Below are 57,671 nucleotides of genomic sequence, written 5' to 3'. Positions count from 1 at the left end.
TCGGCGTCGGGATCGTACCCTGGCCCGAATTGGCGTGGATCTTCTCGGCCAGAGCGCGGTATTCCCCTGCCTGCTTTGAGTCCGGCGCGTACTGGATCACCGACATCTTCCTGAGTTCGGCATGTTGGACGATGTTGTCGCGGGGCACGAAGTGGATGAGCTTGGAATTCAATCGGCCAGCCAGTGCTTCGGCCAGATCGAGTTCGCGGTCGGTTTGACGTTCATTGCAGATCAGCCCGCCCAGCCGCACACCGCCCGAATGGGCATATTTGAGGATGCCCTTGGCGATGTTGTTGGCGGCATAGAGCGCCATCATCTCGCCGGACATGACGATATAGATCTCCTGGGCCTTGCCTTCGCGGATCGGCATGGCGAAGCCGCCGCATACCACGTCGCCGAGGACGTCATAGGAGACATAATCGACATCGTCATAAGCGCCATTCTCCTCGAGGAAATTGATCGAGGTGATGACGCCGCGGCCGGCGCAACCGACACCCGGCTCGGGGCCGCCGGACTCCACGCACTTGATGCCTCTGTAGCCCACCTTGAGCACGTCCTGGAGTTCGAGGTCTTCCACCGAACCTTCCTGTGCGGCGAGATCCAGGACGGTATCCTGAGCTTTCGAATTCAGGATCAAGCGTGTGGAATCGGCTTTGGGGTCGCATCCTACGATGAGGATTCTCTGCCCGAGGTCGACAAGGGCAGCGAGCGTATTTTGGGACGTGGTGGACTTGCCGATGCCGCCTTTTCCGTAAAAGGCGATCTGACGCAGACCTGACATAATAGCTTTCCTTCCTTCGTTCTAATCATCGCGACTGCCCGCGACACAAGTGCCGATAGGCAGCTCGTGCCGCCTCACACCAAGCATCGCAAAAAGCGTACCAGCGTGATCGGCCGATCCCAGAAAAAACTTTGTCATTAAATTCCAGCCGCTTAGACGGCGGCAAAACGCGCGAACGGGCCTTTCAGGCGTCTGTCACGGACACGACAAAGCCGACACAGATTGTCGTGCGCCATCCAAACCGCCGTGTGTCGAGCTCGAAGCGGGAGAATGGGGAAGTTAGCCCAAAGCTGATGGCGAGACCATCGGAAGACATCGGCTCTTGTCTTTCCAGCCTGCCATTGATCGGGCGGTCGCTGGATGAGCAGGAGCCTGGGGCTTGACCGCGGCGCGGGTAGTTCAGGCAGGCTTACAGAGCGGGAACGCCGGCGGCCGATAGACATCCGCGCTTAACCTTTCATAGCCCGTCTACAAGTTGGTTCCGCCGACGCGCTATATGGAAGCCAAATAATTCAGTAGCTTAGCCGAGAGCATTGATTTTTTCAGAAAGATACGTGTTATACGCGTACGAACCGCCGAACCCATGGTCGGCGCCCTCATGCGCGTGAGACCCCGTTGTGGGCGAGGCTCGCGACTGGCTGCACGATCCTAGCCGGCCTGCTTGCCATTGAGTTTGGTCCCGCCGCGGTAGGCTGCGGCATCAAGGGCAACATCAGCTACAACACTGGCAAGAAGATTATCACGTTCTTGGACAGGAATCTTACTGGGAGACACGCATCAACAGGCGGGCGGGCGGGCTTCGAGAGGTTAGTGTCGCGGCAGCTTGCAGATCTGCCCACGGGGCCGCCACGATCGCAAAGTGTGTACAAAAGCGCCCTCTCTGCCGAACTGAACAGTGCTCACGGCCATAGCCTCGGATGAGCCCGACTGGCTTGACCTCTGCATGATGAGAGCAGCTTTTACACCAGGTGCGCAGCACATGTCTTTAACGAACGCATCGTCTTCAAGAATATAGAGAGCAATTCGGAAAACCGAGTAGTTGGCGGCGAAGCTAGGAGAAGGTATACACCACCCTCTTGTTACCCCAGAGTAGAACGTGCAGCTGCGGCAAGACGCGGGCTTCGAACCACCTGTCGCTGGTCACCTTTTCTACCAGCGATTCCATGCGCATCATATTCCGTCGGACTCGACAGAGACGTCTTCATTACCACGGCGGGGCGGCGTGTGATTGCCGGGTTGCAGACAAACCTCGCCGCGACGTCTTTGGGACGAGTGGTGTCGGCACCGAATCCCTATCATTTAGACTAGCCAGCTTGGGGAGCGCCGTCAGACCGCCAGACCGGAAGAGGAGGCTTCGCGCCAACTTGTGCCAAGAATGTTGGACCGTGCGGAACCGCTGGGGCGGCGCTCAACTCTGGCGCAGGATGAAGCGTCGATTGGGTGAATGAATAGGGCGCGCGTTCGACGGGTAGAGGGAGGCAAATCGCTGGATGTCTGCCGGATCAACGTCAACCGGTTCCATCGCCACCATCCACTCGACGTTTTCGGTGCACGGCGGCGTCGTCAGTGAGCCCTCATAAGTCCAATAGCCAAGCGAGGCTGGCAGAAGCCAGTTGGGATTCACCTCGTCGATCGTCACCTCCCCATTCGGCAGTTCGGGAAAGGCCGCAGCAAGGGCAGCAAAGCTGGCATTTGTCGCGCCGGGCGTTAAAAAGACGCCCAGCACGCCCAGAGTACCACTTTGCGTGTCCTTGTGAACGAAATGCACCTCCATCGGGAAGCTCTTGCCCGCCACGTGATGTTCGCTTGGCGCATGGAAATGGAACTGTACCAGTTCGTAGACACGATCGCTGCGGGTCAGCGTGCTGCCTTGTGGCATATTGATTTGAATGGTGTGGCCGTTGTTCACCATATTGCCGCCGCCCTTGTGCCAGCCGATGGCGATATGCGGGATATCCGCCTTGACCGCGCTGTTGATATTGATCGGCGATTGCTGCGTGCCGGCAGAGCATACGAAATTTTCCTTATCCAGATCAGCCCAGTGCTCCGGTCCGACCGGACCGGTGTACCCCCAATGGGCACTGGTCGCTTGGGCGGCTTGAACGCAAATCCGGCATGCGCCGAGCGCAACCAACCCTTTGATCAGGTGACGACGATACATATTACTTTTGCTCCTCTTGCGAACTGATGTTGGTGGCTGCCCTAATGGACGCGTGATGGCCAATCGGCGCGGCCAGTATTGTCCTTTGCAACTGATAGATGCCCGCATGCCTTGGCGTGCTTTCATAAGTGCGGCTGCCGTTTCTCGGCTGGCCGGCTTCTGCAGCCCGCAACGGGAGCAGTTTCAACCAGCTAAACGATAAAAAATTTGAGCAGACCAGCGCTTGACCCCCGCCGCAAAGGCACAGGCGAAGGTGATCACTGCGCGGCTGCCGTTCGCGCCGGAGGCCGCATCGCTATACTTTACACTCGCTGCCCAAGGAGACGCAGGCGACCCTAATACGTTTTCATCGCTACTCCCGACGCAGCCGACCCACGCCACGAAAACGTTGCTATATTTCACGTTGGGCCAGTGAGGAAATCGATCTTCTTTATGGAAGGCATTTGCGCAATGGATGCATTCCCATGCTGACAGTCGTGCGTCAGGCCGGACAATGAGATACATCGATAAGAGCTGGACAAGGATGAGGGGATGACGTGCTTGCGACGGAGCAGGTGGGGCGAGAAGGCCAGTTCTTGCGGATTTCAACTTTGCGTGACGACAGCTCATCGGAGTCAAGGTGACACACGCCGGCAGCGGGGTGTCCGGGCGGTTTCCAGCCGCACAATCGCGAGACCGCTGACGCGAACAAAGCTCGGCTGTACTCGGCACGCGAAGAGAGCCTGCCAAGCCGTTGGAGCCCGGCCTTCCGGTGCGACGCAAGCCGCAGACTAGACCGCCCTCTTGTTACCCCAAAGCAGAACGTGCAGCTGCGGCAACACGCGGGCTTCGAACCACCTGTCGCTAGTCACCCTTTCGACAAGCCATTCCATTCGCATCATTATTCCGTCCAAGTCGACAGAGGCGTCTTCACTGCCAGGGCGCGGCGGCGTGTGATTGCCGGGTTGCAGATAGATCGGAAGGTGCGGATATCTCGCCGCGACTTCTTTGGCGTAGGCATAGTCACTCTCGTCGAAAACGACGAGCTTGAGCACGATTTGCGGCTTCTCTTGCGCCGCTTCGAGGCATGCATCAAACGCAGCCCAACGGGTGGTCATCTCGCTGGACGGCGGCTTTGGGCTAAGGGTCAGCACGTCAAGATCCGCAAACCACTCCCTCACCACGGAACCCTGCGTTTCCAGTGCAAAACGATAGCCCTCGCGATGGCCGCGTTCTATGAGGGGACCGAACGGCTGAATGGCCGGGTTGCCGCCTGACAAGGAGACCATAACCGGCCTGCCGCCGGAAAGCGCATGGACGGTTTGCCACACGGCATCGATCGGCATCGGTAGCCATTCATGGCGATACTGATTGTCCACCGCGTGAAGGCTGTCGCACCATGAACAGCGATAATCACATCCGCCGGTTCTGATGAACACCGTCGGCAAGCCGATGAGCACGCCCTCGCCCTGGATAGTCGGCCCGAATATCTCGCTCACACGGATTGCGGGATGCATGTCGGTCACGGACGGTATTCCGCCCAAGTTTTCGGTGTTTCGCTAACGCGCACGGCCGCGGTCTGCGGCAGACGTGCCTTGCACCATTCATAGAAATGTCTGGCCAGGCATTCCGCCGTGACCTTCTCATGTCCCAGCACGTCGTTGAGGTGCCGATGGTCGAAGCTCTCGTCAATGTAGCGTTTGAGCGGCGCCAGATCGTGATAGTCGCGCACGAAGCCGTGGGCGTCCAGTTCCTTGGCCGACAGCTCCACTACGACGACATAGTTATGCCCGTGCAGGCGCGCGCATTGATGGTTGGGAGGCAAGGAGGTGAGCTGATGCGAGGCCGAGAAGTGGAATTCCTTGGTGATGTGGAACATTACGCGCGCCTCCTGCGCAGCGCCTCAAGCCAGAAATCGGCGTCCTCGTAGTCGGTGGGATCAGCGTGCCCGGCGAGATGGAACGCTTCGCGCCGCTCGACGCAGGTCCCGCATCGTCCGCAGTGACGCACGCCGCCCTTGTAACAGGACCAGGTCTCAGCAAACGGGGTGCCGTATCTTGCGCCATCCGCAACAATGTCAGCTTTTCCGAGATTCACATACGGTGCATAGAGGCGTATCTGCGCATAGCCGTCGAGCGCGCGGTCTTGCATTGTCTGGAAAGCTTCAATGAAGGCCGGACGGCAATCGGGATAGATGAAATGGTCCCCACCATGCACGGCCGCCGCCACCGCTTCGGCGCTGTGGGCGGCGGCGAGACCGAAGGCGATTGCCAACATGATGGCATTGCGGTTCGGCACCACCGTAATCTTCATCGTGTCTTCGGCGTAGTGGCCGTCCGGCACGTCGATACTGCTAGTCAGCGCTGAGCCGGAAAGGCCACGGCCAATTTCGCCGATGTCGATGATCTGGTGCGGGACCTTCAGTCGCTGCGCGCAAAGAGCGGCGAAGCCCAATTCCTTCCTGTGCCGTTGGCCATAGTCGAAAGATAGAAGGCCGGTGAGTTCGTGCTCCGCTGCCACCATGTGAGCAAGGGAAACGGAGTCCAATCCGCCAGAGCAGACGGCGAGAGTCTTCATCATTGGTATCCTTGTTTTGACCGGGTAAGGCTGCGACCGGAGATTTCTCTGCGCCCCCACTACTCCAGCGACTCAGTTTTGTGAACCGGGAGAATTTGCGCTCAGCCCGATTGGAACGGGAGTGCGTCGCGTCCAACACGCGTGATCAATAAAAGTTGAGCGCTTCAGCAGTTTGTTTCGCATCGCGCCAACTTTCGCAATCTGCTGTCGGATCGTCGACTTCGAGACAAGGTGATGTTCGGCCGACATCGGCTGACTCTTAATTAAGCCGCAGAACACATGTTGGCTTTCTGGCCTTCGCTTGTGCGGTTGGCACGACAATTGACATTCTAATTGTGGGGCGGCACACCCCGCCAGCCGAAAGTGGCAGTGAGCTCCTTCAGGCGCAGGTTGATGTGCTGATTATTCGGCGATTTTCCGATCTCGAACCAGAAAGCGAGGGCGACATGGATGCCAGCAAATTTGACATTGGCGACATCCGCCTGGAGAACCCTGCGCGGCGCGATTGAGGCCGCAGGCGAGCCTGCTCTACCTGCCGCCCTACAGTCCCGACTTCAATCCGATTGAGAACGCCTTCGCCCAACCTAAGGCGCTGCTGCGAGCAAAGGCCGACCATCAAGGCTCTATGGGACTGACGTTGCCCCAGCAGTTTTGAGTTCGTTTCCGGCGTGGGTTGTGCCCTGCTGGGCGGGTGAAGCGACGGGCGCTGGCGCGGAGCCTTTGGCATAGCGCAGCGCGAGCGACCGTCGCGGATTGAAGGTGCTGGCGAACTTGGCCGGGGTCTGCCAGGCGATTTGGGAGTGCGGCCGCGCGGTGTTGTAGTCGGCGTGCCACAGGGCGATGGCTACGCGCGCCTGAGCCAGCGAGGTGAACAGCGTCTCGTTGAGCAGTTCATCGCGCAGTCGGCCGTTGAAGCTCTCGATGAAGCCATTCTGCATCGGCTTGCCGGGCGCAATGTAATGCCATTCGACGCGGTTCTGATCCGCCCAGGAGAGGATGGCGTTCGAGGTGAACTCGCTGCCATTGTCGCTGACGATCATCCTGGGCCGGCCGCGCTAGTGATGAGCCGGTCCAATTCGCGGGCAACCCGCATGCCCGAGAGAGACGTATCAACGATGAGTGCCAGGCACTGTCTCGTGCAGTCGTCGACGACGGCCAGGATGCGGAAGCGGCGCCCGTCGGTGAGCTGGTCCGATACGAAGTCGAGCGACCAGCACTCGTCGGGCCTCAGCGGCACCAGCATTGGCGCCCTGGTCCCGATCGCCCGCTTGCGGCCGCCACGGCGGCGAACGGCGAGCTTCTCCTCCCGATAGAGCCGGAACAGCTTCTTGTGGTTCACGACCAGGCCCTCCCGCCTCAGCATCACGAGAAGACGCCGGTAGCCGAACCGGCGACGCTCCTGCGCGATCGCCTTCATCCGCTCGCGAACCTCCCGGTCGTCCGGCCTGCTGGTCTGGTAGCGAACCGTCATGCGGCAACAGCCGATGGCTTTACACGCCCGCCGTTTGCTCATCCCGAAGCCTTCCTTCAGGCGAGCGACAGCTTTCCGCTTGGCGGCGGGCGTCACCATTTCTTTCCCACAAGGTCCTTCAACGCGGCATTGTCGAGCATGGCGTCGGCCAGAAGCCGCTTCAGGCGCGTGTTCTCGTCCTCCAGCCCTTCAGGTCGCCGAGCCTCGGTGACATCCATCCCGCCGAAGCGGGCCTTCCAATTGTAGATCGAGGCGTCGCTGACCCCGTGCTTGCGGCACAGATCGCCAACCGATACCCCGGCCTCGTGTTTCTTCAAAATTCCGATGATCTGCTCTTCAGAGAAGCGGCTGCGTTTCATGTCCTGATCCTCTGGATGGGCCAGAACGAACTTCAAACCGGATTAGATCAGAGGGGCAAGGCCTCGGCGCGGTCGTCGACCTCTTCACCCCAGCCGAATGTGCCAACTACTTCAAAGCCGCAGGATATGACCTGGATCAGATAGGACGTGCTCCAATGGTTTACACCTGACAGGAGTCCGGCCCCCACAACCGTTTCGCAATGAGGAGCAGCGCTGCCGCTGCTCCTCCAATCACACGACGGATTCACGATGCGGCAACTCGAGCCATGATTTCGGATCGAATGGCCGATGCGGTGTATAGTGAGGCATCCAGCGGCAAATCCCCAAATGCCAGTTGACACAGAAGATAATTAGCACCTGCCTCTTCCAGCTGATCAAGGAGAGCTTTTCGGACAGAATCTGCCGTTCCCACGACGCACAATTCACTTTCAATTGCTGCATCGAAGTTCAAAGGCAAGTTTGGTGGAGTGGAAATGGCATTTAGTTCGTATAGAAATTTGAAGCTATTGAGCCATCGTTCATAGGCAGGTGCTGCGAGCAAATACGCATCTGTTTCAGAACGCCCTATCACCACCATTCGGAGCAATCCAAGAAATGGCGCTTGCTGGCCAATGTCAGCATCGTGAATTCGGGCGGCGCGGAACGCGTCGGTAACGCTGCGAACAGAAGTGGAAGGTCCGACGCAGGCGATGTTTGCCCCATTCGCAGCGGCCCAGCTAGCCGGCTCGGGTCGATTGGTGGCGATCCATGTCGGCGGATGGGGATATTGGTGAGGTCTCAACGTCAGCGGAACATCTTTCAACTCAAAGTGGCGGCCCTGATAAGAAAGCGTCCCGCCTTTCATCGCATTGATGAGAATCTCACTGGCCTCCGCATACTGTTCTGGTGCTGCTTCTACAGCAACCCCGAAGTATCCCAATTCAGTGGGAGCAGAGCCGCGCCCTATGCCGAGTTCAAGCCTGCCGCCGCTCAACTGATCAAGCATGCAGATCTCCTCGAAGGCACGCAGCGGATGATAGAGCGCAAGTAGCATTACCATGGGACCAACACGAAGACTGCGGGTTCGCTGGGCGACGCTCGCTAAGAACAAATTCGGTGATGGACCTCTGCCATGCGGCGTACAGTGGTGCTCGGCGAGATGATACGCATAAAAGCCATAGCCATCGCACGCTTCTGCTAGGCTCAGCCGATCTGCATATTGTTGTGCGATGTCATCGCCGTTTTCGTCCAGATGATCGAAGATGCCGAAGGTCAGGCCCGAAGCGGAAATTTTCTTCAATTAATTGTTCTCCAAATTACCTATTATTTATTCGCTAATCATCATAGCTGGCGACATATCAGCACCTATTACTTGGCGCTTAATGTGAATTGACTTAATGCTTGTGCACACCGCGATTCTTCTTAAAGCTCATACAGACGCGTTTGGCGGCAGCAAGGAATTTGTCCATCTGCTCTGTGGTGCCAATGCTGACGCGAATACAGTTCTTCAAATCTACGTCAGGAAAGCTGGCGATGAGGATCGCCTGCTCTTTCAACGCGGCTTGCCAGCATGAGCCCTCCTGTCCCGCCGGCACACGGGCCAGCAAAAAGTTTGCGTGGGAGGGTGTTACGGAAAAGCCAAGTTGCAACAGCGCCAGGGTCACTCGCTGTCGTTCATGCTTGATGTGCCTGTGGTTCTCTTCGTAGGCGTGGCGATGCGCAAGAATGCTTTTCCCGACCGCCTGCCCGATCACGTTCATGTTGAAGACATTCTGGATGTTGCGCAGCCTGCCAATGATTTCTGGGTGACCGAAACCGAAGCCGACTCGCACGCCAGCAGCAGCATAGCTCTTTGAAAAAGTCCTCAAGATCAAAAGATTCGGATGTCTATTGACGAGGCGCAGGGCATTGTCGGGTGCGAAGTCAACGTAGGCCTCATCCAAGACGACCAAGCGATCTGCTTGCTCCACAAGGCGTTCGATTTCGGCCACCGGCACGAATGTTCCGGTCGGATTGTTCGGATTAGCCAACAGAATGAACTTCGCGTCTTTTGCGGGGCCGGACAGCAGTTTTTCTATCGGCAGGGGATGAGCTTCGCTCGATGCGATTTCGAGAAACTCGGCACCCTGCAACATGGCAAGTTTACGGTTGAACGAAAATCCGGGCGACAGCATCGCCACTCTATCTCCTGGGGCGAGGAAAGCTCTGTAGATGAGTCCGAGCAGCTCCGACGAACCGTTGCCGGCAATCACCTGATCTTTGGAAAATCCGTAAGCATCGGAGGCAGCTGCCCTTAAGCTGAGATTGTCGTCTTCCGGATAAAGATACTGGTGTTCGATCGCAGCAATTGCACTTTGCATTACGCTCTTCGGCAACGGAAACGGGTTCTCGTTCGTATTTAGCTTAACGCAATTTGCATCCGTCGCTGGTCCGTTGGACGAGAGAGCATCTAATTTGCTGGCCACCGGCGAAAAAAGCGAAAGCACGGTCTTCAGTTTTGCATCGCACATGTTCTTCTCCGTTTTTCAGTCCCGCAGGGCATGTGACATGAGGCAATAGTTGATCGTGACTTGATCGACGTTCGGCTATATCAGCGCTGCCTTCCCACCCTGGTGGGGATCGCCGACCACGGTTTGGATTTGACACCGGCAAGCTGTCGAGAACCTGATGACGACCCAACGTGTGGCCGACGGCCGATTCGGCGCAACAGACGGTGTTTCAACATCGCATCGTCCTCAAAGCCGCATGCAGGGCCTGCACGACAGCCCGTCTCCAGCGCCCGCAGATAGGTGGAAGCCGAAGTCTTGCCGAACCTCAGTTGCTCTGCCACCTGGCCCACCGGACTGCCCTGTTTATGGGTCAGGCGCAGGATATCTCTGACGCTCGTTCGTCTTGCTTGCTTCCGTCTTGGCATGGGCTCTCTCGGTTTGCTGATGAGAGAGCCAAATACCGGCTCATCTGAGCATGAGACGCAGGCCTGACGATATGGAGCGTCGCTGTGGCGCGCGTAGCCAAGAGGGTTCGCCTCGGTGGCGGGGCATGCAAGACGGCGCACCTCCTTAGCCATCCTGTCCCATCGTCTCAGATCGTGAGGCGCACCTTATAGTCGGTGAGGAGATCTTGCAGGGTCAGGTTACGCCCTAGCGCTTAAGGTTGTTGGTCGCACCGAGCAAGCGCGGGACCTGTCGACGGACAACAGCGGTGCCACTGCCGGCACTAGGTCGTCCAGCATCGCAGTGAACCGCGTACGTAGTATTTTGTCGTAGGCGGCATTCTGGATAGCCGGATACGGGCTCTTCACCCGCTGCACCACCGATTGCGGGATGATGTCGCGAGAAACATTCACGGATTTCGTGAAAAAAGTGTACCCGCCGAAGAGCCCCACTCGCGGGGGCGGTGCAGCACCACCTCGGTGTCACTGCTCGTGTTCATGCGATGGACTAGGCCGGCCAGCTGTTGACGCAGCTCGCGGTAGTTGTAAGTCTCACCCGTGTAGACGAGCACCAAGTCAGGTCGGCCATCCTCCTGGAGCATCCTCGGCTGACGGCCGCCCTGGATATCGATGATTGCCAGGCGGTGGTGTCCCAGCGCCGCAGGCCCGCCGATCCAAGTCCCCTCGTCGTCCGGACCGTGGTTCGCTATGGTGGCCGTCATATCGGCAAGCTCCCTTCGCGCATCGGGACCTCCGAGGTCTCGATTGAAGTCGATCCATTCACAGATGCCGCACAGGTTATGTCGCCGCATTTGGGGCGAAGCAGATATAAGGCCAGTGGGAAACCATCGAGGCAAAGTGACGGATCTAGCCCAGCTACGATCCGCATCCGACATTGTCGGACATCGGACAGCACCGCGATTCGCTGCATAGGAAGCCTGGAGTCGCGATTTCCCTTGGGGGAATCAGCGCATGAAAGGAGAGCTGGGTCGTGTCTGCCGAAATGAGAAATTGCTCCCCCTTATTGCCTCACCGAGGAATGTTACCCAGCGCGATAGACGGACATGCCCTACCTCCCCCCGTTGCAGCTGAGGGAGATAGGGGCCAGCTCTTCATTCAACCCTCATGGAGGATGATCAGCCCAGCCATTTCCATGCGCCGGCCTTCACAAGCCGTGCACCATTCAGGTTCTTTTCCTTGAAGCGCGACGATCCTTGTCAGACGTCGCAACACTTGCTGCCGAGAGCACGAGCTCTTCCTCGAGCATGCCTTGATCTGCGCCTCGAACGGCTCGCACATGCTGGGTTTCAACGACTTCGCAGAGGTTGATATTCTGCAGTGACTTCGTCTCGCTGCTGCACGGCATTGACGCTGGGAGCCATGCTCGCGTGGCGCAATTGTGCTGAAGCCGGTGCCCACGGCAACGTTTCTTAACCCGCCCCAGATCCTGGCGTTTGGCTATTTCCGACATTCGTGTCCGGCTTCGGACAAAGGCCGGGTTTGCCGAACGGAGTCGCACCCAATTTCCAGTGCTGCTTGAGCAATAATATCGACCGGCATTACTGCACAACACGAAAGTTGCTGCAAAAACCGAAGTGAACCCAAGGCATCGGGTCAATTGGCATGGCGCTTGCGACTCGGTCGATAGAACGCAGTCAAAATCACGGTTGCAGACCATGCCTACCTCTCAAAGCTCGATAAAGCACGCGAGCGAAATTCCCCGTCTCCGCGGAAGCTCGTCGCCTTTAAACGTGCCTGCTCGGGGGCGGTCTTGCACAAGACCGGTCCGAGGCAACCACGCCAAGGCGCGAGGCTGCCGGAACTGTCGACCGAAGTCGATGCCGCTTCAGTTTAACCGAAAAATGCACCGTACCACTTTGGCCTGGGAGCAAATCAATGACCGACAGAAAGAACGTTCCTCTCGTGACCTTTCGCACGCGTGTTCGCGATGAGTCGATCGGGGGGCCAAATCCTTATCGGTGGGAGAACAAGACCTCCGACGATTATTTCGGGGGCAAGCGCGTCATCCTGTTCTCGCTGCCTGGCGCCTTCACCCCGACCTGCTCGACCTTCCAACTGCCCGATTTCGAAAAACTCTATGATCAATTTCTGGAACTGCGAATTGACGCGATCTACTGCGTCTCGGTCAACGATGCTTTCGTCATGAATGCGTGGGGAAAGTCCTTGGGGCTGCAGAAGATCGAGCTGATCCCAGACGGGTCGGGCGAGTTCACGCGCAAAATGGGCATGCTGGTCGCGAAGGACAATCTGGGCTTTGGCATGCGCTCCTGGCGATACGCCGCTCTGATCGACGATGGCGTGGTGGAGCAGTGGTTCGAGGAGGAAGGCTTCTGTGACAACTGCGAGACGGACCCCTATGGCGTTTCATCCCCGCAAAACGTTCTCGACAAACTGAAGGCGGCGGCATGACCCAGAAGTGGCAAGTCTCACACAACCCAAGCACACACTAGAGCATCCTCGGCAGATTACGGTTCAACATGCATCTCTCAGCAAGCCTGCTTCAACGCCAGAAGCAACGTATGGTCTTATCGCCTCAAGCCATTGAAGCTATTCGCTTGCTGCGATTGACGCATACTGAACTCCATCAGCTCGTGCAGCAGGCACTCGAGAGGAACCCCGTTTTGAAGCCTGACCCGTTTGACGACGATTCGCCGCTGTCAGGGGTGGATCAGCGGAGCAGTCAAAGCAGAAGCGAAATCGGCGAATCGCCCATTGGCGGGCCGTCTGGCGGGCGCGGGCAATGGAAGTCGCAACGCAGTAGCGGCAACGATCGACCTGCCGTCGAGGAGTTTACCGCCCACACCGAAACATTGCACGACCATGTCGCCCGCCAGGTCGCCCTCACCCCGTTCACCCCCCAGGAGCGGCTGATTGCCGGACAGCTCGCCGCCCATCTGGAGGACACTGGCTATCTTCAGGTAAACCTTTTCGATCTGGCCAGGAGGTTAAACGTTCGGCAAGCTGATGTGGAACGGGTCATCGGAATCTTGCAGCAATTTGATCCGCCGGGGATTTTTGCGCGAACTCTCAGCGAATGCCTGGAGATTCAGCTGCGCCAGCAAGACCGGTTCGACCCGGCTATGGCAGCTTTGGTCGCCAATCTCGAGATGCTTGCACGGGGGGATTTTCAGGGATTGAAGCAGCGTTGCGGAGTCGACGAGGAGGATCTCCTCGACATGAGGAACGAAATCCGCGCGCTCGATCCCAAGCCTGGAGACCGGTTCCAGTCCGGGACGCCGGAAACCATCGTACCGGACGTCTGGGTAATGCCCAAGTCCGAAGGTGGATGGCGGGTGGAGCTTGATCCGGCCACGCTGCCCAAAGTGTTGATCAACCACACCTATGTCGCCGAAATCTCGCAGCTGACCAATCAAAATCCGGAAGGCAAAGCGTTTCTCGACCATTGCCAGGAAAAAGGGAACTGGCTGATCAGCTGCCTCGAGCAGCGCGCTAAGACGATCCTTAAGGTTGCGACCGAAATCGTGCGCCAGCAGGATGCCTTTTTTACACACGGCGTCGCCCATCTGCGGCCTCTCTGTCTCAAAAATGTCGCTGACGGGATCAAAATGCACCAGTCGACGGTAAGCCGGGTGGCTTCGAACAGGTACATGTTAACTCCGCGCGGGGTGTTCGAGCTGAAGTATTTTTTCACAGCGACAATCGCATCCTGCGAGGGCGGCGACGCGCACTCCGCCAAATCTGTCCGCCATCGGATCAAGGCAATCATCGCCGAAGAATCGCTCGACAAGGTACTTTCCGACGAAGACATCGTTGCTCAGCTCAAGCAGACCGGCATCAATGTCGCTCGCCGTACCGTCACCAAATATCGCGAGGCGATGAACATCCCTTCCTCCATACTACGGCGCCGCGATAAGCGTTTGTCCGCAGCTGCGATCAAGCGAAGTGACTAACCGGCATTCCTGGTCGGCGAGAGGCGACTCTCAACTTCCTCCGGGCCGAAGCAGCTTTCGAAGTCCTGGCATTCCCGACAACTGGGTGCAGTGCATGACGAAAAGCCTTCGGCCTCACACAGCTTGCGGTAAAAGTACTTTTTCCATTTCATGTTTTCTGTGTTGCCTGCCGCCAGCGCGGGAAAATGTCTGGCAAGCAGGCGGCTGAGCTCAGCGCGATTTGAGAGGCCAAGATCCCGCCAAAGATGGTCCGTGCGCATCGCACGCCGGGCGATGATCTTGGCCAAGCGGCCGCTCGCCGGGTCGGCCGGCGCAGCATGCGCTAGCAGCAGCCGGCGTAGCAGCTCCTCTTCCAGTTCCGGCTCGGGCTCGCTCAACTCCTCCAAAGCGAATACGCTGCTGGAGGTAGACGGGAAAGTTGCGGCCAAGACATCACGCAATTCGACAGACGAAAGGCCTGTCCCCTCCGTCGCCAACACCTCGCCCGCCTGGACCTCCTCAAGCGAACGTGAATGTACGCAGGGCAGCACATGCTGATCGAAGCTCCTCCCTAGCTCGGACCCACGCCATTGCGCGCTGGATAGGCAGCCATCATCGTAACGGCCGGCTTCAGCTTCCGGCATGACAAAGCGCCTTGTTGACCGCAGGGATGATCTTGTCGCCCCAGAGCTCGATCTGGCGCAGCATCGTCTTTTGGTCGAAGTCGCCCAATTGAGTCTGAACTGCGATCTGGTCCGGTTTCAAGATATCGATCTCTTCCAGCAGGCGATCAATCACGCGATTTACGCTGCCAATCGGCAAATTTTTGCGCATGGTCTCGAAGGACAGATCCTGCTGGGTCGGTGTCTCCTGCAGCAGGTAGCCATCGTGGCTCTGTTGGCGGCGCTGATGCAGGGCTTCAGAAAGCCGGCGCTGGAAGCGGGCATTGTCGAGATAGCTGTTGATCTCCAACTCGTCGTGGCTGGCATAGCAGCAGCGCAGCAGCGATATCTTGACGTCGGTGACGTTCTTTTCCTCGGATGCCGCCGCCCTCTCGACTGATTCACGCAGTGTGGTCAAAGTCTCTAAGCCGTCGTGGAAGGCTGTGACAAAAAAATTGTGCCCCTCGCGGTAGGCCCGAGCCATCCGTGCGGCTCCGCCAGCGATCCAGATAGGCGGCGTCGGCTGCTGGACTGTGCGGACCGAAATCGCTGTTGGGGGGATCTTCTCATACTGGCCGTCGTGTTCGAAGACGTTTTGGTTGAGGCCCTTGAGAATGATGTCCAGGTATTCCGAAAAGACGGCCGGCGCCTCATCGATGTCCACGCCGAACCGTTCGAACTCGAACTGCTGGTATCCCAAGCCTACGCCGAGCTCGAGACGGCCGTTCGCAACGATGTCGGCGAAGCCGATCTCGGACAGCAGGCGCTGCGGTTGGTAAAGCGGCAGCACGCAGACGGCAGTGCCCAGGCGAATCGTGCTTGTCAAGCCGGCGCAGTGCGCCACCATCATCAGCGGGGATGGTATGAGGCTGTAATTGTTGAAGTGGTGCTCAGCAAACCACGCGGTGTTGAACCCAGCCTGCTCCGAAGCGACGGCCTGTTCGATGGAGTTGCGGATGACGCTTTCTGAGGATTGGTGATAGCCACGCTGGGCGGCCAGAATGAAAGTGGCAAATTCCATGATTTCTCCTCGTTATAGACACGTCAGCCGACCGGGAATGTGCTCGGCATGCACATGCTTGGATCTCAAGCACCTCAGGTGCGTCGTGGAGCCGAGGCTTCATAATGCTCGGCCGGTCGCCCTGCGAAGGCCTGGCAATTAACCTGCGGCCTCCGCAAAACATTCGTCATAGAGTTCGCTGGCGTTTCCCGCATCACCGAACGAGGTCCAGCCGCCGTCCACGTAGAGGATCGAGCCGTTGATGTATGAGGCGTCAGACGAAGCAAGGAAGAACGATGCATCTGCGACGTCTTCTGGCCGTCCCATCCTGCCCATGGGGATGCGTCGTCCGATTGCTGTCAGGTCGATGCGGCCGGCTTTGGCCAACTGAGCAAGTGCGGGCGTGCGGATGTGGCCAGGAGCGACGGTGGCTGTCCGAATTCCGACCGGCCCGAGTTCGGCCGCCATGCAACGGGTCAGCATATCCATCCCCGCCTTGGAGGCGCCGTAGGCATGGCGCGGCGCGAACGGCAGAAAGCTGTCGATCGACCCGAGATTGAGGATCACGCCGCCCGGGCGCATAGCCTTGATCGCTTCGCGCGCGCAGGTGAAGGCGCCGGTAAGGTTGACATCCAGGACGTGTTCGAGCTGTTTCGACAGTTGCTCGATCGCAGGCACAATCCTGTCGGCGGTATCAGCACTATTGACCAGAACATCGATATACCCGAAGCGTCCCCTCAGTTCTTCGAACATCGACACCACATCGCTCTCGACGGCCACGTCCAGCGATTTCGCCAGATGCTTGCCGGGGAGCGATGTAGCCAGCTCTGCCGCTGCAGTGCCATCTTTATCAGCAATCACGACGGTGTCGCCGTTCGCGGCAAAGCGGCGAGCGACGGCCGCGCCAATGCTTTTTGCGCCACCGGTGACGAGCACGATTCGCGCATCTGTGCATTCGGCCGGACAGGAGAGCTCGGCTTGGAGCGCACCATCCACCGGCGGGTGAGCATCCCCCGGCTGGTTGAATGACATCCAGCCTCCGTCGACTGCCAGCACCGAGCCGGTGATGTAGCGCGCCTGCGTGCTGCTCAGAAAACGCACGACCCTGGCGATCTCGTCGGGGCGAGCCAAGCGCCCCATCGGCACGCGGCGGCGTATCGCCGCGAGGTCCATTTTGCCAGCGCGTGCCAGTTCTGTGACCATTGGGGTGCGGACGGAGCCCGGCGCCACCGCCGTGACGCGGATTCCTCGCATAGCCCACTCGCATGCAAGGGACTTTGTCAACGAGATCACGCCAGCTTTCGAGGCTGCGTAGGCGTTGCGCCTGGGATTGCCGACCACGCCCGCCATCGAAGCCACATTGACGATCGCACCGCCCGGCTTCATGCGCCGCGCCGCTTCCCGGGCCATAACGAATGGCCCAATAAGGTTCACTGTCACGCCGCGTCGGAAGGTATCGACAGCGGTGTCGATGATCCTATCCATCGTGGGTCCAACCGCCGCATTGTTGATGAGGACATCGATTTGCGCGAACCGTGCTTCGACCTGGCCGAAAAGTGAGAGCATGTCCTTCTCTCGCGACACATCGCACTCCAGACCGACGTGCGGCGACCCGAGATCCCGAGCCAGTTCAACCACACCACTGCCCGGAAGGTCCACCGCAACTACAGTGTCTCCGTCCGCGGCAAGGATATCGACCAGGGCACGGCCGATCCCGCCCGCAGCGCCTGTGATGATTACGGTGCGTGCTGCCAGTTTCACGAGAGCTTCTCCACGATGACCGCTTGTGATCTCAGCCCATCAACCTTGGGCGGAATGAAGGGCCGAGCCAAATCGTTGCAGTGACCGCCAGTTGCGGCCCCACACAGATGTCGTTCCCGTAGGGCGCTCATCCTCCATTTCTACCCACTTATGCAGCTCCCAGTTGGGGACCCTCGACGCCATCTTGGTCGGTGGGGATGTGACCCTTGAGCAACTGGTAGATGGGATCGTCTGGATGTTGTGCTCCAATCGGCTGTCGCCGGCCGAACCTATCTGCCTCAAGAATCGCTGGCGGGATTTGCTCCTCAACCCAATCGTAGACGACTGTCCGTTCCGCAATTCGCCACTCGTCCTGCCTCTTCTGAAACAGATCGCAGTAACGGCCGCAAAGCAGCGTCTGACGTATTTCTTGGTCTGTATCCGGTCCGCGTTGCAGCGCGGTGAAATAGCTCTCGACCGCGGCCTCTGCTGAACTGATGAAGTCGATCAGGCTGTTCGTGATTTGATGGATGTTACGGTGCCCCGGCAGACCGAGAGCAAATTGGATGAAGTCCTCTGCCGGTCCGCAATAGGGACCGTGCCTGTCATACGCTTCGGGCCAGTATGCGCTACGCAGCGCCGCCTCATCGGCGCGGTCTATCCCGCGGCAGTACCGATACAGGCAGTTGCGGATCGCCTCTCGGTCACGCAGTTCGGTAATTTTCGCGTGGTCGACAGGGTCTGTCGCGAATTGTATGATTGTTTTATCCTTCCCGATGCCAGTCTGCACTTTGCGTGTGTCTCTCTCTACAACTGAGTTAGCGGGGGGCTCGTCAACTTCCAGAGCTTGTTCGGGGCAGGCTCGTACCCCTTTTGAGGCAAGCAGTTGCTCCCCATCGGCAACATCAATATCACCGGGCAAGATGTAGCCGGCGTCATCAAGCTTGAAGACTCTCGGCGCCCGCGCCCAGCAGCGCGCATGACCCTGGCATCTGGCTTTATGTACGACGACACGCATAGCGAACTCCAATGTCGTTGGCTGAAACTTCAGGACCAGTCCAGGATCAGATTCTCGATCCCGAACACATGGCCGCCGAAGGTGATAGGTTCAGTCCCTGTCTTGATCCGAAAGGCTGGGATGCGCGCCAGCCACTCCTCCAGGCCAATGACAATCTCCCGCCGGGCAAGGTGTGAGCCAAGACAACGATGGGGACCATAGCCAAAGGCAGCGTGCCGGTTGTCCTCGCGCGCCAGATCGATCTCATTCGGGCATTCGAATTCCGCCGGGTCACGATTGGCAATCATCGTGGCACAGGAAACATAGTCTCCCTTGCGGATCGGCGCGCCTTTGAAGTCGACATCCTTCGTTGCCACTCGGATCATCTGAATGGTCGAATAGGCGCGCAGCAATTCTTCCGCAGCGACGGCAATCCGGTCCGGTTCGCTTCGTAGCAATTCCTGATCTTTGGGGTTGCGCGCGAGATGGGCCAAGTCGAAGCATATGGCTGCTGAGACCGTGTCGAGTCCCGCGACGAACACAAGCACGCCGATGCCACGGACTTCTTCGTCACTGAGCAGACGACCCTCGACCTTTGCCTTCACGATGAAGGTCATGAAATCATCGACCGGCTCCTTGCGGCGCTCGGTGGCAAGTTCGTCGATGAAGGCCACGATCGTCCGGGCTGCGGGTGGTCGTTGCTCCTTATCGCCGTGGAGCAGATCTCTAGCCCAGCCGACAAATGTTTCTAGTCCGTTGTCCGAAAGCCCAATAAAGCGAAGGAAGATATTGACCGCGAACGGAACTGCAAAATCCTTCATGATGTCGCAGCTCGTGCCTGATGCGGCGATCCTGTCGATCAGCTTGATCGCTCGTTCCCGGACAGCCGGCTCCAATGCCATTACCCGCTTTGGCGAAAGCAGCGGATTGAGCAGTGAGCGAAAAACACCGTGGAATGGCGGATCGAGCTCAAGCGGGATCATCGGCCAGCTCTCGCCGAGCACAGAGGCGAAGATGCTGCGATGGCTGGAAAACGTTTCGGTGTCCTGCAGCACCCGGCGCTGGTCGCTCGCGCGAGTGATGACCCAGGTACCCCGACCGTCGCGCGTGTTGCTGGTTGAATAAAAGATCGGAGGCCCGGCATGAACGCAAGCAACCGCTGCATGCGGATCCCCGTTAGCGGTCGGCAACATGCCGGGCGACGTAAACAGGCTGAAGTCCCTCACCATTTCGGGCGGGACATGATCTGGAACCGGCCGCGATTTAACCGCGCCAGAATCGAGAGACCGTTCATGAGATGCTGTCGGCATTTGCATGCAATCGTTGGTGCAAGCTCCGTGCCGAATTCGTCTTTCGATAATCCTTGCCGTTTGCTGGGCAACAGGTGGCGCCTGCGCTGACTTGCTGGTCGGGATTGCAACATTCTTGTCCAGCGTCGGACACAGAATGTAGAAAGCTAGACACCGACTTGGAGCAACTCAACTGGTGGGATCGCTAGCTGTGGAGCCTCAACAGGTTGTCCTCGGTTAGAGCGAGGCGACTGATAGGTGTTTTGGACTTTAGGCTCCCGTGGGGACGGTGCCAATTGTATCTGTGCAGCCAGACCGGCAACTCTGCGGCGCGGTGATCTGAAGTCGGATAAGCGATGGCATAAGCCCATTCGCGCAGTGCTGTCTGGATGAAGCGCTCGGCCTTGCCATTGGTCTTGGGTGTATAGGGTCTTGTCCTGACGTGCTTGAGGCCGAGATCGCGGCAGGCCTTGGCGAAGGCCTTTGATCTGTAGCAGGAGCCGTTGTCGGTCATGACGCGGGCTATCGTGACGCCGAGGCTGGCGTAGTAGGCCACCGCCGCCTTGAGGAAGGCGATGGCGCTTTCTTTTTTCTCGTCGGGCAGGATCTGCGAGAAGGCGATGCGGGAGGCGTCGTCGATGCAGACATGGACGAACTCCCAACTGCTGCCGCGCGAGCTGGCATTGCCGGTGCGCTTGCCGGTAATGCGATGACCGATGCGCTCGAAACGACCGAGCTTCTTGATATCGATATGGATCATCTCGCCAGGATGCTCGCGCTCGTAGCGTCGGATCGGCTCGGCCGGTTCGATATCCCGCAACCGCGACAGTCCGGCACGCTTGAGAACCCGGCTAACGGTGGCGGGCGAGACGCCGACCTCATGGGCGATGTGCTTGCCGGTCCAACGTTGCCGCCGCAGCGCCATGATGCGCTCGGCGATCAACGCAGCGGTGGCCTGCGGCATATGGGCGGGCCGCGAGGAACGGTCGATCATGCCGGCCCGCCCTTCGGACTTGTAGCGCTCGACCCAGCGCGCCACGATCTTGGCCGACACGCCGTAGACACGCGCCGCATGGGCTTTGGAGAAAGCGCCTTCTATCACCGACAGCGCCATCTCCTCTCGACGCAGCGGTGTGAGACGGGCATTCTTATGGATGTTCATTCGGATCCTCCGATGGATGCTGAAGCGTGGTAACTCCAGTCTCCTCGGTCCGGTCCGAATGGACAACCTCCCGAAAGCTCACAGCTAGCCGATCATGTGCCCGGGGAGCATCCAGTTCGAAAGCTTGCTCTAAGCGGCTTGGTGACTTGGCCGAGGTCACCCAGGTGGAAATGACCAACACTTGGGGTAAGCCTAGTGGCGCTCCCCTCGATGATGTCTGGCGGGGTGGTTAGCCGCCTCCGTGGGACAAGATCAGTCTACACGAATGGGCTATAGCCTCTCCTCGCCTGCCTCACTGGCCGTCCTTCAGAGCCGGCCACACGAGCTTTTGTCTTTCAGCAGGGCGTTTTTCTCGCCAGCTACAGAGCCACACCGACGCCATTAATGAGCGTCCAGTCGACGGGTTGGATGGCCCTGTCCATCTTGCCCAGCACCTTGGCTTAGCATTTGCCGGTGCGGCGGAAGCCTTCAAGACGCAGTTCTTGACCTTCTCCAGATCAGCCTCGGATGGATATCGGCAAGGGTTCAGCTCGTCCTTTTGAACTTGCGCATCTTCGTGTTGGCCAACCCCAGGCCGCCCGACATATTTGCGGTCTATCCGGCACCTCAACTTCGAACAACCTTGCGGCAAGCTCTTGGGATAGCCCACGCTCGTGCCTCCACCACCCGCTCAGCAGAGCCAGATTTGTCGTTGATGGCACGGAACTTGCGGAGTCATTCGCAGATGCGTCACGGACCGAGAGTGTCGTCCCATGAATTCGATCACCAAAAAGGCCGCCCGACGTTGCTGGGACCGCCTGCAATTACCTTATCCCAGAATTGGGAGCAACGGCTTCAAAAGGGATAACTCATCACCTCAATTTTGTCGATCGCGCGGCCATCGAACCGCAGCCATCGATCAGACTTCCGCCTCGTTGCACTCATTGCGACCGCCTTGGTGCTTGCGACAACCGCTCAATTCTGGCTGCCAGGATAACCACATATGGCGACGGAACTTCCTGCTTCAAAGCAATATAGAGATCGTCGATCATCCCCCCATCAAGGCCTCGATCGAGGACACCGCGTTCGGCTTGCTTGGTTCGCAGTGAACAGACCGCACTTCGACGAATGCGATCGATGCGACCGCGCCGAGAACTCTCCCGCATTGTCGACGGTTGGGTCCGTCGGCCCTCCGATGAGGCCTCGGATGCGTCGGGCGCCGAGGCCTCGACTGATGCCGACTGGCCGCCGCCGGAAGGTCTCGCGGCTTTGATCCCCGGCGATGTAGCCACCCCTGCTGCAACAGCTCCTAGCCGGAGAACTCATTCATGACCGAATCGGCGACAGATTTAGTGGACGCGGCTTTGTTCGACCGAGATCGGCTTGACCCAGAAAGTCCCTATCAACGTTCTGGCCCTGCATGGGGTGCCATCATTTCGCTTTCCTTCGGCACCTTCGGGCTTGTGACGGCAGAGTTTCTGCCCGCCAGCGTTCTGACACCGCTCGCGCATGATCTCCGTATCACCACGGGCACGGCTGGACAGGCGCTAACAGCGACCGCAATCGTCGCGGCGATCTCGGCACCGATAATCGCCATCGTGACAAAGCGTCTGGACCGCAGGGTCGTCATCTGGGCGATGACGCTCCTGCTGATCCTGTCGAACGTTCTGGCAGAGGTTGCGGGGTCGCTGCCGGTTTTGCTGGCGGCACGCGTCGTCCTTGGCATATCGCTTGGTGGTTTTTGGTCTATTTCGGCAGCGTTGGCGATGCGGCTGGTTCCAAGTCACCTCATGCCGCGCGCCATGTCGATCATCCTCACCGGCGTTTCTGTCGCCTCCGTCTGCGCGGCTCCAATCGGCGCTTATGTCGGTGACATTTGGGGATGGCGAGCCTCGTTCAAGGTCGCCGCAATCGTGAGTGCCGTTGCGCTGCTCGTGCAACTCGTAACCATTCCGCCACTGCCTCCGATCGAAGTGCGCAGATTCCGCAGTCCGCTGGATGTCGCGAAGAATCCGGCGATGAAGGTTGCGGTGCTAGTCGTGCTATTGGTCGCTTCCGGCCATTTTGCCAGCTTCGCCTACATCCGCGCCTTTCTCGAGAGCGTTCCTGCGCTCGAAAAGAAGTCAATCCCGCTCGTGTTCCTTGCTTTTGGCACGGCCGGCGTCTTCGGCAATTTAGCCGGCGCATTCCTCACCAAACACAGTCTCAAGGCGGTCGCGGCCCTGCCGCCCCTGCTCATTGCCGTAGCCGCTGTCTCGCTCCTGACTATGGGAGCATCGGCCTTGACCTCGGCAATTGCAGTTGCCGTATGGGGCTTTGCTTTTGGCGCGGTCCCGGTCGGATTGCAGACATGGATGGTGCTACGCGCCGCTCCGAAACAGGCCGAGAGCGCTGGTGTACTGATGGTCATAACCTTCCAAGTGGCCATCGCAGCCGGCACAACTTTCGGTGGCCTATTGGTGGATCACACGGGTATTGCCAGTGTCTTTGTCTACAGCGCGGTTGCCACGTTCCTCGCTGTCTTGACAGTATTTTTGCTCGGCCCGAACCGCAAAACCTGACCGCCTGGTGGGGAGTGACGGTCGGCGGCGTTCACGCTATTGCCACCTCTGAGCTCGGCCCAAAGGCCGCGGCTTCGTCGTAACCATGCGGTCGATGGGGCAGCGCCAAATTGCTTCCTGCTCATCGCGTTGCGATAATACAGCGCGCTTATTGCGTCATCGTGTCCCCGGTCTCGGCTTCAATGCCCGGCTACTGGCTGCGGAGGCAGATGGGCGCCGGCGTCCCACCGACGACGATCGGTCTTTTCTCATGTAGCTGTCGGGGAAACGAGGCAGGTTTTCCGCCAGAACCCGCCAGTCGTCGCGCTCGCGTTCGCCTTCCTTGCGCGCACCGAACAACTGGATGATGATCTTGCCGTCGGACCCATATGCTTCGAGCGAGGTGACGTGACTGTCATTGGTCGGCTTGCGCACGGCCCAAACCTCACGGATTTGGTGGGTCCTGAGATGCAGCCGGAACGTTTCGTCCAGCACATGGATGCACGGCCCGATCTGCTTGACCGACTTGATTAAGCCGGAATGGGTCTGGATAGAACCTCGGTTGCCGACGAAGCACATGATCGGCAATTCGTCTTCGGCCGCACGCTGGAGCACGGCGCCAACTGCGGCATTGTCGAGCAGCCAAGCGTAATCCTGGCCGACCATGCGCAAAGCCTGGCAGCGGCTGAGCTTGAGCGTCTTTAGAAGGTTGACGTCAGTCAGCCGGCTCCAGTGCTCGCGTAGGTCGTCCACCGTGCCGGCCCAGTCCGCAGTCCTCGCGCCCAGGTCGGCTACTCTCGCCTTAAGCGACATGGTCGGCTCCTGGTTGGCGGATACGAGCTCGGCCACCAGCTTTCGATAGGCATGAAGGTTGGAGACCGGCCTGAGATGCACCTTATGCACTGCTGCGCCGGTGGCGTCGAAGAATTGCAAACTGCGCTGGATTCCGCCGCGATGGCGCCTTTCAACAGCGAAACCATACCTCCAAGCTTGCGGGAAGACGCGAAGGTCGAATTCGTCACCAAGGACCATGGCGTGATTGTTGCCGGTTATCACTCTGTTGAAGACGCCAATCTTTTCGTGCACGGCACCTTGATTGCGGGTCAGCGCCGTCACTTCGCCCACGAATTCGAGGCCCGTCAGAACGTGATTGACGCGCGGGTCGATGCGTGCCGCGCCGAAACCGCAATGGGCCGCGACCAGTTCCGCTTCCGAAATGGCCAATTGGGCTGCGAAATCACGCGCGGGAATGTTCGGACAGACTTCCCACGCACGCCGGATTTCGTTGGGCGACCGCTTCTTGCGCTGATCCATGTTTTTACCCCTGCCCCGTTCTTCTTTTGACGATCGATCGAAAAACGGGCCTCAGGGGTGTGCACGGCGGACGCGATCGATCGTCAGGCACATGCCAGTCGAATCCTGTCTCCGGGCGGTCAGCGGCCAATCGCCGGTAGAGAGCGATTGTTGGGTGGTCGGCGCCAATCGGCCGATCGAGCATTCGGGTACCACCGGCGGTGCTGCTTTCCCACTCAAGGCGGGTCTGATGGATCATATTGCTCTCCTTCGTTCTTCGATTGCGAGGGCAACCCAAAGGTGAATCGGCCGGCAATTTTGCCGCCGCAACGAAGGCTTCACAAAAATCGTGCCAGTTGCTCCGCGGCAAGCTCTGAACATCTTTGGCTCTGTTCATTGCTTTACGCGTGAGTGCATCGCGAACTCAGGCGCCCTTCCTGTGACGCGGACGCGACAAATCCGACAGTAAGTGTCGGTTGTCGGACGTCTCCCCAGCAATCGAGCATAAGAGACGTCGGGATGTCCTACGGTTTTTGACACGTCTTCCCTTTGGCACGGTCCATGCGAGATGATCCGCGAAAACGTCGGACCGAGGAGAAATCGAGCCATGATTACGCTCACCGACAACGCTGTTGCCGCCATCAAGGCCGCTCTTTACCGCGCCAGCGAGCCGGCGGAAGGATTTCGCATCATGGTCCATGCCGGCGGCTGCGCCGGCTTCCAATACTCAATGGGCCTGGAGAGCGTCTCACGTGAGGGCGATGCGATCATCGAGCGAGATGGGCTCAAGGTGTTCATGGATAGAGGCTCCCAACCCCATGCAGCCGGCATGACCGTGGACTTCGTCACTGGGCTCGAAACATCCGGCTTTGTTTTCGATAACCCCAATGCGCGTGAGACGTGCGGCTGCGGCAAGTCCTGCAAATGATTGCGAGGGAACAGGCTATGTTCGACTATAGCGACGCCAAGGAATACTGCGTCGAACCGGCACCGCCGGCGCTCTGGAACCGGCCGACACGCACTGTCGGCCCGGAACAATTGCGTTCGGTGATGCGCCAAATCGCGATCATCGATCGTTGCCGTGGGCAAGCAAACAAAATTGCCCGAAACAGCTGAATTCCCGGCAGATGCCGCCACCAAAGGGCAATGTCGACAGCGACCGGTCAGCCAAGCCATCGCTCGCCCGGCCGCCCACCTTACCAGATACGATATGCGCCAGAGGTTCAATGGCCCGCCTACCCTTGAATCATTTCAGCAGTTGAAGGATCACTCCCATGAACCCTGTCTATCTCGACAACAACGCAACGACGCGGGTTGATCCTGCAGTCGTTGGAGCGATGTTGCCTTTCTTTACGGAGCAATTTGGCAATCATTCGTCCATGCACGCCTATGGCGCATCGGTTGCTGAAGCCGTGAGAAAGGCGAGGCAACAGTTGCAAGCCCTCATCGGCGCGGGATTCGAGGACGAGATCATCTTCACCTCGGGCGGGACTGAAAGCGACAGTACAGCCATCCTTTCGGCGCTGGAGGTGATGCCCGACCGAACGGAAATAGTGACTTCCGCGGTTGAACATCCGGCCGTTCTGAAGTTGTGCGCGCACCTTGAAAAGACGCGCGGCGTCAAGGTGCACATTATCCCAGTCGATCACCACGGCCGGCTCGACCTGGACGCCTACAGAACCGCTCTCACTCCACAAGTGGCAATCGTCTCGATAATGTGGGCGAACAATGAGACCGGTACGATCTTTCCCGTGGTTAAGCTTGCCGATCTAGCCAGGGAAGTCGGCGCGCTTTTCCACACTGATGCAGTGCAGGCGGTCGGAAGGCTTCCGATTGAGCTGAAATCGACCGCGATCGACATGCTGTCGCTCTCCGCCCACAAGCTGCATGGTCCAAAGGGGATAGGCGCGCTTTATGTAAGACGTGGCGTGCGCTTCTCCTCCATGATCAAGGGTGGGCACCAAGAGCGCGACCGGCGTGCAGGCACTGAAAACACACCCGGCATAGTCGGACTGGGCATGGCGGCCGAACTCGCCTTGAAATTCATGGACGAGACAAAACGAATAAAATGGTTGCGCGACCGCCTTGAGAACGGGATCATCCAGCGCATCCCAAACACATCCATCAACGGCGATCCGCAAGAGCGATTGCCAAACACTGCAAACATTGGATTCGAAGGTATCGAAGGCGATGCAATTCCAATTGTCCTGAGCCGGCTGGGAATCGCCTGTTCCGCCGGGTCCGCCTGTGCCTCTGGCTCACTGGAACCGAGCCATGTTCTGATCGCTATGAACGCGGCATGTGGGGCAGTCCGCTTCTCCTTGTCGCGTGACAACGGCGAAGATGACGTAGACCGCGTGCTTGAGGTCCTGCCTGCGATCACCGAGAAGCTACGGGCCGTTCCCAGTGCTGGACTGTGCGGGCGAGGTGCAGAACAGCTTCATTCCGGCCCGGGTCCGAGCGGCACAATAGCCGACGAGCCGTGAGGTCTTCCTCAACGTGACGACCCTGCGCAATGGAGAGCAGTCAAACTCGGGGTCGCCTTCACCACTTCAGAAAAGCTTGAGATCGCCAAGTCTCTTGCCCAGCCGCCGTGCCAGAGGTCGGCACGCCGTCAGCAATGTCACCAATGCATCGACACCACAATTACGCGCCGGGAGAATACAATGAACTGCTCCGCTGATAGCCGCCCGATCGATCGCACCGATATCCTAGCGCGACTGAAGGGCCTGTCGGCCGCGGAGGACTTCTTCGCCTGCCTTGGCGTCTCCTACGACCCGAAAGTGATGAATGTCTCGCGGCTCCATATCATGAAGCGCGTGGGCCAATACCTTGCCGAAGAAGATTTCTCCGGTCTGCCTAACCAGGTAATCGCCGCGCGGGTGCGCGCCAAGCTGGAACGCGCCTACGAAGATTTCGCGACTTCCTCGCCGCTCACGCAACGTGTGTTCAAGGTGCTAAGGGACCACGATCCAAACATATGTCCCGCACCTGGCCGCGCCTTCGTCCCGCTCGACTCTGCACTGAAGCGGTTCGGAAAGTAATGAGCCCGACACGGCTGCGACGCGACAATGTCGAGAAGTCGACAAATCCAGTCCTCATGACGCCTCCTCGGAAGCAAACGAAGCCACCTTCTGGAATAGAGGCAGGAAGACGACTTGGCATGAACGATGCAGGCAATGAGGCGAACCGCCAAGCACGAATCCGGACTGGGAGCTTAGAGAAACCGCCAATGCATATCGTAATCTGCATCAAGCAGGTGCCGGATTCGGCACAGATCCGCGTGCACCCGGTGACGAACACGATCATGCGTCAGGGTGTTCCGACCATCATCAATCCTTACGACCTGTTCGCCCTCGAAGAAGCGCTCAAACTGCGCGACGTTCATGGTGGCGAGGTTACTGTGCTCACAATGGGTCCGCCCATGGCGGAGGACTCGCTGCGAAAGGCGCTCGGTTACGGTGCTGACCGAGCAGTTCTCTTGACGGACCGCTATTTTGCCGGATCCGATACGCTGGCGACTTCCTTTGCTCTTTCGCAAGCAATCGCAAAAATTGGGGAGACTTTCGGCAGGCCGGACATCGTCTTCACCGGCAAGCAGACGATTGACGGCGATACCGCCCAGGTCGGACCGGGCATAGCCAAGCGCCTAGATTTATCGCAACTTACCTATGTCGCGAAGATTGCCTCCATCGATCTCGATACGCGAGAGATCGAAGTCGCGCGTCGCGCCGAAGGCGGCACCCAGTTGCTGAAGAGCAGACTCCCTTGCCTCATTACCATGCTGGAAGACACCAACGAAATCCGCCGGGGCTCGCTCCAGCAGGCTCTGTGCGCGGCGCGCAGGCAAGTCGTGAAGTGGACTGCAGCCGACGCCGGCATTGACGATCTCACCCGGTGCGGTCTGCGTGGCTCGCCTACAGTCGTCAAGCGTGTTTTCGCCCCCACCGCACGGGCAGAAAGGGCGGCGCAGATCGACACCGCGGAAAGGGGCTTGCAGGACATAGCCGATGAACTCATCGCCGATATCTTAACCCGCCGGCCGGCGCTGGAACATGAGCTGGCCTTCAACAGCGGCACGTGACGGCCAGGAGCAGAAAATGTCGACCGCAAGCCAAACCACCCCTCGCATTGCCCCCGGCCGTGCCGGTGTAAAGAAAGAACTTCCCGACCATTTCAAAGACTACCGGCACGTGTGGGTCTTCCTCGAGCTCGAACGCGGCAATGTGCATCCTGTATCATTCGAACTGCTGGGCGAAGGCCGCAAATTGGCCGACAAGCTTGAAGTCCAGCTCGCGGGCGTCGTGCTGGGACCGCCGGGCGAGATGGTCGAGGACGCTGTTGCCGAGGCCTTCGCTTACGGGGCGGATCTTGTCTACATCGTCGATGCGCCGCCGCTCGCCGACTACCGGAACGAGCCGTTCGCCAAGGCGCTCACGGATCTGGTCAATACCCATAAACCCGAAATCCTCCTTCTCGGCGCGACCACACTGGGCAGGGATCTTGCAGGCTCGGTAGCGACGACCCTGCAGACGGGGCTCACGGCCGACTGCACCGAACTTGATGTAGATTCCGACGGTTCACTCGCCGCGACCCGTCCGACTTTTGGTGGCTCATTGTTGTGTACGATCTATACACTAAATTACCGGCCGCAAATGGCGACGGTGCGACCAAGGGTCATGCCTATGCCGCAACGGGTGGATAAGCCGGTCGGGCGTGTCATGCGGCACAAGCTGTCGCTCGTTGAGGACGATATCGTCACCAAAGTCCTCGGCTTCCTACCGGATAACCAGTCGGCAATGGCAAATCTTGCCTATGCGGATGTCGTGGTTGCGGGAGGCCTCGGTCTCGGAGCGGCGGAGAACCTTCAGCTTGTGAAGAATCTTGCCCGAGCGATCGGCGCCGAGCATGGCTGTTCGCGCCCCTTGGTCCAGAAGGGCTGGATGCCGGCTGATCGACAGATTGGACAAACTGGCAAGACCATTCGACCGAAGCTTTACATCGCGGCCGGAATTTCCGGCGCCATCCAGCACCGAGTTGGGGTCGAGGGGGCCGATCTCATCGTCGCGATCAACACCGATCCGAACGCGCCGATTTTCGAGTTCGCCCACCTCGGGATCGTCACGGATGCAATCCGCTTCCTGCCCGCACTGACGGAAGCCTTCACCCGGCGGCTGTCGCCGCACAGTCGAGACAAGCTTGCGAGTTGAGGGAGAGGACATGATTGAACAATTCGATGCCATAGTGGTCGGAGCCGGCATGTCTGGAAACGCAGCTGCTTACACTTTGGCAAGCCAGGGGCTGAAGGTACTGCAGTTGGAGCGCGGGGAATATCCGGGCTCTAAGAACGTCCAGGGTGCCATAATGTACGCGAACATGCTGGAGAAGATCATCCCGGACTTCCGGGATGATGCGCCCCTCGAGCGGCACCTGGTCGAACAGCGACTTTGGGTGTTGGACGACACGTCTCACACCGGAATTCATTACCGGTCGGACGACTTCAATGAGGCGAAACCCAACCGCTACACGATCATTCGCGCCCAGTTCGACAAATGGTTTTCCCGCAAGGTGCGCGAGGCTGGCGCGACGGTCCTGTGTGAGACGACCGCGACGGAACTCGTCCGTGATGGCAATGGCAAGGTGATCGGCGTCCGCACAGACCGGGCTGGCGGAGTGGTCTTCGCGAATGTGGTCGTTCTCGCAGAAGGGGTGTCGGGATTGCTTGGCACTCGCGCAGGCCTGCGCGAGATGCCGAAGCCGGAGACCGTGGCGCTTGCCGTCAAGGAAATGCATTTCTTGCCCGAAGAGGTCATTGGCCAGCGGTTCGGGGTCAAGGGCGATGAAGGCTGCGTAATCGAGGCCGTGGGCACGATCTCTCGCAGCATGGCCGGGCTCGGCTTCCTTTACACCAACAAGGAGTCGATATCACTCGGCATCGGCTGCCTGGTCTCGGATTTCGCCGCGACGATGGAGAGCCCGTCCGCCCTCCTGGATGCGATGAAAAACCATCCTTCGATCCGGCCGCTGATCGCTGGCTCGGAGGTGAAAGAATATGCCGCCCATCTTATCCCCGAAGGTGGTTACAAGGCCATTCCGCAGCTCTTCGGCGACGGTTGGGTCATCGTCGGCGACGCAGCGCAACTGAACAATGCCATTCACCGTGAGGGTTCGAACCTTGCCATGACCTCGGGTCGTGTCGCGGCTGAGGCGATCATCAAAGTCAAAAGCCGCAACGGTCCTATGACCAAAGCGAACCTTGCGCTCTACAAGACGATGCTGGATGACTCCTTTGTGATCAAGGATCTTAAGAAATACAAGGACATGCCAGCCTTGCTCCACACCAATTCCAGCAACTTTTTTGACAGCTATCCGCGGCTGATGTCGCATGCCGCTCAGAACTTCATGCGTGTCGACGGCACGCCGAAGATCGAGAAGGAAAAGAACACCACGGCCGCCTTCATCAACGCGCGCTCGCGCTGGGGGTTGGTCAGCGACGCGGTCCGCCTGGCATTGGCATGGCGCTGAAGAGGGTACAAGATGACGATCGCAGTGACGAAGGTTCGTGTCGAGGACAAACTTTACCAGAACCGCTATCTGGTCGATTCCGGCCGCCCCCATATTATAGTGCGACCGCACGACAAGCCAAGCGCGAACTTGCTTGCGTTGACCTACGTCTGTCCGGCGAAATGCTATGAGTTGAATGACAAGGGTCAAGTCGAGATCACCGCCGACGGCTGCATGGAATGCGGCACCTGCCGGATATTGTGCGAGAAAGGCGGCGACATCGAGTGGAACTATCCGCGCGGCGGCTTTGGTGTCCTGTTCAAGTTCGGATGATCAGCCGGGACCGTGCCAAGAGCATGCCGGCAGCGAGCAACTGCGGCACACCATGAGCCTCTCCATCCACTTGCAAAGAGCTAGTGAATATTGGCCTTTCGCAATTCAAATTTCCTTGACTCGTTAGCGGTGTCCTCAGGCCACGGCGCTGCCCTGTGCGCCGGACTTACCACCGGTCACGTGGTCGAGCCCCTTTGGGACAACGCCCGGCCATCGTGCCGGATGGCAGCCACAACGGCCGGTGAGCAAGTGGAACGGCACAACCCATGGCAAAGACGTATGTGCTAGTGCATGGTGCCTGGCATGGCGGATGGTGTTGGCGGGACGTGGCTGCCAATCTTCGCAAGATGGGATGCCACGTGACCACGCCGACCAGGTGTCGGCGAACGCGCACGTTTGCTGTGCAAGGACATCACGCCCGACACATTCGTGACCGACATCGTCAACCACATTGTGACGGAAGAGCTGAGCGATGTGATCCTTGTCGGTCACAGTCTAGGCGGCATCAGCATCACCGGCGCCGCCGACCGGATACCCGACCATATCAGCCATCTCGTTTATCTCGACAGCGCCATCGTCGAGAGCGGTCAAAGTGTATTCAGCACCATGCCCCCCGACATCGTCGCGGCCCGTCGAAAATTGGTTGCGGAGGAAGGACGGGGTATCTTCATGCCGACTCCGCCGCCAACAGCATTCGGCATTCCCGAGGGACACTCGCTCACGGACTGGGTGCGGCGCCGGATAACACCGCATCCGGCAGGCACCTACGAAAGCGGACTTAAGCTCGAGCACCCGCTCGGCAACGGCAGACCCCGAACCTATGTCGTCTGCACTAATCCACTCCACCCGCCGATGGCGGGAGCGCGAGAATGGGTCGCGAAGCAGGATGGCTGGGCGTGGCAGGAACTCGCCACTGGCCACGACGCAATGATCCTCGCGCCGACGGAAGTTGCTCTCCTTCTTAGCGCAGTCGGCTGAGGAACCAAGTAGGGTGAGCGGCGGCCGATTCTCAGGCCGTGGCCTTGAGCTCTGGTGCACGGATAGGCCCAACGGGTCGTTCCGGTGGCGCCACCGAAACCACTAGGCGGGAGTGGCCTGTCCTGCCGACGTCGCAAGCTTGCGAGCGTTCCGCCGCGGCCGCAGCCCGTAGCGCCGGGCAACCTCCGAGATCACCGCGTCGGCTCCAGGGTCTCGGAATGACTCCGTGCCTTGTCGTCCATCGACCAATGCCGCCGACCAACAGCGCCGTTGATCACCCTCGAAAACGCCGAGGCTGCCGCTCAGGGTCAATCGTAAGTTCAAGTTCAGACACAAGCCGATCTCCGATCCACCTCAGAATCGGCAGGCCCACAGATCGCGGGTCCTCCTGGAAGGACACAGCGCTTACCCTTGAAATATGGAGAACCATGGCTTTGCGCCGTCGGCAGTTGAGCTGATCTCGCAATGCTATTTCCCCGGCAACGTCCGAGCCGGAGAACTGCGTGCTTGGCGTTCTCCTCTGGAAGGAACCAATCTTTCGGAACGTGGCAATGTCATCGACGAGCTCTCACGGGCCAGCACGATGCCGGTTCGGCGCATCGGCGCCCCCTGAACACGAGATAGCCACTTGCGATTCTAACGATACGGCCGGACGGGGGCTGAGACCGCGGCGGACGGAGCGTGACGGCTGATCGACACAATGGAGAAGGCCGGCTGGGTTCAGGCTAATGCGGCTCGAATTCTCGGCCTCAAGCTGCGACAAGTCGGCTAGGCGATACGCCGGCATAGTATCGAGGTGAAGGAAATTCTAAGAGCCTGATGAGCCAATCGTCAGGCCAGTGGTCTTGCGCGCCCTGTGCGCGACAAGGAGTGCTTCGTGCTTCTGAACGGATTTGGACTTGCACTGTCGCAAGCAGGACAAAATTGTGTCGCGCCGGCCTGACACAATGCGATATCGACCCGAATAGTGAACTGAAGCCGCTTTTTTCAGTTGGTATGGCTCTTGCACCTTGAACCGCGACGTTACCAGCAACGGAGCCGTTTGATGTCCTCACCGACAGTTTCGATTGAGGGGCCGACTAGCACGACATCCGAGGGTTTTCTGGCAGCCGCGAAATCCGGTGGCTGCGCATCGTCCTCCTACGGCTCGTCGCCGACCAGCCCGGGCGAAGGGGATCCGGCTATTTGGGAAAGGATCAAGGATCACCCCTGCTTTTCGGAGGAAGCGCATCATTATTTCGCGCGTATGCATGTGGCGGTCGCGCCGGCTTGCAATGTCCAGTGCAACTATTGCAATCGCAAATACGATTGCGCCAACGAGAGCCGGCCTGGTGTTGTGTCTGAGAAGTTGACGCCCGACCAAGCGCTACGCAAGGTCATCGCCGTTGCCAACAAAGTTCCGCAGCTTTCGGTTCTTGGCATCGCTGGGCCGGGGGATGCCTGTTACGATTGGGAGAAAACGAAGGCAACGCTCGACCGCGTCATCAGGGAAATCCCCGACATAAAGCTGTGCGTCTCCACTAATGGGCTCGTGCTGCCGGACCATGTCGCCGAGCTTGCCGAAATGAATGTTGATCACGTGACGGTCACCATCAACATGGTCGACCCGGAAGTCGGCGCGAAGATCTATCCATGGATCTTTTATGAAAATCGCCGCTACTTCGGCATCGAAGCCGCTCGAATCTTGCACGCGCGGCAGATGCTGGGCCTGGAGATGCTGAGCGCGCGCGGCATCCTCACCAAAATCAACTCGGTGATGATTCCTGGAGTGAACGACCAGCACCTGTTTGAGGTGAACAAAATGGTCAGGGAGCGGGGCGCGTTTCTGCACAACGTGATGCCTCTGATTTCGGACCCGGCGCACGGTACCCACTACGGACTCATCGGGCAGCGCGGCCCAACGGCAATGGAGATGATGGCTCTTCAGGATCGACTTGAAGGTGGCGCCAAGTTGATGCGCCACTGCCGGCAGTGCCGGGCAGATGCTGTCGGCCTGCTCGGTGAAGATCGTGGCCAGGAATTCACGCTGGACGGGATTCCCGACGATGTCGCCTACGATGCTGGCAAGCGTCAGGCCTATCGGCAGGTGGTCGCACACGAGCGCCGTGATCATGAGGCGGCGAGGAGCGAGGCCATCGGTATGGTCAAGGCAACAGACTCCGAAAAGTCGCTTCTGGTTGCGGTGGCCACTAAGGGAGGTGGACGGGTCAACGAACACTTCGGCCACGCGAAGGAATTCCAGGTTTATGAAGTCTCGCCTAGAGGGATCAGCTTGGTCGGGCATCGGAAGGTCGAGCGGTATTGCCTCGGAGGCGGGGGCGAAGACGCCATCCTCGAGGGCGTCATCGCAGCGCTCGAAGGCATACACATAGTGCTATGCGCCAAGATCGGAAATCGCCCGAAGGAACAACTCTCGCGAGCTGGACTGCGCGTAACCGACGCCTATGGCCATGACTACATCGAGACCGCAGTCAGCGCACTTTACGCGGCAGAGTTTGGGATCAGACCACTAGCGGCGACGGCCTGAGCCGTCTCGTCCGATAACCAGGAGTTAGAATGGCTTTAAAGATCATCGCATCCCAATGTACCCAATGCGGGGCCTGCGAGTTCGAATGTCCTTCGGAAGCGATCAAGTTCAAGGGCGACGCCTATGTGATCGATCCAAACAAGTGCACCGAATGCAAGGAGGCCTTCGATACGCAGCAATGCGTGTCGGTCTGTCCGGTACCGAAAACCTGCGTTCCCGCTTGATTCCTACCGAAACGGTCGGGTTCGCCGCACGACGACGCCTGCAACCCGCGACCACAACAAAAGCCTCGAGAAAGGAATGGACAGCATGTGGTCCAGACGCGAACAGGAGGTCGAAATCGGCAGACCGCCACGGTTCATGCAGGGTGAGCGGGTCCGTGCGATACGCCACATAAAAAACGACGGCACCTATCCCGGCAAGGAGATCGGCGAAAACCTCGTGCGGAAGGGCGACGAAGGCTACGTGCGCGACATTGGAACCTTTCTCCAGCAATTCTTCATCTATGCGGTCGAATGGATCGATCGTGGCACGGTCGTCGGCATGCGAGCGCGCGAACTCATTAGCCTCGACAAAGTCGAGGTTCCCTGCGGAGCTGAAGGCATTTCCAACGGGGGAACAGCCGGATGAAAGTAATGATTCGCAGGACCGCTACTGGCTTGTCGGCTTATGTCCCCAAGAAGGATCTCGAAGAGCCGATCACCGAGATTGAGAACGCTGACTTATGGGGCGGGACCGTGACGCTCAGGAACGGTTGGCGGCTCATGCTGCCCGACCTTCCGCGCGACACGCGTTTGCCGATCACCGTCGAGGCGATGAAGATTTCCGACGGGGCCTGATGCCGGTGGGTTCAGTGGCGGAGAGGAAACGCGTATGAACACGATGCTGAGCTGGGACCATCTCGTCGTCGTCCGGGGCAGTTTTGCCAAAAAACTGATTGACCTGCTGAACGGCGCTCTCAAGGCCGATCGAGTGATCCCCTATCTCGGTCCTGGTCTTCTGCAGCTTAACCCACCGGAATCACCTGTACCTTGCACCCCTGAAGATGTCGCCGCGGCCCTCAACAAGCGGGCGCCTGCCCCTTCCAGGATTCGCACCAATATGTGGTCGGTCGCGCAGTTTATCGAGCAGCGCCGACATCGTCGGACTCTCCAAGCGTGGATGGCGGAGATATTCGCAGCCCCCGCCGAGCCGACCGTTCTTCACGCCTGGCTCGCAACCCTTCAACTGTCTGTCATCATCGACAGCTGGTACGATGGCGCCATGCGAGCAGCCCTTGCAGAGGCCGGCCAAACAGACGTTGTCGAGATACAAGGAACGACGCGCGCGACCGGAATCGGTAACATCTGGACGAGAACTTACGATTTGTCAGGAACAGAACTCGAGGCCGAACAAGTGGCTAGGACGGTGCTCTATGCGCCGCACGGCAGCGTCAGGCCGGCGGCAAACTTCCTCGTGGCTGATTCCGATTACGTCGAAGTCCTAACCGAAATTGATATCCAGACGCCGATCCCGGACGCGGTGAAGCAACGGCGCGTCAACCGGGGTTTTTTCTTCGTGGGCTGCCGCTTCAACGATCAGATGCTGCGCACATATGCCAGACAGCTGATGAAGCGCTCCACTGGCCCACATTTTGCGGTGATCGATTCGGCTACGCTGACCAGAAACGAACGTCGTTTCCTTGCCGAAGGCGCAATCACGGTCATCGACATGCCGATCCGCAACGCCGCGGCTCGCCTCGTCGGGGTCGATGCTAGCCAGGATTAATGGCCGGCGATTGCTGGTGAGTCGCTGCTTGCCTCCAAGGGCGAAAACTCAGTTGGGAATACATTCGTGAGTAGTAATGCTAGTGGCAGCACAACGTAGGCTCTGAATTCGTTGGGCGATGTGAAAGGGTCCGCTGCTGCGGGACGTGAGCACGTTGCGGCGGCATTACGCACATGATCTTGTGACCCCCGTGGCAAAAGAACTGAAGCGCCCGAGTCGCGACAACATATGCAGCGCTCAATGGCTTCGACAAAAATTCGGCACAGTTTCGACAGTTCGCATGCACCTCCAGGGTCAACGAGGTTGATTATGCCTGTTTATGTGGGTCGGCCACGCGAGCAGGAATTCCCACTACCTTTGCCCCGGCGGGAACATCTCGTGTGACCACGCAGCCAGCGCCTACCACTGCATTATCACCAATCGTGACGCCAGGCAGAATGATTGCTCCACCGCCGATCCAGACACGGCTGCCAATGTGAACAGGACGCCCGACCTGCAGGCCGGCCTGCCGCTGCTCGGCATCATGTGGATGATCGGCGGTATAAATCTGCACAGCAGGCCCAATTGCCGTTCCTTGCCCGATTTTGACCTCTACCACGTCAAGAATAACGCAGTTGAAGTTGATGTAGGCATTGGCTCCAATGCGGATATTGAATCCGTAGTCGCAAAAAAAGGGCGGACGGATGACCGTTCCGCGCCCAACCTCTCCCAGCCGCTCGGACAAAAGCTCATGCCAATGCCCCGTGGTCTGCCCCAGCGTATCATTGTACCGCTTGAGCCAAGCCCCGGTGGCCAACAGGTCAGCTTGGATCTCCGGATCCGCCGCATTGTAAAACTCGCCTGCGAGCATCTTTTCTTTTTGGCTACGCATCATAGTCTCCCGTCAGGTCGTGTCCCGTACAGTGATGCAGGAACGCACATCAAACTGCCTCGGCAACTTTGTAACTCGGTCTTGCCGGGCGCGCGGTCGGTCACGAGCCGGGGCGACAGTTTCGTCTCGACCAACTTCCGCGAATTTGGATATCGCAGATCAACCGGTCGCAGGGGCCAATACCTGACGAGGTCGGCAACTGTCCAGCGGTCGAACTCACTTTCATGCCCATCTCAGATTGCGTGATATCGAGCGGTAAGCCATCAGCTAATGTATCGACCAGGTCCCGCCAGCGGAGATCTGCGCGTCGCCTCTACGCATGCTGGCGTGTCACCAATAATACATCGATTATTTCTGGATCCAGGCACGTCGAATTGATTTGCCTTGCGGTGTAGAGCGAAGTTACTAGCCATAGGATTACTCCTTTTTAGTTTGTCAGTCGCAGAGCCCCAGTATGACTACGTGGTAGAAAGCACACGGCCGGAATCTTGGCAGCGCTGTTCACACCCACTTCGTAAGCCTGGCCGATGGGCTCGCCAGAGCACCAATGCTTGACCTGCTCCAGCTCTTGCTCGGCGGGTTGTTTCAGAGACGCTTGATCTCGATACCGCGTTTTCTCAGCACGTAGCCGATCTGGCGCGGGGTCAAACCGAGCAGGCGCGCCGCCTTTGCCTGCACCCAGCCACACTTTTCCATGGCAGCAATGACCGTATCGGCATCGGGCACCCTACCACGACTCGTGGCAGGGCCTATCGGCGCTTGCCCGTCGCCGACGGGCGGGGCGGCACAGGCGGCGGAAGGCTGGATCGTAGTCGACTTCTCTGACGTCGGCGGTCCGTTCTTCCACAGCGCCGCGGCCAAGCACTGATCCGCGTAACAGGCAAAGTCAGTTCTGAGGATTGATGGACCCGTCGCCAGAACTGCCGTCCGTTGAACGCAGTTTTCGAGCTCTCGGATGTTGCCTGGAAATTCGCAGTTCATTAGCACCTCAATCGCTTCGGGAGCGAAGGTCAGCGTGTGATCATTCTCAGTATTGAAATTCTTGAGAAACTGAGCGGCCAAGAGCGGAATATCACCTCGCCTTTCGCGCAATGCCGGCACGCGTAAAGTGACGACGTTGATGCGATAATAGAGGTCTTGCCGGAACTCCTTGCGTTGAACTGCCGTTTCCAAGTCCCTGTTCGTTGCGGCAATCACGCGAACATCAACTTTAATGGTGTGGTTGCTGCCGACGCGCTCAAACTCCTGCTCCTGCAGGACACGCAGCAGCTTAGCCTGGAACGAACCTGATATTTCGCCAATCTCGTCCAGAAACAATGTGCCTTTGTCGGCAGCCTCAAAGCGCCCCTTGCGCAAACTGCTCGCGTCGGTGAAGGCACCCTTCTCATGACCGAACAAGTCAGATTCCAGAAGCGTCTCGGTGAGCGCCGCGCAATTGACCTTGATGAAGGGCTGCTTGGCGCGAGGCGAGAGCTCGTGAATGGCTTTGGCAACCAGCTCCTTACCGGTTCCGGATTCACCTCGCAACAGGACCGTAGTCTTCGCCTTGGCCACCTTGACAAGGTGCTCACGCAGCTTGCGCAGCGCCTGACTATCGCCAAGCATCTCCTTGCTGATCTTTTTACGTTCCATTTGGCAGCCCATCCCACTCCGCCACCCGCCGGTAGAACTGCACTGGACGGTGAGCTGTGTTGTATTTCGTCATCATCATTCTCGATCTCACCTTTGTTGCTTCGAAATTTTCGGCGCGCGGACGCCCTCGGCAAATGGCAATGGCGCCTGAGCATCGTTGCCTTTCACCAGGACGAGCGTCTTCCTCCGCGCGGGCGCTCGCAATATGCGGTTTGCGCAGGCCTTTACTCGACCGGTCGCTGTTCTGTCCGGCTTCTGCCGCACCGCAGCCTGCAAACTCATCCTTGACAAGAAAGGAGGGGAGTCAACCGAGCTCTCCTTGCATTTATGCAAGGAAAATTGTCAGTTTGATAGAATTCTATCAAAACGGCAGAAACGCCCCGCCCCAGTTTGGCTGTACCTGCGGCGTTCAGCGTACGTGACGACATGTGCGGACTTGTCCCAATTGCCATCCGAGTTGTGCGGAACAGTAGCTGCTGCGCTGTTCGCTTCAACCGCGTGAGGCCGGAGACAGTAGAGACGGCGGCTCGTCGAGCGAGGTTTCATTGTTCGGCTACTAAACCGGCTGTCCTTTGGTGGGAGTTGGTTTCGCCCAAGTTCTGGGCCTGGGGGCGTCTAGCCCGTTTCGCCGCACAGGCTCCTTCCACATCGTCGAGGCCGAGAAGGAGGGACCCCACAGCTCTCCCTGTATCACAATGCCCCGCCCCTCAAGCAGCTAGATACGACAGGTGACCTCAAATGAGGCGTCTTGCATGGCTTCTACACCTGCCTGAATGCCAGAACTGCGTTCGTACCGCCCATGGCGAAGGCGTTGCTCATGGCGACGCGCACCTTGCGCTCGCGCGGCACATTGGGTGTGATGTCGAGGTCGCAAGCGGGATCTGGCTCGCGATAGTTGGCGGTCGGCGGCACGACGTCCTCTTGGATTGCCATCACGCAGGCGATCATTTCAAGCGCGCTCGCTGCGCCGAGGCAATGCGCGTGCGTGGACTTGGTGGAAGAGATGGACATCGAATAAGCGTGGTTTCCAAACACACGCTTGATCGCCGCCGTTTCAGTCTGATCATTGCTTTTGGTACCGGTGCCGTGCGCGTTGAGGTAGTCGACGTCCTCGGCATTCAGCCCGGCATCGGCAAGGCAGGCGCGCATCGCCGACGCTGGCCCCTCGACAGATGGCGCGGCAATGTGGAAGGCATCGGCGGAAAGGCCGACGCCGGCGATCTCGGCAAGAATTGTGGCACCACGCCTCGTGGCATGCTCGTAGCTTTCCAGCACGGCCATGCCCGCACCCTCGCCCAGCACCAGGCCCTTCCTATCGGCGGAGAAGGGCCGGCAGGTATCGGGTGAAAGCACGCGCATTGCTTCCCATGCTTTCAGCACGCCCCATGCGAAGGGTGCGTCGCTGCCTCCGGAAACCATTACGTCGGCCCGGCCCAGCTTGATCTGGTCCACCGCCGAGGCGATCGCATGGTTGGCCGAGGCACATGCGGAGGTCACCCCGAAGACCGGCCCGCGCAAGCCGAGGCTCAAGCTCACCTGGCCGGCGGCGGCGCTTGGCATCGTTTTGGGTACAGCGAGGATGCCAACTCGCCTCGCGCCGTCCAAAAGGAGGGCCCGGTAAGTTTCCTCCATCACATCCCAGCCCAAGCCGCCGACGCCCACTGTCGCGCCGAAGCGATGGGCATTCCCCTCGTCGCAGGAAAGTCCGGCCTGCCGCATGGCTTCGCGCGCTGCAAGCACGGCGAGCAAGCTGAAGCGGGCCATGGAGACGAACTGCTTGCGATTGATGTCGTGCTGGGGCAGCGCCTTGATCTCAGCGCCGGTCATGCCCTCCAGGTCATGAAGCTCGGAATTGGCGATCGGGCCGATGGCGGAGCGGCCTTCGCGCATCTCTTTCCACATAGAGGCGGCGTCGGTGCCCAGTCCGCACAGGCCGCCCACTCCGGTGATAACGACGCGCCTGTCCATTCAAGCCTCCTTCGCAAGCAAGCCGCGGACGGCTTCCACGACGTCGCCGACATTCTTGAGATTGGACCAGGCATCGGCCGTGTTCATGTCGATCTTGATGCCGTAGGCCTGCTCCACATCCCAGAGGACGTCCGCCAAACCCAGCGAATCAAACCCGAGCGCGTCCAGTTCCGTGGCGATTGTTATCTCGCCGACGAATGACGTAGGCATTCCCTCACCGCTCTCCGACTCGGCGCGTTTCTTGATCAGGGCAATGACGTCCGTTGCGAATTGATCGGCCATTCTGTTTCCTGTCTTTCTTTCCCGCGTTTCGACCTGGACGCGGCTCAGTTCCTGAGGCGCGCCGCGTCGCGAAAGCCATCACGCTTGGGCAACTGACAAAGCCCAATGCTCATAAAGCCGGATCAGGTCCGGCCGGTGTGTGGCGTAGGTGCAGTATGACGATGTGAGCCGCTACACCGTGCGCGTCTCCCAGTCTGTCCATAGGCTCGGAAGAAGTCGGACCCGGTCAGTTGCAACTCCCTTTCCCAGCACTCCACTGCCCGGTAGAGCGCATGAAAAATCTCCTTTCGGGCGGTTTCTTAAGACGCTCGCCACGCCATGAGGCAGTGGGGGCATCGGTGTGCGTCAGGTGCTTCTGCCCATGCAGGATTCCAGAACATTGATGAAATCGTTTGTTTCGATGAAAGGCATCCACACTTTGGATAGTTGACCACGCGTTTCAAAGATCGTGAACTACATCTCGTCGTTGTGCTCGACGCACTCCCGACAGAGCGCAACCTCATGGGCGCGGCATGCAGGATTAACCGAGCCCAGCCGGTCATGAGTGCGGCCGGCGCTCGGCTGCTCGATTATTTGCGCGATAAGCTCGCGACCATGTCCGCGGAGGTATTCAAACTTAACGCTGCGTCCGGGAGCTCTTGCCCTCCAGTTCGCGACGCTCTCCCGCCCATCCAGTGCTCGTTTATTTCGTCGGATAGTTTGACCCGGCTCTACCGAATCGCCGCTTCAGGATCATTCTTCCCGATTTCGTCACGCTCGTATTTTCTGCCGCGTCCTACACCGATTGGGCGCGAACAAAACTGAGCGCCTTGGAACCCGAACCCGTGCGTCGTGACCGGGAGCATCCGGGGCGAACTCATCCGCTCGGGGGCATCGCATCACCGGACGGCGACAGGCACGGTCGACCGGCATCTCGGCATCGGCTGGGAATTCGTCCATGGTCTGCATTGGCGACGACGCTTCCTGAGGCCACGTAGCCCTTATGCCAAGCTGGGCGCCCGGTTTGCGGCATCCGTGCCTACCCTCTTCGGACCTCGTGGGTTCCAACCGGCGACGAGGCGTGCATAGGCGCCCTCGGCCTGCTCCACCCAGCGGCGCTCTTCTTCCCGGTGGCTCTTTATGTTGTAGGCGTGCGCTCCCTTTTGGCCGCGCACAGCCTTGCTCCCGGCCTTGAGTTCCACATCGCGCAAGCTTCTTGGCATGCAGGGAGGGTCGAGCCTACGCGTAACTCTCGCCCTTCTCAACAGATGACAGATCACGACAGAGAGTTTGCGTGCGGTTGCCACGGCCGCGACATGCTGTCCGCGCCGGGCTCGCACGCCGCAGGGAGAAGGCTCGCAACGGTCCGGGAGCACGAGCGGCCGCCCAGGCCGCCTCGACGAGCATGCCGCGCGCATGACCACGGCCCTGCTTGGTGATCCGCCCATGGTAGGCCGGACCTGGCCGGACTGCTGGACGCTTGGGTTCAACCCGAGATAGGTCACGAGCTTCTGCGGATCGTCGAAGCGCGACACGTCGCCGATCGCCGCCCTTCATCGCCAGCGCGACGGTGATGTCGACGCCGGGAATGGTCATCAGCCGCTTCACGCCTTCATCCTCGAGAGCCGAGCGGACAAGATCGCGTTCGATGACCTGGAGGTCTTCGCCCAATCGGTCGAACTCGCGCAGATGCCCATCGATCGCGAGGCGCTCGTCCTGCGGTACGACCTGCTCGATTACCAGGTCCGACCCTTGGCGCCGCACAGGTCGGCATGCGGGCAGGACGGATCAGGTGGCTATGAAGGATCGACTGGATGACGCTCTTCAATCGAGATCTCTGTCGGACAATCTGATTGCGCCGTGTCACCTGTCGACGCAGAGCCTGCGTCGGCTCGTCCGCAATCCAGACTTCTGGCAAGAAGCCGCTGGCATAGAGCTGCGCAAGAACGTCGGCGTCGATCGTCGTTTTGATCTTGGCATAGGCAACGATAAACACCTGTTTCGGCTTGGCGATCCCCACCTTCTTCACATGCGGCGCAATCACAGCTGCAGCGGACGTCGCGCTGCCGGTGGCCTCGATCACCCCGACATCGTTCGGCGACAGCTTCGCGGCGAACGCCGCCAGCAGATCGCGCCGCATGTCGACGCGGCCGAGTCGCCTGAGCCTGCCCTCCTCCCATGCCACTGCTTCGGCGAAGGCGCGGTGAATATCCAGTCCGATGATAAGCATGCCCGTTCCTCCTTCTTGGCTCGGTCAAAGACGGGAGCTGGCGGGCAACACGACATCTACTGATCCGCGCTCGCAGCGCATCCGGGAAAGTCGCCAGGGGCGGCCATGTAACGAGCTCGGGCTCTCAGCCCACGGTCTATTGACGGCCTGCCTGCACCTTTGTGCTCCCGGTGCCCCACGTCCCGGATGGGCTCACCATAAGGGCGTTCCAAAACAAGAACAGCAGGACGAGAAGACACCACAGATCACATACCGGATAGCGGCAAGGCCAAGCGCTTCGTTCAGATAGGCTTGCGCCAATGGGCTTAGGCCGAGCCTACAACAGCTCTCAAAAACGCTGCCGGACTGCTGCATTGGCTCGCCGATACAATTGGCACAGGCCTCACGGCAGCTTAGGATCAAACCGCCCATCAGTCGCCTCGGACTGGAAAGGTGCACCCTATTAGATTCCACGCCCAGCTAGGTCGGGGCCGCCGAAGACGCTGGTTGATAGCCCGGCGCCATCGGCCCGGCGTTTCAAACTGCCAATCTCTGACCTGCACAGTACGAACGATTGCTCGCTTCGGCAGATCACGCGGCTCATATGTCGGACCTTAACGTCATCCATCATAAACTTTTTGCGACAAAAGATTGCAAGAATGCTAAATTGTTAAAGTCGTTTGTTTCGGTTAAAGGCATCCATCCCATGGATGGCTGATGACATGCGTTTCAAAGGACTTGATCTAAATCTCCTCGTTGTGCTCGACGCACTCCTGACGGAGCGTAATCTCTCGGCGGCGGCACGCAGGATCAACCTGAGTCAGCCCGCCATGAGTGCGGCCGTCGCCCGACTGCGCGATTATTTCCGCGATGAACTGTTTACGATAAGAGGTCGCGAACGATTTCTAACCCCGCGTGCGGCAGCATTTGCCCCCGCAGTTCGCGACGCTCTCCAGCACATCCAGTGCTCGATTATTTCTTCGGATCCGTTTGACCCAGCTCGAGCCGATCGCCTCTTCAGGATCATTCTTTCCGATTTCGTCACGCTCGTGTTTTTCGAAAAGCTTGTGGAGCGTATTTCACGGGAAGCCCCCGCCGTCAGCTTCGAACTGCTGCCTGTCGACGATAGCCCCGATGAGCTTCTCCGGCGCGGTGACGTCGATTTTCTAATTCTACCGGATATGTTCACGTCGAGTGTGCATTCAAGCATTGCGCTGTTTGACGAGAAGCTCGTGTGCGTAGGCTGTCCCACAAACAAGCAGCTGCCACAGCAGCTTACATTCGAGAGATACATGTCGATGAGGCACGTCGCGGTCAGGTTCGGGCGTACGATGAAGCCGTCTATCGAGGAATGGTTTTTGCTTGAGCATGGCCTTAAGAGACGTGTCGAGGTCGCCGTGCAGGGCTTCAGCATGATTCCACCTATGGTGTCCGGCACAGCTCGTATAGCGACCATGCCCTTACGGCTGGTCAGGCATTTCGAAAAAACGTTCCCCCTGCGGGTTATCGAACTTCCGCTGCCATTTCCCACATTCACCGAGACCCTCCAATGGCCGGCCCTCCACAATAGCGATCCGGCAAGCATCTGGATGCGGGAGATAATGATACAGGAGGCATCTCGGATGGCTGCCCCGCTGTGAACCCTCGGAAAATTCAGGCGCACCTATAGTCACTACACCTGTCACCATCTACTTTGACGACAATAGCCCTCGCCGGATAAAGTCGATGCTGGCGGCAAGTGCGCCTGCGAGATCGTCCAGAGAATGGACTTCCTCGATCAGCTCGAACGAGAAAGGTCCCGCGTAGCCGCCATCCAGCAGCGCCTGAATCTGGCTGCCATTGTCGGAACCTGCAAGAAAGCGATCGGGGTAAATCCAGAAGGTCGGGTCGTTTACGCTTGAAATGTGCACCAGGCCGGTAAGCTCGCAGAACAGGCATGTCTCCCCGGCCAGGGTGTGGTGGAACGTGTCGTGCACGAGGCGAAAGACGGACTGGCCATCAACCGCGGCAACGGCCTCGGCCGCTTCCTTCTTTGATCGAAGCGAGCAGGTTCGGAAACCCAGCGGCTCGATGAGACCGATCAGACCCCGCGACTGGAGGATTGGCTTGATCTCGTTTAGAGCGAAACGAAGATTGTCCTGGCGCTCGCTATTGGTGGGCCACGAGCTGCGGTTGGCCGGCACCAACACGAGCGTCTCTGCCCCGCACGCCGTCGCATAATCGGCGAGGTTGCTTGCCTCGGCCTGACGCGTTGGAGTCCAGTCGTTGAACCGCTGCAAGGCGTTGACAGAGATGATCGTGACGCCCGCTTCGGTAGCGGCAAACCGAACGTCCGCAGCCGGAATGCCGCGTGCGACAGGATTGCTGAAATGAGGGTAACGGATTTGGACGTCGGTCAGGCCTTGGTCACGGGCAAGCGCGAAAAGCGCACTGACGTCAAGGCGGGGCGCCGCCATGTGATCGAGTGCAAAGCGGGGCGATACCTGGCGCATTGCTTGACTTTCCTTCCATGAAGCGCGGCTGCCATTTCGGCATCCGGCTTCTTTCAAGACGGAACCACGCCGGTTCACAGATCGGACAGAGACGGCCGAGTCAATCGAGCTTTCCTTTCATCGGTGAAAGGAAAATGGGCGCTCATGATAGAAATCCATCAAGGTCAAATATTTTCCGGAAGATAAATGTCGAACGGCAGAAATGTCTGCCCCGGGCTCTCCGCGACGCCGGCTTTGATGGCCCGCTCCATTGCCATTATCAGCTCCTGGCAAAGTCGGCGCATTGGCGTGCCGACCGCCATCGTCAAGATGTCATCCGCAAGCGCCCCACGTGACTGCGGCGTCATTTCACTCACGATCGCGACGAGATCCTGACCGCTCCCCTCTTCTCGGAGCGCGGAAATTGCTCCCTCTATACCCCCGCCGGCCATATAGAAGCCGACGAGCTCTGGTTCCCGCTGCATAAGATCCAGCAATTTTTCGTAAGTGAGCTGCCGTTCATCAAGGTTCACGAGCGGATCAAGCACCTCGAATTTGGGCGCGTTCTCACGAAAATAGGCACGAAAGGCCGTTTCCCGCGTCGCATGCGCCTGGAAGCGATGGCTTCCGACAAACACCGCCACCTTGCCGGGCCGTTTTGCGGCCTTGGAAAACACCCAAGCGGCAGTCCGTCCGACCTTGCTGTTGTTGAGGCCGATGTAGCCCTCGCGCACGCCATCGGCGAAGTCGGATAACAGCGAAAATACCGGGATACCTTTCGCCTTGAGCTCCTCGACTGATGCTGTGATTTTCGGGTGATCGGCCGCCACCATGGCGATCGCCTGGCAGCGGCTTCCAAGGTCCTTAAGAAGCGGGAGCAGGTCACGCGGCAAATGTGACTGCGCGAACTCGATGATCGGAAGGCCGTGGAAGGATTTAGCCATACTGACCGACTCTTCAATATTGCGAGCGAAATCTTGGTAAAAATCGTGGGCAGGTTTTCTCAAGATGAAGCCCAGCTTGTAGTGCGGCAGGTGCTGCTGCAAGCGCTGTTTGATGAGACCGGCAGCATGATAGCCGATCGCGTGCGCGGCCGCATGGACCCGCTGGGCGGTCTCCTCTCGCACCGGAAGGCGGACGTTCAGAACCCGATCGACTGTTGCTACGCTGACTCCGGCTTCGCGGGCGAGATCGGCAATTGTGACGCGCTTTCCCCTAGCGATTCTGATCGGCCGGTCCTCCGTCATCCGGTGCGATCCCGCGACGGCTTGGGGCGGCAAGCTGAAATAGTTACCACACCCCACGGTTGATAACGCATTCGACGAACAGCGCTCCATGCGGACCCAGATGAGTTTCCGTGAACCGTTCGTTTGCTTAGGGGCTTCATGGTGTTGTATTACTCTCCGCGTTAGTACACTATTTCCAGCGCTCTTTGGAGGCCGGCAATTCGACTGCTGTGAAGGCCGTGACTTACACGTCGCGCTATTGCTTGCTTGCGGGGAGCCCGTTTGATGTAACCCTAACCGCGGAAAGCGGCTTCCATCCGGGACTGGTCCAATTCGCCTTCCCAGCGAGCGACAACGAGCGATGCCACCGCATTACCGACTAAATTCGTCAGCGCGCGGCATTCCGACATGAAGCGGTCCACGCCAAGAATTAGAGCCATTCCGGCAACGGGAACACTCGGCACGACAGACAGAGTAGCGGCCAATGTGATGAAGCCGGCGCCGGTGACGCCTGCCGCACCCTTCGAGGAAAGCATCGCAATTAGCAGCAGGAGGATCTGATCGGCAATTGACAAATCTGTGTTCGTCGCCTGCGCGATGAAGAGGGCGGCGATCGTCATGTAGATATTGGTGCCGTCCAGATTGAATGAGTATCCAGTAGGGATGACGAGACTTACGACCGAACGCGCGGCGCCGGCCTTCTCCATCTTCTCCATGAGCGAGGGCAGCGCGGCCTCCGAGGAGGACGTTGCCAGGACAAGCAGCAGCTCGTCCTTGATGTAGCGGACAAGAGAAAAGATCGAGAAGCCGTTGCAGCGGCAGACCACGCCGAGAACCCCGAACACGAAGAGGAAGGCGGTCAGATAGAACGTCGCGACCAGTATCGCGAGGTTGGCCACCGAACCGATTCCGTATTTGCCGATCGTAAAGGCCATAGCGCCGAAGGCGCCGATGGGTGCAGCCTTCATCAGAATGCCGACGAGCTTAAAAATGGGGGCGGTGAGCGCCTGGAGAAAGGTAACGACCGGCCTGCTCGTCTCTCCGGTCATCGCCAGAGCAATGCCGAACAAGACCGAGAAGAACAAGACTTGCAGGATGTCGCCTTCCGCGAAGGCACTGGCAATCGTTGACGGGATGATGTTCATCAGGAAGCTGGTCACGGACTGCTCGTGAGCCGTGGCCACATAGCCCTTAACGGCTTCGACATCGAGCGAGGCCGGATCGATGTTGAGGCCGGCGCCAGGCTGAACGATATTCGCGACAATCAGCCCGACAACGAGTGCAAGCGTCGAGAAGGTAAGGAAATAAACCATCGCCTTGGCGGCAACTCGGCCGACCTTCTGCAGATCGCTCATGCCGGCAATGCCGGTCGCAATTGTCAGGAAGATGACAGGTGCGATAATCATCTTGATGACTTTGATGAAGGCATCGCCGAGCGGCTTCAGGCTTTGGCCGGTTTCCGGATAGAGGTAGCCAATTGCGGCTCCAAGGACCATGGCGGCAAGTACCTGCACGTAGGTCCGGGCAAAATGGCGCTTGCGGGGCGCTGCGATCGCGCGGGGGACTCTTGGAACCAACATCGTTTCTCTCTCCCTGACCGGATCGGGGTGGGGGCTCCTCCTTCTCCCATGCTGCGCTCCGGTCGAGCGCTGCTGTCATCTCGGAGCAAGCGCCGTGCCAACTGGACGCCTGTCCCGTCCAGCGAGATTGGTGCAGTTGCGCACTGGAACCCTCCACCTTGCCGGAATTCTGCACTCGAGGCTCGCCAAAGATCGCGTCTGAGGAAGTGCTTCATCAGAGAGGGAATTGACCAGGTCGCCTTGCGCCCGTGCCCTTTGATGTTCGCCGCAGATCGACTGCCGGTTGCCTTGGTGACTTTGGTTTGTCAGTTTTGGAACGGAATGCGCGCAAACTGCAGGATATCCTACACGCCCATCAGAGCACGCGGTACAAGCGATTAAGCGTAGGAGCGCATTGAATCTCCGAGGTCAAAAAATCTTGAATAAGGTCCGCGTGCGAAGTGAATCCGCAACTCGTCAAAGTTCTCCACCGTTTGATCAAGCGGTCGCGTTTCCTGGCGCTGCAAGATGGCGTTATCTGATGGCTCAAGCGCTGGAACGCCCAGGAAATCCCAAACCGCTCCCAAGCATTGGGCAGGTTCGTGAAGTAGGCTCTCGTATTCCATTACAAGCAGGTTGGTCGACGTGAAGGAGTCCATAACGCGAGCGTGAAAATCGTCGGCGGCTTTGAAATAAGCCTCACAGTCGGCGATTGACAACCTGACGCTCGGTGGCCGAGCGGTATCGTTGTCCGAGCTGAACTTCAGCCACTGACCGCTTTCCCTGGCCTGCACAAAGGATCGGAGCGATTCCAATACGTTTCGGCGAACAACGAGGATGACCTTGAGTGCTGGCCAACGAGCTAATTCCGCAAAGAATGCTGGACGCTCGCGAAACTGAGGTTCATTGATCTTGCAGCCAAGATGCGTCACATTCTTGTAGTCGCGCATAGGGCAGCGCACATAGGCAAGCTCAAGAAGCTCGCGATCCGTGCCTAGCAGGCGATCCGTGCTGGGCCAATTGGGATCATATTCGTTTAGCAACTCACCGTTACTCAGAACGGTCGGATGCTCGTTTAGCAATTCTTCTAAATAGTGTGTTCCGGTCCTTGGCATAGCAAGGATCACAAAAGGCTCAGGAGTTGGTTCGTTGTGGGTCATTGCATGTGTATCCAACTAAATAATGGCCGCGACGGTCTGGGGACGCGCACAAGAAGCTTGGCTGCTATCGCTTGAACGCTCCGGGTGGGTCCGCGCGCCTCACCACCCAGCCTGTACTCCGAGGTGTGGTCGCGAAGATGGGCGCGTGCCTGCAGCGGCTGGGTGGCGCCCGGCTTCGGCGTTGTTGTACCACTCGCGATTCCTGGCACACGCATGCCTCCGGGCCGCTGGGGGCAGTTTGCAATCCGGCATTGCGGACCTCCTTCTCGTTGATGGGCGTAGGTAAGCGTCAACGCATTAGTCGTCGATGAAACAGTCCAGCCGACAGAAAAAAAGGCAATACAGCGAACATGCAAAGTGCGCCTATATGCAGCCCTACATTGTCGCCCAGGCGGCCGAGCATCACCGGACGGATTAGATCGATAGAATTCGCCAGCGGCGAGAAGGCCGCAATCTGCTGAAACACTCCTGGCAATTGGCCGACTGGAAAAACCGCGCCCGAAAGGAACAGCATGGGTGTGATGACAAGCGTCTGATAGAAAATAAAATAGTGATAACTGGGCGCGAGCGCGATGACGAGCATGGCCAGGCTCGCAAAGGCGAACCCGGTGAGAGCGATGACCGGCAGCACGTAGAGAACCGACGTCCACGCGGCATAACCTAGCGCGGCGGCAACAATCGCAATTGTCGTACCGGCCAGAAAGGCCTTTGTGGCTGCCCAGGTCAATTCACCGAGAACGATGTCGCCGAGGGTAAGTTGTGTGTGCAGGATTGCTTCCCAAGTGCCCTGATCGCGCATTCGACCGAAAACCGCGTAAATTGTTTCGAAGGTTGATGCTGTCATCGCGCTCGTCGCAACCATGCCGGCTGCCAGAAAGGCGATGTAGGATGCACCTTCGATGCGGCCTACCAACAGTCCAAGGCCAGTGCCGAGCCCGAAAAGGTAAATCATCGGATCAGCAAGGGTGCCGAGCATTGAAGCAAATGCCACCTTCTTCCATGCCAGATGATTGCGGCGCCACACCGCGATCCAGTTCCAGGCGTTGGCGGGTAGAGCGGCCGCAAAACGTTCACCCATTGCTCACTTCTCCATCTCACGTCCGGTTAACCTCAAGAAAACGTCCTCCAGACTGGGTGGACGCTCTAGAATACGCAGACCCGCTCGACCGCGAAGCTGGATGCGCACATCCTCCGGCTCAGGCGCATAGCAAAAGAGCGTCTCGCCGCTTACCTCGACACGCTGAACGTACGGTCTGATCAGCGAAATCAGCTCCTGTGGATTGCCGCCGAAGATCTCGATCACGTTGCACCCAATGTACTCGTCGATCAGCGCATGAGGACTGCCCTCGGCGATCTTGCGTCCCCGCTCGAGAACACACAGCCGATCACAAAGCCGCTCAGCCTCTTCCATGAAATGGGTGGTCAAAATGATCGTTTTTCCGCTCGCCAGCAGGAAACGAAGTCGCTCCCAGATCAGATGGCGGGCATGCGGGTCGAGGCCGGTCGTGGGCTCATCCATCACAAGCAACTGGGGGTCGTTGATCAGAGCACGTGCCAGCGTCAGGCGCCGCTTCATCCCGCCGGATAGCAGGCCGACACGTGAATCCGCCTTGCTCTCAAGGCGAGCGAACTCGAGGAGCCGTGGGATGACGGCGTTGATCTCTCTTGTACTCATGCCGAAGTAGCGCCCGAACACCAACAGGTTCTCGCGTACCGTAAATTCCAGGTCGAGATTGTCGAACTGCGGGACCACGCCTATGCCCTTGCGGGCCAAGCGGCTGCGTGCCGGCACTGGTAGACCGAGGACTGTTATATCACCCGCGTCAGGCCGGGTCATACCGAGGAGCATACGCGCAATCGTGCTCTTGCCTGCGCCGTTCGGCCCCAGCAGACCGAAGCACTCTCCCGATGCAACGGTGAAGGACAGCCCGTCCACAACGAGCTTGTTTCCGAATAATTTGGTTACGCCGGTAAGGTCGATTGCTACATTGGACATGCGTCTATCTCAAGCGGAATGAGTCCGATTGGCCACCGGCAGCTTACTTGCGAATTCTGGTTCAGAGCAGGCCACCGCCTTGAGATGGCACCTTTGGAAAGTCGCGGCCGGAGCGACGCGTGTATCGCTTCCGCCAAAGAATAACGTCAAGATGCCACGTGTCGCTTCCAGATAGTTCCCGTTCTGACCATAGGTAACTCGAAAGCTTCACCCCGTGTCGACTGACACAACTTACTCGGTCACTCGGCGCTGCAAGGCCGTCAGACTTCACCAGCTGTGAGCGAAAGATCTGCAGTATGAAGTGACTCCGCAATTCCAGAATTGCCCGCAGCATTTGCTCCGGCAAGCGGCATCGCGCTTGTGATTTCCTTTGTGCTCCTGTTGGGCAGGGGAACACTTTTACGCGACAGCCAATCGCTATTGCTCAATGTACACAGGGCGTAAGCCTTCAAGGGGATCAACAGGAATATCCTGATTAACGCGTGCATTGAATAGCCGATGAATCGAAGCTGCCGAGTGCGGAAAGATAACACCGTAGATCTGATTATGGTCATCGTGACAATAGCCAGCACCGTCCACCAATTTACTGTATGTGAAAATAGTAGCTCACCGAGCGCCGTTACTACCGCGATGCCGAGCAACAATGGGCCGAGATTCTCTCCCATCACATCCAAAGTTAGATAGCGATCCAGGCCACGCAGTAGACCTCGCGCAAGCATCGTGTCCCGGAAGGTGCTTCGTGCCCAGCGGAGTTGTTGGCGCAAATAAGGTCCCATCTTGTCCGGAACGACTGTCGCCGCGACGGCACCTGGAACGTACTCGGTTCGAAAGCCTGCTTTCAGCATGAGGATCGTAAGATGACGGTCTTCACCGAAGTCGCTTGGTTTCCCCCTGAACAGCTGCGTCTCGTATTGATCCAGCAGAGAAAGGAGACAAGACCGGCGGTACATTGCACATGGGCCGCAGCAGCACATGACCGCACCAAAGCGACCTTGCGCCGCGCGCTCCTCATTGCAAGCCAGCCAGTATTCCATATCGATCAATCGGGTCAACCAAGTGTCGCTGCGGTTGTATGCCGTCAGCTGGCCCATGGCCGCTCCGACCATGGAATCCCGCATTTTTACTGCAAGCTTTGTGATGACGTCGGACGCAAGTGTCGTGTCAGAGTCGACGCTGAGCACGAAATCTCCAGATGAGCGGCGGATGGCGGCGATCTGCGCCTTGCGTTTGCCAACATTCTCGCGGAGCAGAATGAAATTGAATCTCGGGTCGCCCTCGTAGGCGTGATGTACCGGGATGACGGCATTACGATTTCCAGAACCGTCGTCAACCAGATAGACCTGAAATGTTCCGGCGTAATCTTGATTTGCAATGGAAGCTAAACACGCCGCGAGTGTGCGCGGGTCCTCATTGTAGCAGGGGATAATGACATCCACGCTCGGCCAACGGTCGGATCCGAACAAGCTTTCCGACGGCGGCGTAACATTTTCCGGTTGGGAGTAGACCGCTTGCATGCCTCTGTAAACAGTCGAGAGCACCGCATAAGACGAAACGGCAACAGTACTGGCTGTGGTGAGAAGGTCCATAGGATCTCTGTTTGTTCAGGGGTGTTGAGGAAGTGATCGGATTACAAATCCGCGGCCGTGCAATTCTGGAATTAGGCGTGACAACGCTGTCACCGTCTGGTCGCGCAGACTGGCTTGATTGCCTGGTTGCAATTCGTCGGGAGCGCACCCGTCGTGCAACAGCACGATTGCGCCCGGCCGGATATCGGCGAGCACTCTGTCGACGATGGCGTCAACGCCGGGGCGAGACCAGTCGCGTGGATCAATGGACCAATGGACGGGCGCCAATGCCGCACCCGCTGATGCAGCGATTACTTCTTCGGTCCAGATGCCATACGGTGCACGAAAGTACCGAACCATGGCCTGCGGGCAAGCCATCCCTATGACTCTGTTTGCCTCAACTATCTGGCAGTCGACTTCGACGGACCCGCATTTGGCCAGGTCCGGATGAGTCATCGTGTGGTTGGCTATACCGTGCCCGTCTGTAATAATTCGGCGAACGAGTTCCGGCTCGTCGGCCGCGTAGGCCCCAACAACGAAGAAGGTCGCCGTCACCTGATGTTGCGCCAGCACATTGAGTATCTGCGGTGTGAAAAATGAATTGGGACCATCGTCAAACGTCAGATAGACGCTGCGCTCTGCAGTGCCATCGGCATTGTCACTCTGCCCTTCGCATATGTAGTCCAGAGGCTTCATAGTTCCGGACCGTTCCGGTCGATCAGGGTACCGGACGGCCACTCGTCCATCGAGCGTCCGATCGGCGAAACCAACACGAGTACGTCTTCCAGGCGCGTGGGCGGCAGGTCGGGATGCACATCTGGACGGGTCGATCGTACGCGAACGCCCGACACAATGTTCGCGAGGCCGGCTCTGCAGAATCTTTCGACATGGTTTCGCAGCGCGTGCCGAACCGTGCCGAAAGCGAATGGAACACCCAACTGATGGAGCACTGGGTACGCCACGCGCATCGAAAAACCGATTCCGAGCCCTTCAAGATCCGGACGAACCGCGTACAGGCCCAATTCAGCGACGATCAAGTCGACCTCGCCAACTTTGATGAAGCGCCGCAGCATGCCGATGTGAGCCGCTACCCCATGCGCGTCGTAGCCGATTGCGCGGAATTCCGGCCTCGCGCCGGCCCAACTGCGGCCGCCTTCGAATGGCTCCGCGTTGAAGGCGCCAGTCCGTCCATAGGTCTTTCGAAAAAAGTCGGAGAGTTCGACATGGTCGGCCAGTTGCAGCTCATTTTCCCAGCACAACTTCCAATCGACATTCGGGCGCATGGAAGACCTCACCTTGGAGCTGTCTGGTTGAGATAAATGTCCAAGCATTGGTTAAATAATTGGCATCGCACCAACGGGGCGTAACTTGTGGAGACCGCCGAAAGACCAAGCCGTAATGCAGATGCGACTGACTTTGTGCGCCCCGCACACCAGATGATGCTCCTCGGATCCAACGCAACCATGGGAACTACCTATCTTTCCAACTTGAAGCGCCTCTATGGGACCTGCAGCAAAAACGGTAAAATCCTTTGTTTAGATGAAAGGTATCCACGCTTTGGATAACTGGGCGAATGCGTTCCATATGGCTGGTCAATTATCGTCGTCACGCTCGAGGCACTTCTGACGAAGCGCAAAGCTCACGCCCGCGGCACGCGCGGCCGTTGCCGGGCCGCGCGATTATCTCCGTAAGAGCCGAGCGGAGCTCAGACACGACGATTGATCAGAATCTGATTCGCGGGTTCAGTATCTCTTTCGTGTATCCAGCTCTGGGCTGTCCTTTGGCGGGAGTTAGGTTCGCCCAGGTTCTGAGCCTGGGGCGTCGGCCCGTTCGCCGCACAGGCTCCTTCGCACATCGTCGAGGCCGAGAAAGAGGGGGCCACACAGCTCCCCCTGTACTTTCCACCACCCGACACCAGCGCTCACCCAGGGCGCCGGCCTTGCTCACCTCAACGGATAGCGCACTCGCGCCGCTTCACGATTAAAAGAATTCTACAAGCAGATGCCTGTTTGATCGTGAGACGTCCGCTGCCAATTCCCGCATCGCAGAGGCAGCCAATAGCGCTCGCTTCACATAGTGGTCCGGCAAGCAGCTAGATACGACAGGTGACCTCAAATGAGGCGTCTTGCATGGCTTCTACACCTGCCTGAATGCCAGAACTGCGTTCGTACCGCCCATGGCGAAGGCGTTGCTCATGGCGACGCGCACCTTGCGCTCGCGCGGCACATTGGGTGTGATGTCGAGGTCGCAAGCGGGATCTGGCTCGCGATAGTTGGCGGTCGGCGGCACGACGTCCTCTTGGATTGCCATCACGCAGGCGATCATTTCAAGCGCGCTCGCTGCGCCGAGGCAATGCGCGTGCGTGGACTTGGTGGAAGAGATGGACATCAAATAAGCGTGGTTTCCAAACACACGCTTGATCGCCGCCGTTTCAGTCTGATCATTGCTTTTGGTACCGGTGCCGTGCGCGTTGAGGTAGTCGACGTCCTCGGCATTCAGCCCGGCATCGGCAAGGCAGGCGCGCATCGCCGACGCTGGCCCCTCGACAGATGGCGCGGCAATGTGGAAGGCATCGGCGGAAAGGCCGACGCCGGCGATCTCGGCAAGAATTGTGGCACCACGCCTCGTGGCATGCTCGTAGCTTTCCAGCACGGCCATGCCCGCACCCTCGCCCAGCACCAGGCCCTTCCTATCGGCGGAGAAGGGCCGGCAGGTATCGGGTGAAAGCACGCGCATTGCTTCCCATGCTTTCAGCACGCCCCATGCGAAGGGTGCGTCGCTGCCTCCGGAAACCATTACGTCGGCCCGGCCCAGCTTGATCTGGTCCACCGCCGAGGCGATCGCATGGTTGGCCGAGGCACATGCGGAGGTCACCCCGAAGACCGGCCCGCGCAAGCCGAGGCTCAAGCTCACCTGGCCGGCGGCGGCGCTTGGCATCGTTTTGGGTACAGCGAGGATGCCAACTCGCCTCGCGCCGTCCAAAAGGAGGGCCCGGTAAGTTTCCTCCATCACATCCCAGCCCAAGCCGCCGACGCCCACTGTCGCGCCGAAGCGATGGGCATTCCCCTCGTCGCAGGAAAGTCCGGCCTGCCGCATGGCTTCGCGCGCTGCAAGCACGGCGAGCAAGCTGAAGCGGGCCATGGAGACGAACTGCTTGCGATTGATGTCGTGCTGGGGCAGCGCCTTGATCTCAGCGCCGGTCATGCCCTCCAGGTCATGAAGCTCGGAATTGGCGATCGGGCCGATGGCGGAGCGGCCTTCGCGCATCTCTTTCCACATAGAGGCGGCGTCGGTGCCCAGTCCGCACAGGCCGCCCACTCCGGTGATAACGACGCGCCTGTCCATTCAAGCCTCCTTCGCAAGCAAGCCGCGGACGGCTTCCACGACGTCGCCGACATTCTTGAGATTGGACCAGGCATCGGCCGTGTTCATGTCGATCTTGATGCCGTAGGCCTGCTCCACATCCCAGAGGACGTCCGCCAAACCCAGCGAATCAAACCCGAGCGCGTCCAGTTCCGTGGCGATTGTTATCTCGCCGACGAATGACGCAGGCATTCCCTCACCGCTCTCCGACTCGGCGCGTTTCTTGATCAGGGCAATGACGTCCGTTGCGAATTGATCGGCCATTCTGTTTCCTGTCTTTCTTTCCCGCGTTTCGACCTGGACGCGGCTCAGTTCCTGAGGCGCGCCGCGTCGCGAAAGCCATCACGCTTGGGCAACTGACAAAGCCCAATGCTCATAAAGCCGGATCAGGTCCGGCCGGTGTGTGGCGTAGGTGCAGTATGACGATGTGAGCCGCTACACCGTGCGCGTCTCCCAGTCTGTCCATAGA

50 protein-coding genes and 6 pseudogenes (1 of these 56 cut by a window edge) are annotated in these 57,671 nt (G+C 58.9%); 21 read left to right on the top strand and 35 right to left on the bottom strand.

The features are described from left to right. The 6 genes and pseudogenes from nifH to queC all read right to left on the bottom strand — a co-directional run. Positions 1–781, bottom strand: partial view of a nitrogenase iron protein gene (gene nifH, locus EN874_RS29095; protein WP_024505261.1) — the 5' portion only. Its footprint begins 113 nt before the window's first position; only the first 781 of its 894 coding nucleotides appear in the window; its start codon is at positions 779–781; its stop codon lies beyond the left edge, outside the window. Positions 782–1,832: 1,051 nt separating this feature from the next. Then, a pseudogene (locus tag EN874_RS34590) lies at positions 1,833–2,029 on the bottom strand (7-carboxy-7-deazaguanine synthase QueE); the annotation flags it as partial. A gap of 160 nt (positions 2,030–2,189) precedes the next feature. Further along, positions 2,190–2,942, bottom strand: coding sequence for a carbonic anhydrase (locus EN874_RS29085; protein WP_126063825.1), 753 nt, complete (start codon positions 2,940–2,942; stop codon positions 2,190–2,192). 770 nt (positions 2,943–3,712) lie between these two features. Continuing rightward, positions 3,713–4,438, bottom strand: a complete 726-nt coding sequence (queE, locus tag EN874_RS29080; protein WP_164752747.1) for a 7-carboxy-7-deazaguanine synthase QueE — start codon at positions 4,436–4,438, stop codon at positions 3,713–3,715. Between the two features lie 5 nt (positions 4,439–4,443). After that, entirely contained in the window at positions 4,444–4,800 is a 357-nt protein-coding gene (gene queD / locus EN874_RS29075) for a 6-carboxytetrahydropterin synthase QueD (protein WP_126063824.1), read from the bottom strand. After that, positions 4,800–5,498, bottom strand: a complete 699-nt coding sequence (gene queC, locus EN874_RS29070) for a 7-cyano-7-deazaguanine synthase QueC (RefSeq protein ID WP_063170389.1) — start codon at positions 5,496–5,498, stop codon at positions 4,800–4,802. The genes queD and queC overlap by 1 nt, the downstream gene beginning before the upstream one ends. Before the next feature lie 335 nt (positions 5,499–5,833). Here queC and EN874_RS33875 point away from each other — a divergent pair, with 335 nt between their 5' ends. After that, positions 5,834–6,007 (top strand): hypothetical protein, encoded by a 174-nt coding sequence (locus EN874_RS33875; protein WP_167512160.1) that lies wholly within the window; start codon positions 5,834–5,836, stop codon positions 6,005–6,007. Continuing rightward, positions 5,991–6,108 (top strand): annotated as a pseudogene (locus EN874_RS29065) (transposase); the annotation flags it as partial. The gene EN874_RS33875 and the pseudogene EN874_RS29065, both read left to right, overlap by 17 nt. Before the next feature lie 13 nt (positions 6,109–6,121). Here the strand turns inward: EN874_RS29065 and EN874_RS29060 are convergent. The 4 genes and pseudogenes from EN874_RS29060 to EN874_RS29045 form a co-directional block, all read right to left on the bottom strand. Further along, positions 6,122–7,328: pseudogene (locus tag EN874_RS29060) on the bottom strand (IS3 family transposase). 244 nt (positions 7,329–7,572) lie between these two features. Beyond that, a complete protein-coding gene (locus EN874_RS29055; RefSeq protein ID WP_095484287.1) occupies positions 7,573–8,607 on the bottom strand; it encodes an LLM class flavin-dependent oxidoreductase in 1,035 nt (344 codons plus the stop codon). Between the two features lie 94 nt (positions 8,608–8,701). Next, positions 8,702–9,817: a histidinol-phosphate transaminase gene (gene hisC / locus EN874_RS29050; protein ID WP_126063823.1), complete on the bottom strand. Its 1,116-nt coding sequence runs from the start codon at positions 9,815–9,817 to the stop codon at positions 8,702–8,704. An 832-nt stretch (positions 9,818–10,649) separates the two neighbouring features. Further along, positions 10,650–10,961: a hypothetical protein gene (locus tag EN874_RS29045; RefSeq protein WP_206437555.1), complete on the bottom strand. Its 312-nt coding sequence runs from the start codon at positions 10,959–10,961 to the stop codon at positions 10,650–10,652. 1,174 nt (positions 10,962–12,135) lie between these two features. On the opposite strand from EN874_RS29045, the gene EN874_RS29040 reads away from it, so the two are divergent. Together EN874_RS29040 and rpoN are read left to right on the top strand one after the other, a co-directional pair. Then, complete coding sequence (locus EN874_RS29040) at positions 12,136–12,669, top strand: peroxiredoxin (protein ID WP_029356553.1); 534 nt, start codon at positions 12,136–12,138, stop codon at positions 12,667–12,669. Positions 12,670–12,737: 68 nt separating this feature from the next. Beyond that, positions 12,738–14,171, top strand: coding sequence for an RNA polymerase factor sigma-54 (gene rpoN, locus EN874_RS29035; protein WP_126063822.1), 1,434 nt, complete (start codon positions 12,738–12,740; stop codon positions 14,169–14,171). On the opposite strand, the gene EN874_RS29030 is transcribed toward rpoN, so the two are convergent. The 7 genes and pseudogenes from EN874_RS29030 to EN874_RS29005 all read right to left on the bottom strand — a co-directional run bounded on the left by EN874_RS29030 (position 14,168) and on the right by EN874_RS29005 (position 21,000). Beyond that, positions 14,168–14,794: a nitrogen fixation protein NifQ gene (locus tag EN874_RS29030; protein ID WP_029356557.1), complete on the bottom strand. Its 627-nt coding sequence runs from the start codon at positions 14,792–14,794 to the stop codon at positions 14,168–14,170. The two genes, rpoN and EN874_RS29030, sit on opposite strands and share 4 nt — an antisense overlap. Further along, positions 14,781–15,833, bottom strand: coding sequence for an LLM class flavin-dependent oxidoreductase (locus tag EN874_RS29025; protein ID WP_024505249.1), 1,053 nt, complete (start codon positions 15,831–15,833; stop codon positions 14,781–14,783). The genes EN874_RS29030 and EN874_RS29025 overlap by 14 nt, the downstream gene beginning before the upstream one ends. 138 nt (positions 15,834–15,971) lie before the next feature. Then, positions 15,972–17,573, bottom strand: coding sequence for an SDR family oxidoreductase (locus EN874_RS29020; protein ID WP_063169384.1), 1,602 nt, complete (start codon positions 17,571–17,573; stop codon positions 15,972–15,974). A gap of 148 nt (positions 17,574–17,721) precedes the next feature. Next, positions 17,722–18,309: a nuclear transport factor 2 family protein gene (locus EN874_RS29015; RefSeq protein WP_126083656.1), complete on the bottom strand. Its 588-nt coding sequence runs from the start codon at positions 18,307–18,309 to the stop codon at positions 17,722–17,724. Between the two features lie 138 nt (positions 18,310–18,447). After that, positions 18,448–18,570: pseudogene (locus EN874_RS34585) on the bottom strand (ferredoxin); the annotation flags it as partial. A 29-nt stretch (positions 18,571–18,599) separates the two neighbouring features. After that, positions 18,600–19,778 (bottom strand): cytochrome P450, encoded by a 1,179-nt coding sequence (locus EN874_RS29010; protein ID WP_164759124.1) that lies wholly within the window; start codon positions 19,776–19,778, stop codon positions 18,600–18,602. Positions 19,779–20,043: 265 nt separating this feature from the next. Next, entirely contained in the window at positions 20,044–21,000 is a 957-nt protein-coding gene (locus tag EN874_RS29005; protein ID WP_126063820.1) for an IS481 family transposase, read from the bottom strand. A 1,307-nt stretch (positions 21,001–22,307) separates the two neighbouring features. Between EN874_RS29005 and EN874_RS29000 the strand changes: the two genes are divergently transcribed. Further along, positions 22,308–23,540, top strand: coding sequence for an MFS transporter (locus EN874_RS29000; protein WP_126063819.1), 1,233 nt, complete (start codon positions 22,308–22,310; stop codon positions 23,538–23,540). A gap of 156 nt (positions 23,541–23,696) precedes the next feature. Here EN874_RS29000 and EN874_RS28995 read toward each other — a convergent pair whose 3' ends face one another. After that, a complete protein-coding gene (locus tag EN874_RS28995) occupies positions 23,697–24,833 on the bottom strand; it encodes a ChuX/HutX family heme-like substrate-binding protein (protein ID WP_126063818.1) in 1,137 nt (378 codons plus the stop codon). A 586-nt stretch (positions 24,834–25,419) separates the two neighbouring features. Here EN874_RS28995 and EN874_RS28990 point away from each other — a divergent pair. The 15 genes from EN874_RS28990 to EN874_RS28925 all read left to right on the top strand — a co-directional run bounded on the left by EN874_RS28990 (position 25,420) and on the right by EN874_RS28925 (position 36,921). Beyond that, positions 25,420–25,740, top strand: coding sequence for an iron-sulfur cluster assembly accessory protein (locus EN874_RS28990; protein WP_029356570.1), 321 nt, complete (start codon positions 25,420–25,422; stop codon positions 25,738–25,740). A 17-nt stretch (positions 25,741–25,757) separates the two neighbouring features. Continuing rightward, entirely contained in the window at positions 25,758–25,928 is a 171-nt protein-coding gene (locus EN874_RS33870; protein ID WP_165349961.1) for a hypothetical protein, read from the top strand. 158 nt (positions 25,929–26,086) lie between these two features. Next, positions 26,087–27,298, top strand: coding sequence for a cysteine desulfurase NifS (gene nifS, locus EN874_RS28985; RefSeq protein ID WP_126063817.1), 1,212 nt, complete (start codon positions 26,087–26,089; stop codon positions 27,296–27,298). Positions 27,299–27,478: 180 nt separating this feature from the next. After that, complete coding sequence (gene nifW / locus EN874_RS28980) at positions 27,479–27,856, top strand: nitrogenase stabilizing/protective protein NifW (protein WP_024505239.1); 378 nt, start codon at positions 27,479–27,481, stop codon at positions 27,854–27,856. Between the two features lie 188 nt (positions 27,857–28,044). Further along, positions 28,045–28,896, top strand: coding sequence for an electron transfer flavoprotein subunit beta/FixA family protein (locus EN874_RS28975; protein ID WP_126063816.1), 852 nt, complete (start codon positions 28,045–28,047; stop codon positions 28,894–28,896). A 16-nt stretch (positions 28,897–28,912) separates the two neighbouring features. Then, positions 28,913–30,022, top strand: a complete 1,110-nt coding sequence (locus EN874_RS28970; RefSeq protein WP_126063815.1) for an electron transfer flavoprotein subunit alpha/FixB family protein — start codon at positions 28,913–28,915, stop codon at positions 30,020–30,022. 10 nt (positions 30,023–30,032) lie between these two features. Further along, on the top strand, positions 30,033–31,337 hold the full coding sequence (locus tag EN874_RS28965; protein WP_126080604.1) for an FAD-binding protein: 1,305 nt from the start codon (positions 30,033–30,035) through the stop codon (positions 31,335–31,337). A gap of 12 nt (positions 31,338–31,349) precedes the next feature. Beyond that, on the top strand, positions 31,350–31,649 hold the full coding sequence (locus EN874_RS28960) for a ferredoxin family protein (RefSeq protein ID WP_024505235.1): 300 nt from the start codon (positions 31,350–31,352) through the stop codon (positions 31,647–31,649). 396 nt (positions 31,650–32,045) lie between these two features. Next, complete coding sequence (locus tag EN874_RS28955) at positions 32,046–32,627, top strand: alpha/beta fold hydrolase (protein WP_287152319.1); 582 nt, start codon at positions 32,046–32,048, stop codon at positions 32,625–32,627. Between the two features lie 700 nt (positions 32,628–33,327). Then, positions 33,328–33,399, top strand: a complete 72-nt coding sequence (locus tag EN874_RS34080; protein ID WP_245467364.1) for a helix-turn-helix domain-containing protein — start codon at positions 33,328–33,330, stop codon at positions 33,397–33,399. Positions 33,400–33,672: 273 nt separating this feature from the next. Next, entirely contained in the window at positions 33,673–35,154 is a 1,482-nt protein-coding gene (gene nifB, locus EN874_RS28945; RefSeq protein ID WP_024505233.1) for a nitrogenase cofactor biosynthesis protein NifB, read from the top strand. A gap of 29 nt (positions 35,155–35,183) precedes the next feature. Next, on the top strand, positions 35,184–35,378 hold the full coding sequence (locus tag EN874_RS28940) for a 4Fe-4S binding protein (protein ID WP_024505232.1): 195 nt from the start codon (positions 35,184–35,186) through the stop codon (positions 35,376–35,378). Between the two features lie 85 nt (positions 35,379–35,463). Continuing rightward, on the top strand, positions 35,464–35,784 hold the full coding sequence (locus tag EN874_RS28935) for a nitrogen fixation protein NifZ (protein ID WP_024505231.1): 321 nt from the start codon (positions 35,464–35,466) through the stop codon (positions 35,782–35,784). After that, the gene (gene nifT / locus EN874_RS28930) at positions 35,781–35,993 is read left to right on the top strand and encodes a putative nitrogen fixation protein NifT (protein ID WP_024505230.1); all 213 of its coding nucleotides are present in this window, start codon (positions 35,781–35,783) and stop codon (positions 35,991–35,993) included. The genes EN874_RS28935 and nifT overlap by 4 nt, the downstream gene beginning before the upstream one ends. Before the next feature lie 34 nt (positions 35,994–36,027). After that, entirely contained in the window at positions 36,028–36,921 is an 894-nt protein-coding gene (locus tag EN874_RS28925) for an SIR2 family protein (RefSeq protein WP_024505229.1), read from the top strand. Between the two features lie 307 nt (positions 36,922–37,228). Here EN874_RS28925 and EN874_RS28920 read toward each other — a convergent pair whose 3' ends face one another. From EN874_RS28920 to EN874_RS34960, 6 genes and pseudogenes are all read right to left on the bottom strand, one after another. Continuing rightward, a complete protein-coding gene (locus EN874_RS28920) occupies positions 37,229–37,795 on the bottom strand; it encodes a sugar O-acetyltransferase (RefSeq protein ID WP_024505228.1) in 567 nt (188 codons plus the stop codon). Between the two features lie 582 nt (positions 37,796–38,377). Next, positions 38,378–39,421, bottom strand: a pseudogene (gene nifA / locus EN874_RS28915) (nif-specific transcriptional activator NifA); the annotation flags it as partial. A 762-nt stretch (positions 39,422–40,183) separates the two neighbouring features. Next, positions 40,184–41,392, bottom strand: coding sequence for a beta-ketoacyl-[acyl-carrier-protein] synthase family protein (locus EN874_RS28910; RefSeq protein WP_126057636.1), 1,209 nt, complete (start codon positions 41,390–41,392; stop codon positions 40,184–40,186). After that, positions 41,393–41,674 (bottom strand): acyl carrier protein, encoded by a 282-nt coding sequence (locus tag EN874_RS28905; RefSeq protein WP_126057635.1) that lies wholly within the window; start codon positions 41,672–41,674, stop codon positions 41,393–41,395. A gap of 1,218 nt (positions 41,675–42,892) precedes the next feature. Continuing rightward, complete coding sequence (locus tag EN874_RS34965; protein WP_245265439.1) at positions 42,893–43,417, bottom strand: transposase; 525 nt, start codon at positions 43,415–43,417, stop codon at positions 42,893–42,895. Between the two features lie 91 nt (positions 43,418–43,508). Beyond that, positions 43,509–43,883, bottom strand: a pseudogene (locus EN874_RS34960) (IS110 family transposase); the annotation flags it as partial. Between the two features lie 701 nt (positions 43,884–44,584). Here EN874_RS34960 and EN874_RS28895 point away from each other — a divergent pair. Further along, positions 44,585–45,502 (top strand): LysR family transcriptional regulator, encoded by a 918-nt coding sequence (locus tag EN874_RS28895; protein ID WP_024505887.1) that lies wholly within the window; start codon positions 44,585–44,587, stop codon positions 45,500–45,502. A gap of 48 nt (positions 45,503–45,550) precedes the next feature. On the opposite strand, the gene EN874_RS28890 is transcribed toward EN874_RS28895, so the two are convergent. The 11 genes from EN874_RS28890 to EN874_RS28840 all read right to left on the bottom strand — a co-directional run bounded on the left by EN874_RS28890 (position 45,551) and on the right by EN874_RS28840 (position 57,466). Then, positions 45,551–46,354, bottom strand: a complete 804-nt coding sequence (locus tag EN874_RS28890; protein ID WP_024505888.1) for a TIM barrel protein — start codon at positions 46,352–46,354, stop codon at positions 45,551–45,553. 164 nt (positions 46,355–46,518) lie between these two features. Beyond that, on the bottom strand, positions 46,519–47,580 hold the full coding sequence (locus EN874_RS28885; protein WP_024505889.1) for a LacI family DNA-binding transcriptional regulator: 1,062 nt from the start codon (positions 47,578–47,580) through the stop codon (positions 46,519–46,521). A gap of 272 nt (positions 47,581–47,852) precedes the next feature. Next, complete coding sequence (locus EN874_RS28880) at positions 47,853–49,139, bottom strand: dicarboxylate/amino acid:cation symporter (RefSeq protein WP_126063813.1); 1,287 nt, start codon at positions 49,137–49,139, stop codon at positions 47,853–47,855. Between the two features lie 377 nt (positions 49,140–49,516). Further along, positions 49,517–50,278, bottom strand: a complete 762-nt coding sequence (locus EN874_RS28875; protein WP_024505871.1) for a sulfotransferase — start codon at positions 50,276–50,278, stop codon at positions 49,517–49,519. Between the two features lie 289 nt (positions 50,279–50,567). Continuing rightward, positions 50,568–51,356 (bottom strand): ABC transporter permease, encoded by a 789-nt coding sequence (locus EN874_RS28870; protein ID WP_029356621.1) that lies wholly within the window; start codon positions 51,354–51,356, stop codon positions 50,568–50,570. Between the two features lie 3 nt (positions 51,357–51,359). Continuing rightward, positions 51,360–52,274 carry a nodulation factor ABC transporter ATP-binding protein NodI gene (gene nodI / locus EN874_RS28865; RefSeq protein ID WP_024505873.1) on the bottom strand — a complete coding sequence of 305 codons (915 nt, stop codon included), beginning with the start codon at positions 52,272–52,274 and terminating at the stop codon, positions 51,360–51,362. A 260-nt stretch (positions 52,275–52,534) separates the two neighbouring features. Then, positions 52,535–53,860, bottom strand: a complete 1,326-nt coding sequence (gene nodC / locus EN874_RS28860) for a chitooligosaccharide synthase NodC (protein ID WP_032899868.1) — start codon at positions 53,858–53,860, stop codon at positions 52,535–52,537. Positions 53,861–53,875: 15 nt separating this feature from the next. After that, entirely contained in the window at positions 53,876–54,535 is a 660-nt protein-coding gene (nodB, locus tag EN874_RS28855; RefSeq protein ID WP_126057632.1) for a chitooligosaccharide deacetylase NodB, read from the bottom strand. Further along, the gene (locus EN874_RS28850; protein ID WP_024505875.1) at positions 54,532–55,122 is read right to left on the bottom strand and encodes a NodA family N-acyltransferase; all 591 of its coding nucleotides are present in this window, start codon (positions 55,120–55,122) and stop codon (positions 54,532–54,534) included. Before EN874_RS28850 ends, nodB begins: the two co-directional genes overlap by 4 nt. Before the next feature lie 853 nt (positions 55,123–55,975). Continuing rightward, positions 55,976–57,184, bottom strand: a complete 1,209-nt coding sequence (locus EN874_RS28845; protein WP_127276661.1) for a beta-ketoacyl-[acyl-carrier-protein] synthase family protein — start codon at positions 57,182–57,184, stop codon at positions 55,976–55,978. Further along, the gene (locus EN874_RS28840; protein WP_029356603.1) at positions 57,185–57,466 is read right to left on the bottom strand and encodes an acyl carrier protein; all 282 of its coding nucleotides are present in this window, start codon (positions 57,464–57,466) and stop codon (positions 57,185–57,187) included. Between the last annotated feature and the right edge of the window lie 205 nt (positions 57,467–57,671).

Origin of the sequence: Mesorhizobium sp. M1D.F.Ca.ET.231.01.1.1 (assembly GCF_003999155.2) — a bacterium.
In the GTDB taxonomy this organism is placed as follows: Bacteria; Pseudomonadota; Alphaproteobacteria; order Rhizobiales; family Rhizobiaceae; genus Mesorhizobium.
The sequence above is the reverse complement of the archived record's forward strand: the minus strand, read 5'-3'. Positions and strand labels throughout refer to the sequence as shown.

Excerpts from the sequence above, each read along its gene's own strand:
- EN874_RS28960 (WP_024505235.1), top strand. The coding sequence starts at position 31,350 with ATGACGATCGCAGTGACGAAGGTTCGTGTCGAGGACAAACTTTACCAG.
- EN874_RS28885 (WP_024505889.1), bottom strand. The coding sequence starts at position 47,580 with ATGACGGAGGACCGGCCGATCAGAATCGCTAGGGGAAAGCGCGTCACA.
- nifW (WP_024505239.1), top strand. The coding sequence starts at position 27,479 with ATGAACTGCTCCGCTGATAGCCGCCCGATCGATCGCACCGATATCCTA.
- EN874_RS29045 (WP_206437555.1), bottom strand. The coding sequence starts at position 10,961 with ATGACGGCCACCATAGCGAACCACGGTCCGGACGACGAGGGGACTTGG.
- EN874_RS28870 (WP_029356621.1), bottom strand. The coding sequence starts at position 51,356 with ATGGGTGAACGTTTTGCGGCCGCTCTACCCGCCAACGCCTGGAACTGG.
- EN874_RS28880 (WP_126063813.1), bottom strand. The coding sequence starts at position 49,139 with ATGTTGGTTCCAAGAGTCCCCCGCGCGATCGCAGCGCCCCGCAAGCGC.
- EN874_RS29085 (WP_126063825.1), bottom strand. The coding sequence starts at position 2,942 with ATGTATCGTCGTCACCTGATCAAAGGGTTGGTTGCGCTCGGCGCATGC.
- nodB (WP_126057632.1), bottom strand. The coding sequence starts at position 54,535 with ATGAAGCCTCTGGACTACATATGCGAAGGGCAGAGTGACAATGCCGAT.
- EN874_RS28840 (WP_029356603.1), bottom strand. The coding sequence starts at position 57,466 with ATGGCCGATCAATTCGCAACGGACGTCATTGCCCTGATCAAGAAACGC.
- EN874_RS28845 (WP_127276661.1), bottom strand. The coding sequence starts at position 57,184 with ATGGACAGGCGCGTCGTTATCACCGGAGTGGGCGGCCTGTGCGGACTG.
- EN874_RS29030 (WP_029356557.1), bottom strand. The coding sequence starts at position 14,794 with ATGCCGGAAGCTGAAGCCGGCCGTTACGATGATGGCTGCCTATCCAGC.
- EN874_RS28995 (WP_126063818.1), bottom strand. The coding sequence starts at position 24,833 with ATGGATCAGCGCAAGAAGCGGTCGCCCAACGAAATCCGGCGTGCGTGG.
- EN874_RS28990 (WP_029356570.1), top strand. The coding sequence starts at position 25,420 with ATGATTACGCTCACCGACAACGCTGTTGCCGCCATCAAGGCCGCTCTT.
- queD (WP_126063824.1), bottom strand. The coding sequence starts at position 4,800 with ATGTTCCACATCACCAAGGAATTCCACTTCTCGGCCTCGCATCAGCTC.
- queE (WP_164752747.1), bottom strand. The coding sequence starts at position 4,438 with ATGCATCCCGCAATCCGTGTGAGCGAGATATTCGGGCCGACTATCCAG.
- nifB (WP_024505233.1), top strand. The coding sequence starts at position 33,673 with ATGTCCTCACCGACAGTTTCGATTGAGGGGCCGACTAGCACGACATCC.
- nifT (WP_024505230.1), top strand. The coding sequence starts at position 35,781 with ATGAAAGTAATGATTCGCAGGACCGCTACTGGCTTGTCGGCTTATGTC.
- rpoN (WP_126063822.1), top strand. The coding sequence starts at position 12,738 with ATGCATCTCTCAGCAAGCCTGCTTCAACGCCAGAAGCAACGTATGGTC.
- EN874_RS29040 (WP_029356553.1), top strand. The coding sequence starts at position 12,136 with ATGACCGACAGAAAGAACGTTCCTCTCGTGACCTTTCGCACGCGTGTT.
- EN874_RS28975 (WP_126063816.1), top strand. The coding sequence starts at position 28,045 with ATGCATATCGTAATCTGCATCAAGCAGGTGCCGGATTCGGCACAGATC.
- EN874_RS33870 (WP_165349961.1), top strand. The coding sequence starts at position 25,758 with ATGTTCGACTATAGCGACGCCAAGGAATACTGCGTCGAACCGGCACCG.
- nifS (WP_126063817.1), top strand. The coding sequence starts at position 26,087 with ATGAACCCTGTCTATCTCGACAACAACGCAACGACGCGGGTTGATCCT.
- EN874_RS28910 (WP_126057636.1), bottom strand. The coding sequence starts at position 41,392 with ATGGACAGGCGCGTCGTTATCACCGGAGTGGGCGGCCTGTGCGGACTG.
- queC (WP_063170389.1), bottom strand. The coding sequence starts at position 5,498 with ATGAAGACTCTCGCCGTCTGCTCTGGCGGATTGGACTCCGTTTCCCTT.
- EN874_RS29005 (WP_126063820.1), bottom strand. The coding sequence starts at position 21,000 with ATGAACATCCATAAGAATGCCCGTCTCACACCGCTGCGTCGAGAGGAG.
- nodI (WP_024505873.1), bottom strand. The coding sequence starts at position 52,274 with ATGTCCAATGTAGCAATCGACCTTACCGGCGTAACCAAATTATTCGGA.
- EN874_RS28940 (WP_024505232.1), top strand. The coding sequence starts at position 35,184 with ATGGCTTTAAAGATCATCGCATCCCAATGTACCCAATGCGGGGCCTGC.
- EN874_RS28890 (WP_024505888.1), bottom strand. The coding sequence starts at position 46,354 with ATGCGCCAGGTATCGCCCCGCTTTGCACTCGATCACATGGCGGCGCCC.
- EN874_RS28875 (WP_024505871.1), bottom strand. The coding sequence starts at position 50,278 with ATGACCCACAACGAACCAACTCCTGAGCCTTTTGTGATCCTTGCTATG.
- nodC (WP_032899868.1), bottom strand. The coding sequence starts at position 53,860 with ATGGACCTTCTCACCACAGCCAGTACTGTTGCCGTTTCGTCTTATGCG.
- EN874_RS29000 (WP_126063819.1), top strand. The coding sequence starts at position 22,308 with ATGACCGAATCGGCGACAGATTTAGTGGACGCGGCTTTGTTCGACCGA.
- EN874_RS28920 (WP_024505228.1), bottom strand. The coding sequence starts at position 37,795 with ATGATGCGTAGCCAAAAAGAAAAGATGCTCGCAGGCGAGTTTTACAAT.
- EN874_RS28905 (WP_126057635.1), bottom strand. The coding sequence starts at position 41,674 with ATGGCCGATCAATTCGCAACGGACGTCATTGCCCTGATCAAGAAACGC.
- EN874_RS28895 (WP_024505887.1), top strand. The coding sequence starts at position 44,585 with ATGCGTTTCAAAGGACTTGATCTAAATCTCCTCGTTGTGCTCGACGCA.
- EN874_RS28850 (WP_024505875.1), bottom strand. The coding sequence starts at position 55,122 with ATGCGCCCGAATGTCGATTGGAAGTTGTGCTGGGAAAATGAGCTGCAA.
- EN874_RS28970 (WP_126063815.1), top strand. The coding sequence starts at position 28,913 with ATGTCGACCGCAAGCCAAACCACCCCTCGCATTGCCCCCGGCCGTGCC.
- EN874_RS28925 (WP_024505229.1), top strand. The coding sequence starts at position 36,028 with ATGAACACGATGCTGAGCTGGGACCATCTCGTCGTCGTCCGGGGCAGT.
- hisC (WP_126063823.1), bottom strand. The coding sequence starts at position 9,817 with ATGTGCGATGCAAAACTGAAGACCGTGCTTTCGCTTTTTTCGCCGGTG.
- EN874_RS29025 (WP_024505249.1), bottom strand. The coding sequence starts at position 15,833 with ATGGAATTTGCCACTTTCATTCTGGCCGCCCAGCGTGGCTATCACCAA.
- EN874_RS28935 (WP_024505231.1), top strand. The coding sequence starts at position 35,464 with ATGTGGTCCAGACGCGAACAGGAGGTCGAAATCGGCAGACCGCCACGG.
- EN874_RS29010 (WP_164759124.1), bottom strand. The coding sequence starts at position 19,778 with ATGGTGAGGGACTTCAGCCTGTTTACGTCGCCCGGCATGTTGCCGACC.
- EN874_RS28965 (WP_126080604.1), top strand. The coding sequence starts at position 30,033 with ATGATTGAACAATTCGATGCCATAGTGGTCGGAGCCGGCATGTCTGGA.